This window comes from Aeromonas sp. SrichE-2G (assembly GCF_017939565.1).
Taxonomy (GTDB): Bacteria; Pseudomonadota; Gammaproteobacteria; order Enterobacterales; family Aeromonadaceae; genus Aeromonas; species Aeromonas taiwanensis.
Genome location: NZ_JAGKRG010000020.1, coordinates 55,012 through 111,263, shown reverse-complemented (window position 1 = coordinate 111,263; position 56,252 = coordinate 55,012). Strand labels below are relative to the sequence as shown.

Annotated in this window: 54 protein-coding genes and 1 pseudogene (2 of these 55 only partly in view); 29 read left to right on the top strand and 26 right to left on the bottom strand. The window is 61.8% G+C overall.

All coding sequences use genetic code 11. The annotated features are described in order from the left end of the window. The 4 genes from J9885_RS14770 to J9885_RS14755 all read left to right on the top strand — a co-directional run. A protein-coding gene (locus J9885_RS14770; RefSeq protein WP_210549899.1) for an amino acid permease crosses the window boundary here: on the top strand, positions 1-35 show its 3' portion. 1,411 nt of this gene lie to the left of the window's left edge; the window shows 35 of its 1,446 coding nt (coding positions 1,412-1,446); the start codon falls outside the window, past its left edge; it ends in the stop codon at positions 33-35. 103 nt (positions 36-138) lie between these two features. Next, entirely contained in the window at positions 139-477 is a 339-nt protein-coding gene (locus J9885_RS14765) for a tRNA-binding protein (protein ID WP_033131355.1), read from the top strand. A gap of 167 nt (positions 478-644) precedes the next feature. Beyond that, complete coding sequence (locus J9885_RS14760; protein ID WP_210549898.1) at positions 645-2,084, top strand: amino acid permease; 1,440 nt, start codon at positions 645-647, stop codon at positions 2,082-2,084. A 262-nt stretch (positions 2,085-2,346) separates the two neighbouring features. Beyond that, positions 2,347-3,318: a bile acid:sodium symporter family protein gene (locus tag J9885_RS14755; protein ID WP_210549897.1), complete on the top strand. Its 972-nt coding sequence runs from the start codon at positions 2,347-2,349 to the stop codon at positions 3,316-3,318. 57 nt (positions 3,319-3,375) lie between these two features. Here J9885_RS14755 and ovoA read toward each other — a convergent pair whose 3' ends face one another. Further along, positions 3,376-5,526 carry a 5-histidylcysteine sulfoxide synthase gene (gene ovoA, locus J9885_RS14750; RefSeq protein ID WP_210549896.1) on the bottom strand — a complete coding sequence of 717 codons (2,151 nt, stop codon included), beginning with the start codon at positions 5,524-5,526 and terminating at the stop codon, positions 3,376-3,378. A gap of 325 nt (positions 5,527-5,851) precedes the next feature. On the opposite strand from ovoA, the gene J9885_RS14745 reads away from it, so the two are divergent. Beyond that, entirely contained in the window at positions 5,852-6,574 is a 723-nt protein-coding gene (locus J9885_RS14745; RefSeq protein ID WP_210549895.1) for a head GIN domain-containing protein, read from the top strand. Positions 6,575-6,648: 74 nt separating this feature from the next. Here J9885_RS14745 and J9885_RS14740 read toward each other — a convergent pair whose 3' ends face one another. The 3 genes from J9885_RS14740 to J9885_RS14730 all read right to left on the bottom strand — a co-directional run bounded on the left by J9885_RS14740 (position 6,649) and on the right by J9885_RS14730 (position 9,252). Next, positions 6,649-7,155 carry a DinB family protein gene (locus J9885_RS14740; protein ID WP_210549894.1) on the bottom strand — a complete coding sequence of 169 codons (507 nt, stop codon included), beginning with the start codon at positions 7,153-7,155 and terminating at the stop codon, positions 6,649-6,651. A gap of 63 nt (positions 7,156-7,218) precedes the next feature. Continuing rightward, positions 7,219-8,073: an S-formylglutathione hydrolase gene (gene fghA, locus J9885_RS14735; protein WP_210549893.1), complete on the bottom strand. Its 855-nt coding sequence runs from the start codon at positions 8,071-8,073 to the stop codon at positions 7,219-7,221. Positions 8,074-8,124: 51 nt separating this feature from the next. Further along, on the bottom strand, positions 8,125-9,252 hold the full coding sequence (locus J9885_RS14730) for an S-(hydroxymethyl)glutathione dehydrogenase/class III alcohol dehydrogenase (protein WP_010672469.1): 1,128 nt from the start codon (positions 9,250-9,252) through the stop codon (positions 8,125-8,127). A 118-nt stretch (positions 9,253-9,370) separates the two neighbouring features. Between J9885_RS14730 and J9885_RS14725 the strand changes: the two genes are divergently transcribed. Next, positions 9,371-10,276, top strand: a complete 906-nt coding sequence (locus J9885_RS14725) for a LysR substrate-binding domain-containing protein (protein WP_210549892.1) — start codon at positions 9,371-9,373, stop codon at positions 10,274-10,276. A gap of 59 nt (positions 10,277-10,335) precedes the next feature. On the opposite strand, the gene J9885_RS14720 is transcribed toward J9885_RS14725, so the two are convergent. The 4 genes from J9885_RS14720 to J9885_RS14705 form a co-directional block, all read right to left on the bottom strand. Then, a complete protein-coding gene (locus tag J9885_RS14720; RefSeq protein WP_134697209.1) occupies positions 10,336-11,301 on the bottom strand; it encodes an ABC transporter permease in 966 nt (321 codons plus the stop codon). Positions 11,302-11,415: 114 nt separating this feature from the next. After that, the gene (locus tag J9885_RS14715; RefSeq protein ID WP_134697210.1) at positions 11,416-12,534 is read right to left on the bottom strand and encodes an ABC transporter permease; all 1,119 of its coding nucleotides are present in this window, start codon (positions 12,532-12,534) and stop codon (positions 11,416-11,418) included. A gap of 82 nt (positions 12,535-12,616) precedes the next feature. Beyond that, entirely contained in the window at positions 12,617-14,194 is a 1,578-nt protein-coding gene (locus tag J9885_RS14710) for an ABC transporter ATP-binding protein (RefSeq protein WP_210549891.1), read from the bottom strand. 86 nt (positions 14,195-14,280) lie between these two features. Then, positions 14,281-15,279, bottom strand: a complete 999-nt coding sequence (locus tag J9885_RS14705) for a BMP family ABC transporter substrate-binding protein (RefSeq protein ID WP_210549890.1) — start codon at positions 15,277-15,279, stop codon at positions 14,281-14,283. 416 nt (positions 15,280-15,695) lie between these two features. On the opposite strand from J9885_RS14705, the gene uvrD reads away from it, so the two are divergent. Then, positions 15,696-17,867: a DNA helicase II gene (uvrD, locus tag J9885_RS14700; protein WP_039039538.1), complete on the top strand. Its 2,172-nt coding sequence runs from the start codon at positions 15,696-15,698 to the stop codon at positions 17,865-17,867. Positions 17,868-18,582: 715 nt separating this feature from the next. Here uvrD and J9885_RS14695 read toward each other — a convergent pair. From J9885_RS14695 to ydfZ, 3 genes and pseudogenes are all read right to left on the bottom strand, one after another. After that, the gene (locus tag J9885_RS14695; RefSeq protein WP_210549889.1) at positions 18,583-20,403 is read right to left on the bottom strand and encodes a hypothetical protein; all 1,821 of its coding nucleotides are present in this window, start codon (positions 20,401-20,403) and stop codon (positions 18,583-18,585) included. A gap of 167 nt (positions 20,404-20,570) precedes the next feature. Next, positions 20,571-21,095 (bottom strand): annotated as a pseudogene (locus J9885_RS20175) (transposase). Between the two features lie 249 nt (positions 21,096-21,344). After that, positions 21,345-21,542 carry a putative selenium delivery protein YdfZ gene (ydfZ, locus tag J9885_RS14685; RefSeq protein ID WP_134695915.1) on the bottom strand — a complete coding sequence of 66 codons (198 nt, stop codon included), beginning with the start codon at positions 21,540-21,542 and terminating at the stop codon, positions 21,345-21,347. A 260-nt stretch (positions 21,543-21,802) separates the two neighbouring features. Here ydfZ and J9885_RS14680 point away from each other — a divergent pair, with 260 nt between their 5' ends. Next, complete coding sequence (locus J9885_RS14680; protein ID WP_210549888.1) at positions 21,803-22,303, top strand: DUF1993 domain-containing protein; 501 nt, start codon at positions 21,803-21,805, stop codon at positions 22,301-22,303. A gap of 221 nt (positions 22,304-22,524) precedes the next feature. On the opposite strand, the gene J9885_RS14675 is transcribed toward J9885_RS14680, so the two are convergent. Then, positions 22,525-22,974, bottom strand: a complete 450-nt coding sequence (locus J9885_RS14675) for an SRPBCC family protein (RefSeq protein WP_210549887.1) — start codon at positions 22,972-22,974, stop codon at positions 22,525-22,527. Between the two features lie 92 nt (positions 22,975-23,066). Beyond that, entirely contained in the window at positions 23,067-24,011 is a 945-nt protein-coding gene (locus J9885_RS14670; protein ID WP_210549886.1) for a LysR family transcriptional regulator, read from the bottom strand. A 104-nt stretch (positions 24,012-24,115) separates the two neighbouring features. Between J9885_RS14670 and eamB the strand changes: the two genes are divergently transcribed. Together eamB and J9885_RS14660 are read left to right on the top strand one after the other, a co-directional pair. Beyond that, positions 24,116-24,703 carry a cysteine/O-acetylserine transporter gene (gene eamB / locus J9885_RS14665; RefSeq protein WP_100861364.1) on the top strand — a complete coding sequence of 196 codons (588 nt, stop codon included), beginning with the start codon at positions 24,116-24,118 and terminating at the stop codon, positions 24,701-24,703. Between the two features lie 143 nt (positions 24,704-24,846). Beyond that, positions 24,847-25,515: a chromophore lyase CpcT/CpeT gene (locus tag J9885_RS14660; RefSeq protein ID WP_210549885.1), complete on the top strand. Its 669-nt coding sequence runs from the start codon at positions 24,847-24,849 to the stop codon at positions 25,513-25,515. A 74-nt stretch (positions 25,516-25,589) separates the two neighbouring features. On the opposite strand, the gene J9885_RS14655 is transcribed toward J9885_RS14660, so the two are convergent. The 6 genes from J9885_RS14655 to J9885_RS14630 form a co-directional block, all read right to left on the bottom strand. Further along, the gene (locus tag J9885_RS14655; RefSeq protein WP_210549884.1) at positions 25,590-26,231 is read right to left on the bottom strand and encodes a LysE family transporter; all 642 of its coding nucleotides are present in this window, start codon (positions 26,229-26,231) and stop codon (positions 25,590-25,592) included. Between the two features lie 84 nt (positions 26,232-26,315). Further along, positions 26,316-27,119 carry an AraC family transcriptional regulator gene (locus J9885_RS14650; RefSeq protein ID WP_210549883.1) on the bottom strand — a complete coding sequence of 268 codons (804 nt, stop codon included), beginning with the start codon at positions 27,117-27,119 and terminating at the stop codon, positions 26,316-26,318. A 56-nt stretch (positions 27,120-27,175) separates the two neighbouring features. Next, complete coding sequence (gene rarD / locus J9885_RS14645; RefSeq protein ID WP_043763466.1) at positions 27,176-28,072, bottom strand: EamA family transporter RarD; 897 nt, start codon at positions 28,070-28,072, stop codon at positions 27,176-27,178. 122 nt (positions 28,073-28,194) lie between these two features. Then, the gene (locus J9885_RS14640; protein WP_167332244.1) at positions 28,195-28,368 is read right to left on the bottom strand and encodes a hypothetical protein; all 174 of its coding nucleotides are present in this window, start codon (positions 28,366-28,368) and stop codon (positions 28,195-28,197) included. A 124-nt stretch (positions 28,369-28,492) separates the two neighbouring features. Then, a complete protein-coding gene (locus tag J9885_RS14635) occupies positions 28,493-29,989 on the bottom strand; it encodes an aldehyde dehydrogenase (RefSeq protein ID WP_210549882.1) in 1,497 nt (498 codons plus the stop codon). Positions 29,990-30,233: 244 nt separating this feature from the next. Beyond that, the gene (locus J9885_RS14630) at positions 30,234-30,776 is read right to left on the bottom strand and encodes a cupin domain-containing protein (RefSeq protein WP_043763458.1); all 543 of its coding nucleotides are present in this window, start codon (positions 30,774-30,776) and stop codon (positions 30,234-30,236) included. Between the two features lie 171 nt (positions 30,777-30,947). Here J9885_RS14630 and J9885_RS14625 point away from each other — a divergent pair, with 171 nt between their 5' ends. The 6 genes from J9885_RS14625 to J9885_RS14600 all read left to right on the top strand — a co-directional run bounded on the left by J9885_RS14625 (position 30,948) and on the right by J9885_RS14600 (position 37,451). Then, on the top strand, positions 30,948-32,276 hold the full coding sequence (locus J9885_RS14625) for an aspartate aminotransferase family protein (protein ID WP_134695907.1): 1,329 nt from the start codon (positions 30,948-30,950) through the stop codon (positions 32,274-32,276). A gap of 99 nt (positions 32,277-32,375) precedes the next feature. Then, a complete protein-coding gene (locus tag J9885_RS14620) occupies positions 32,376-33,872 on the top strand; it encodes a CoA-acylating methylmalonate-semialdehyde dehydrogenase (RefSeq protein ID WP_043763454.1) in 1,497 nt (498 codons plus the stop codon). A gap of 82 nt (positions 33,873-33,954) precedes the next feature. Next, positions 33,955-34,683 carry a glutamine amidotransferase gene (locus J9885_RS14615; protein WP_043763453.1) on the top strand — a complete coding sequence of 243 codons (729 nt, stop codon included), beginning with the start codon at positions 33,955-33,957 and terminating at the stop codon, positions 34,681-34,683. A 154-nt stretch (positions 34,684-34,837) separates the two neighbouring features. Beyond that, positions 34,838-35,809 carry a LysR substrate-binding domain-containing protein gene (locus J9885_RS14610; RefSeq protein ID WP_043763451.1) on the top strand — a complete coding sequence of 324 codons (972 nt, stop codon included), beginning with the start codon at positions 34,838-34,840 and terminating at the stop codon, positions 35,807-35,809. Positions 35,810-35,873: 64 nt separating this feature from the next. Then, the gene (locus J9885_RS14605; RefSeq protein WP_043763449.1) at positions 35,874-36,713 is read left to right on the top strand and encodes a PfkB family carbohydrate kinase; all 840 of its coding nucleotides are present in this window, start codon (positions 35,874-35,876) and stop codon (positions 36,711-36,713) included. Between the two features lie 285 nt (positions 36,714-36,998). After that, on the top strand, positions 36,999-37,451 hold the full coding sequence (locus J9885_RS14600; protein WP_005326180.1) for an Rrf2 family transcriptional regulator: 453 nt from the start codon (positions 36,999-37,001) through the stop codon (positions 37,449-37,451). A 71-nt stretch (positions 37,452-37,522) separates the two neighbouring features. Here J9885_RS14600 and J9885_RS14595 read toward each other — a convergent pair whose 3' ends face one another. Further along, entirely contained in the window at positions 37,523-38,035 is a 513-nt protein-coding gene (locus J9885_RS14595) for a ferredoxin-type protein NapF (RefSeq protein ID WP_182935653.1), read from the bottom strand. A gap of 136 nt (positions 38,036-38,171) precedes the next feature. Between J9885_RS14595 and J9885_RS14590 the strand changes: the two genes are divergently transcribed. Both J9885_RS14590 and rmuC read left to right on the top strand, forming a co-directional pair. Beyond that, positions 38,172-38,387 (top strand): hypothetical protein, encoded by a 216-nt coding sequence (locus J9885_RS14590; protein ID WP_043763441.1) that lies wholly within the window; start codon positions 38,172-38,174, stop codon positions 38,385-38,387. A gap of 67 nt (positions 38,388-38,454) precedes the next feature. Then, positions 38,455-39,786 (top strand): DNA recombination protein RmuC, encoded by a 1,332-nt coding sequence (gene rmuC / locus J9885_RS14585; RefSeq protein ID WP_210549881.1) that lies wholly within the window; start codon positions 38,455-38,457, stop codon positions 39,784-39,786. Positions 39,787-39,869: 83 nt separating this feature from the next. Here the strand turns inward: rmuC and J9885_RS14580 are convergent, their stop codons facing one another. The 5 genes from J9885_RS14580 to def form a co-directional block, all read right to left on the bottom strand. Then, positions 39,870-41,312: a TrkH family potassium uptake protein gene (locus J9885_RS14580; RefSeq protein WP_210549880.1), complete on the bottom strand. Its 1,443-nt coding sequence runs from the start codon at positions 41,310-41,312 to the stop codon at positions 39,870-39,872. A 93-nt stretch (positions 41,313-41,405) separates the two neighbouring features. Further along, positions 41,406-42,782: a Trk system potassium transporter TrkA gene (trkA, locus tag J9885_RS14575; protein ID WP_210549879.1), complete on the bottom strand. Its 1,377-nt coding sequence runs from the start codon at positions 42,780-42,782 to the stop codon at positions 41,406-41,408. A gap of 74 nt (positions 42,783-42,856) precedes the next feature. After that, a complete protein-coding gene (rsmB, locus tag J9885_RS14570) occupies positions 42,857-44,149 on the bottom strand; it encodes a 16S rRNA (cytosine(967)-C(5))-methyltransferase RsmB (RefSeq protein ID WP_210549878.1) in 1,293 nt (430 codons plus the stop codon). A gap of 60 nt (positions 44,150-44,209) precedes the next feature. Then, a complete protein-coding gene (gene fmt / locus J9885_RS14565) occupies positions 44,210-45,154 on the bottom strand; it encodes a methionyl-tRNA formyltransferase (protein ID WP_210549877.1) in 945 nt (314 codons plus the stop codon). Positions 45,155-45,166: 12 nt separating this feature from the next. Continuing rightward, positions 45,167-45,679 carry a peptide deformylase gene (gene def, locus J9885_RS14560; protein ID WP_042078370.1) on the bottom strand — a complete coding sequence of 171 codons (513 nt, stop codon included), beginning with the start codon at positions 45,677-45,679 and terminating at the stop codon, positions 45,167-45,169. A 108-nt stretch (positions 45,680-45,787) separates the two neighbouring features. Here def and J9885_RS14555 point away from each other — a divergent pair, with 108 nt between their 5' ends. From J9885_RS14555 to aroE, 7 genes are all read left to right on the top strand, one after another. Continuing rightward, positions 45,788-46,876 carry a LysM peptidoglycan-binding domain-containing protein gene (locus J9885_RS14555; RefSeq protein ID WP_210549876.1) on the top strand — a complete coding sequence of 363 codons (1,089 nt, stop codon included), beginning with the start codon at positions 45,788-45,790 and terminating at the stop codon, positions 46,874-46,876. Position 46,877: 1 nt separating this feature from the next. Then, positions 46,878-47,993 (top strand): DNA-processing protein DprA, encoded by a 1,116-nt coding sequence (gene dprA / locus J9885_RS14550; protein ID WP_210549875.1) that lies wholly within the window; start codon positions 46,878-46,880, stop codon positions 47,991-47,993. Next, positions 47,986-48,459, top strand: a complete 474-nt coding sequence (locus tag J9885_RS14545) for a DUF494 family protein (protein ID WP_025325340.1) — start codon at positions 47,986-47,988, stop codon at positions 48,457-48,459. Before dprA ends, J9885_RS14545 begins: the two co-directional genes overlap by 8 nt. A 55-nt stretch (positions 48,460-48,514) precedes the next feature. Next, positions 48,515-49,072, top strand: a complete 558-nt coding sequence (locus tag J9885_RS14540; RefSeq protein WP_210549874.1) for a topoisomerase DNA-binding C4 zinc finger domain-containing protein — start codon at positions 48,515-48,517, stop codon at positions 49,070-49,072. Positions 49,073-49,333: 261 nt separating this feature from the next. Beyond that, the gene (locus tag J9885_RS14535; RefSeq protein WP_210549873.1) at positions 49,334-49,894 is read left to right on the top strand and encodes a Sua5/YciO/YrdC/YwlC family protein; all 561 of its coding nucleotides are present in this window, start codon (positions 49,334-49,336) and stop codon (positions 49,892-49,894) included. Positions 49,895-49,991: 97 nt separating this feature from the next. Next, positions 49,992-50,900: an oxygen-dependent coproporphyrinogen oxidase gene (gene hemF, locus J9885_RS14530; protein WP_210549872.1), complete on the top strand. Its 909-nt coding sequence runs from the start codon at positions 49,992-49,994 to the stop codon at positions 50,898-50,900. A 103-nt stretch (positions 50,901-51,003) separates the two neighbouring features. Next, complete coding sequence (aroE, locus tag J9885_RS14525) at positions 51,004-51,825, top strand: shikimate dehydrogenase (RefSeq protein WP_210549871.1); 822 nt, start codon at positions 51,004-51,006, stop codon at positions 51,823-51,825. A 995-nt stretch (positions 51,826-52,820) separates the two neighbouring features. Here the strand turns inward: aroE and yihA are convergent. Continuing rightward, positions 52,821-53,477 carry a ribosome biogenesis GTP-binding protein YihA/YsxC gene (gene yihA / locus J9885_RS14520; protein WP_043763412.1) on the bottom strand — a complete coding sequence of 219 codons (657 nt, stop codon included), beginning with the start codon at positions 53,475-53,477 and terminating at the stop codon, positions 52,821-52,823. A 143-nt stretch (positions 53,478-53,620) separates the two neighbouring features. Here yihA and J9885_RS14515 point away from each other — a divergent pair, with 143 nt between their 5' ends. The 4 genes from J9885_RS14515 to hemN all read left to right on the top strand — a co-directional run. Further along, positions 53,621-54,238, top strand: a complete 618-nt coding sequence (locus J9885_RS14515; protein ID WP_043763410.1) for a c-type cytochrome — start codon at positions 53,621-53,623, stop codon at positions 54,236-54,238. Between the two features lie 802 nt (positions 54,239-55,040). Beyond that, positions 55,041-55,616, top strand: a complete 576-nt coding sequence (gene yihI, locus J9885_RS14510; RefSeq protein ID WP_043763407.1) for a Der GTPase-activating protein YihI — start codon at positions 55,041-55,043, stop codon at positions 55,614-55,616. An 11-nt stretch (positions 55,617-55,627) separates the two neighbouring features. Next, complete coding sequence (locus tag J9885_RS14505) at positions 55,628-56,068, top strand: DUF2489 domain-containing protein (RefSeq protein ID WP_043763405.1); 441 nt, start codon at positions 55,628-55,630, stop codon at positions 56,066-56,068. 28 nt (positions 56,069-56,096) lie between these two features. Further along, positions 56,097-56,252: the 5' portion of an oxygen-independent coproporphyrinogen III oxidase gene (hemN, locus tag J9885_RS14500; RefSeq protein WP_210549870.1), read on the top strand. 1,218 nt of this gene lie beyond the right edge of the window; the window shows 156 of its 1,374 coding nt (coding positions 1-156); its start codon is at positions 56,097-56,099; the stop codon falls past the right edge of the window.

Below are 56,252 nucleotides of genomic sequence, written 5' to 3'. Positions count from 1 at the left end.
AGCCGACCGCGCAGGTGTCGCTCCAGGCGTCATGAGCCGCGTCCCTGAACAGACAGGCCCGAGGGGCCAACACAAGCAAAGCGGGTGGCCGATGGCCACCCGTACCCCGTTAAACCCAACAAGAAAAGGAAGAACACAATGAGCGAGGTGATCGAGTTTGCCGAATTCAAGCGAGTCGAGATGAAGGTGGGCAAGGTGCTGGAGGTGGTGCGCCACCCGGGCGCCGACAAGCTCTATATCGTCCAGATCGATGTGGGTGGCGAGCGCCCCCTGCAGACCGTCACCAGCCTGGTGCCCCACTATAGCGAAGCGGAACTGCTGGGCAGCCAGGTGGTGGTGCTGACCAATCTCAAACCCACCAAGATGCGCGGTGAGCGCTCCGAATGCATGTTGCTCTGCGCCGAGACGCCGGACGAGAGCCAGAGCGTGCTGTTGCAGCCGCGGGTGCCGATGGCACCGGGCACTCCGATCGTCTGACTGGTTTTGCGAGCCGGTGCGGTGAGACTGCACCGGTTCACCAAGGAGGCCGCCCAAGCGGCCCGATCATAACAAGAGAGTAAAGCGCAGGGCCGACAGACCCTTGCCAAACACATCACAGAGTCACAGCGTTACCCGCAGGGAGCGCGAGTCCACTGGAGGACACCATGTCTGAATCCGTACGCGGCACCATAGGCAAGTTTGCCCTGTTGTCGATGACCTTTGCCGCCGTGTTCAACGTGCGCAACATCGTCAACAACAACATCGAGCTGGGGCTCAGCTCCGCCCCCATCTTCCTGCTGGCGACCCTCGTCTACTTCATCCCGTTCGTCTTCATCATCGCCGAGTTCGTCTCGGCGAACAAAAACTCCGAATCGGGCATGTACGACTGGCTGAAAAAACCGCTCGGCACCCGGATGGCCTATCTGGGCTCGTTTCTCTACTGGTTTGTGAACCTGTTCTGGTTCGTCTCCCTGCTGCCCAACGTCATCGCCTACGCCTCCTACGCGATGCTGGGCTATGAGTACAGCTTCTCGCCCATGGTCACCTCGGTCATCTCCATCGTGCTGTTTGCGGCGGCGACCCACATCTCCACCAAGGGGGCGAGCTGGCTCGGCAAGATTGCCGAAATAGTGGCCTACGGGGTGTTTGCCCTGTTCGCCATCTATGTGCTGGGGGCCCTGATGGCGCTCGGCGGTGACCATGTGCCGGCCCAGCCGATTACGCTGGAGGCCATGACCCCCACCGTCAACTGGGCGACGCTGGGTATCATGTGCTGGATCTTCCAGGCGGCGGGCGGTGCCGAGACGGCAGCGGCCTACCTCAATGACGTGAAGGGGGGGCAGAAGTCTTTCATCAAGGTGATCATCAGCGCAGGTATCGTGATCGGTGCCATGTATGCGCTCGGCTCCCTTTTGGTGAACGTGTTCGTGGCGCGCGAGAGCCTCACCTATGCCGGCGGCATGGTGGAGATCTTCACCGGCATGGCGCAATACTTCGGGCTCTCCGAGGCGCTGGTGGGCCGCTTCGTCGGCGTGGTGCTGTTTATCGCCATGTTCGGTTCCATGATGATGTGGACCTCGGCGCCGGTGAAGATCCACTTCTCCGAGATCCCCAAGGGGGTCTACGGCGAGAAGACCACCCAGCTCAACGAGCACGGGGTGCCGGTGCGCGCCGCCTGGTGGCAGTTTGCCTTCGTGTTCGCGATGCTGGTGGTCAACGGCTTCGGCTCGGAATCGGTGCAGCAGATGATGAACACCGCCATCAACCTCACCGCCGGCACCGCCATGCTGCCGCCCATCTTCATCATGGTGGCCTACTTCGTGTTCCGCTGGAAACATGACGACACTCCCCGCGAGTTCCGCATGGGGTCGCGCAAATTCGGCATGGCGGTGGTGTCGGTGCTGATCGCCATCTTCGTGGTGAGCATGAGTGCCTCCGCCTTCCCGGCGGGGGTCGATCTGGTGCGCGCCTTCTTCATCAACGTCTTCATGACGGCGGTCTTCTCGGCGCTGGCCTACTGGTGGATCTCCCGCTTCGAGAAGCGGCAGGCCCGCAGGCTGGTCAGGGGGGCGAACGACAGCGGCACGCTGGCCAAGCAGAGCTGAGCAAGCCAAAAGAGCAACGGGTGACTCGGTCGCCCGTTTTTTTGGTGAAAGGCGCGGGCAGGGGTGGTTTCCGGGTGGCCCCTTTTCCGCTTAACAAAATGAAACAAATGAGGTAGTCGCTCAACTTTGCGCCTCCCGTTTATCGGGGTAAGCTGGGGATCCGTTTCAACAGGAGCTGCGCCACAGCTCCTGTTGTGTTTCCTGTCGTCCCCGATCACCGGCCCCGCGCGGGGACGGGATCTGCTTTCACCGGAGACCGCTCGTGCGTCTGGATCCCTTTACCTCTGTACTGATCGTGGTGGTCGCGCTGGCCTCCTTCTTCCCCTGCGAGGGGCAGGTGGCCGTCTGGTTCGGTCTGCTGACCAAGCTGGCGGTGGCGCTGCTGTTCTTCATGCATGGCGCCAAGCTGTCGCGCCAGAACCTGCTGGCGGGCCTCGGCCACTGGCGGCTGCACCTGGTGGTGATGGCCAGCACCTTCGTGCTGTTCCCGCTGCTGGGGCTGCTGCTCACGCCGCTGGTGCCGAGCTGGCTGAGCCCGGCCATCTACCTCGGTTTCCTTTACCTGTGCGCCCTGCCGGCCACCGTGCAATCAGCCATCGCCTTCACCTCCATGGCCGGCGGCAATGTGTCGGCGGCGGTGTGCAGCGCCTCGGCCTCCAGCATCCTCGGCATCTTCCTCTCGCCTGTGCTGGTGGGGCTGATGATCAATGTGCAGGGGGAGGGGGTCGATACCTGGCACTCCATTCAGGCCATCATGGTGCAGCTGATGCTGCCGTTCGTGGTGGGCCACCTGTCGCGCCCGCTCATCGGTCGCTGGGTCGACAGCCATCGCCCGCTCATCGGCAAGCTGGATCAGAGCTCCATCCTGCTGGTGGTCTATGTGGCCTTCAGCGAGGCGGTGGTGCAGGGGATTTGGCACCAGGTCGGCTGGTACGATCTCGCCAGTATCGTGCTGCTGAGCTGCGTGCTGCTGGCACTGGTGCTGGGCTGGAATGTCTGGATCAGCCGCCGCCTCGGTTTTGGCAAGGCGGACGAGATCACCATCGTTTTCTGCGGCTCCAAGAAGAGCCTGGCCAACGGGGTGCCCATGGCCAACGTCATGTTCCCGGCCGCCAGCGTCGGGGTCATGGTGCTGCCGCTGATGATCTTCCACCAGATCCAGCTGATGGTGTGCGCCGTGCTGGCCCGCCGCTACCGTGAGCAGGAGGTCGTGCCCCAGGCGCAGCAGGGGTAAGCCGTCCGGATAAAAAAGAGGGAGGCCATGGGCCTCCCTCTTTCGTTTGCAGCATTGTCAGCGTTTGCGCCAGACGGTGAGCTGGGCCACCGTGTGCTGATACTTGCGGGCAGTCTCGCGGATGACGAAGGGGACGTCCCTCGGGGGCATGTGCTCCTCGAACTCCTCCGCCAGCAGCCGTTGCAGCGCCTGATAGGTGCCGAGGGCCTCGCCGTTCTCGCGCACACCGCCGAGCCAGTTGGCCCTGGGGGTGTAGTCGGTCAGCCAGGTGTAGGGGCTGGTGAGTACCAGCAGGCCGCCGCTGCGCAGGCGCGGGGCGATGTCCCGCAGGAAGCGGGCGGGTTCCCGCAGCCGGTCGATGAGGTTGGAGGCGAGCACCAGATCGTAGTCCGCATACTTGGGCTTGAGGTTGCAGGCATCCCCCTGGCTGAAGTGGACGCGATCGGCCTGCTCGCGGCCGAGCTCATGGCGGGAGAGTCGCGCCTCGCAATACTCCACCAGTTCCCCTTCCACCGGCACCGCATAGCGGAAGCTGTCCTGGCTGGCGAGCGCCAGGGCCACGTCGATGAAGCGGGCCGAGTAGTCCACCCCGTCCACGTGGGCGAAGCGGCGGGCCAGTTCGAAGCTGGCGCGGCCGGTGGCGCAGCCGATGTCGAGCGCCCGCTCATGGCGGCTGCACAGCTCGCTGGCAAGGCTGGCCAGAGCCTCGGCGTAGTTGGCGACCCCGAAGTGGCTCGGGCCGTACTGGAAGTCGAGGTACTGAGCGACGAGCGTGTCGGTTTCATAGGGGTTCACGATGACGGGCTCCTGATGGCGGGATACCAGGTAGCGGAAGCCCGCATGCTGGAAGAAGTGGCGACGGAAGGCGTAGCGGGAGGACTTGAGCGCCTCGTTGCCGGTGCTGATCCAGCTCCCGCCCTTGATCAGGGTGTGTTTGCCATCGAAGGTGGGGGTGGAGAAGTCGTCGTAGAGGGGATGCACCTTGAACCCCTCGAAGCCGTCGATGGCGGTGCCGGTCCACTGCCAGACGTTGCCCACCAGATCGAAGAAGCTGCCCTGGGGGCAGGCATCCACCGGGCAGGAGGACGCGAAGCGGGCCAGGTTGATGTTGCCGGGTGCCTCGATCCAGTCCGGCTGATCGCCGGCCAGTTGCTCCCGCAGCAGCATCCACTCCGCCTCGCTCGGCAGCTGGACGGGCAGGCCGGTCTGATCCGCCTTCCAGCGGCAGAAGGCGGCGGCCTCCAGCTGGTTCACCTCCACCGGCCAGTCCCAGGGCATGGGGACCTGCCCGGTCATCAGCCGCAATTGCAGTTGTTCGGGCTCGGCGGGATCGCCGACCCAGAAGGTGGGCATGCGCGCCCCGGCATACTGGCGCCAGCCCCAGCCTTCGTCATCCCACCAGGCGCGGGTCTCGTAGCCACCGGCCTGCACGAAGTCGAAAAATTCTGCGTTGCTCACCAGCATGCGGCTGGCCTGGAAGGGGGCCAGTTCGATATGGCGCTCGCCGTATTCGTTGTCCCAGCCGTAGGTGGCGTCCTGCTTGCCGAGGCGCACCCGGCCGCCGGCTACCGGCAGCAAGGTGTTGGCAGGCACTTCGTCACGGCGATGGCGCGCCTCGGGGCAGACCGGCCACTGGGGCTGGCTGCGCACCCAGGCGAGCGGCAGCTGGCGGATCAGCACGCTGGAGGTCTCGAGGTGGATGCGCTCGTGCTCTATCCCCATCAGGATGACCCAGGCCGGGCTCTGCCAGCCGATGGGCAGTTCGAGCGGCATCTTCTCGATAAAGTCGACCACCAGGGCCCTTACCCGGCCGCGATAGGCGCGCAGCTCGCTGACGGAGGGCCAGTCGTAGTGGGTCTCGTCGAGATCGTCCCAGCTCATCTCGTCCACCCCGATGGCGACCATGGCCTCGATGCGGGGATCGAGGCGCCCTTCGATGAGGCGGGCCGCCAGCAGCTTGTTGACGAAGAAGGCGGCAGTGTGGCCGTAGTAGAAGATGAGCGGGTGGCGCAGGGGAATCGCCTTGTCAAACCAGGCGCGTTCGTCGGCCAGGCACTCGAACAGGGAGTCATAGAGATCAAACGTCTGGCAGAAGTAGGCGAGCAGCTCGCGGCGCTTGTGCTCGGGATCCGTGCCGGTCAACAGCGGGGTTCGTGTGGGGGCGGGCAGGCCCCCTGGGGTGACGAAGGGGTGGCTGGCTTGGGTCACGCTCTGACTCCTTGTTGGTATGCATCGATGGAGTGCTCTATACGCACCAGGTATCACTATTGGCTCAACAGACCGGCGCGACAACAAAAAACTGTCGATCTCTGCCGCCATGGCGGGGGCCGCCGGGGGAAACGCCTCCCCGTCCGGGCATGGCCAGTTTTGCCAACATATGGTCTAAATGGCACCTTACAGCCTGATGACATGACCAGGTAAAATAGAAAAAAGCATATAAATCATCCAATTGAGATTATGGCACAGGGATTGCCATCATCTGGTCCGAACGAGAACAATCGGGCCGAAACCGGCCATCAACAGGGAGAGAGACATGAAGTGGATTCTGGGGGTGATGCTGGCGCTGGGGCTGGGGGGCTGCAACCAGCTGGATGATACCCTGGTGAGGGGGAGTGGCCCCGTCATCGAGCAGCACCATGGCCTGGGCCAGCAGGTGACCCGGGTGGAGGCGGCAGTGCCGGCCAGCATCCACCTGAAGGCGGGGGAGCAGAGGGGCATAGTGATCCGTGGGCAGGAGGATCTGCTGCCCTATCTGGTGCTGACGGAGCGGGACGATACCCTGGAGATGAAGGTGAGGGATGGCTACCGGTTCGAGCTCTCCGAGCCCATCGACATCGACATCACCCTGCCCCGGGTGGAGGCGCTGGCCCTGGCGGGCCTGGCTCGCGGCGACCTGAGCGGCTTCAAGGGGAATGAGCTGGTGCTGTCGGTGGCGGGCCTGGGCGACATCGTCGCCGATCGGCTGGAGGTAAACCGGCTGGAGGGCAACGTGGCCGGGGCGGGCAGCCTGGCTCTGGGGCAGGGCTCGGCCAGGGAGATCGAGCTGAACGTGGCCGGTGCCGGCGGCGTCTCGGGCGAGGGGTTCGAAGGCAGGGAGGTCGAAGTCAACATCGCGGGCAGCGGCGACGTCAAGGTGCGGGCCAGCGGGCAGCTGAAGATCGGCATCGCCGGTGCCGGCTCGGTCGGTTACTGGGGCGATCCCGCCCTGACCAGCGAGATCGCGGGCTCCGGCCGGGTGAGCCGGCTGGGGGGCTGAGTCGCCCGCCCTCCCTGATAAAGACACAGGCCCGGCAGGGCCTGTTTTGTTATCCGCGGGTGTTGGGCCTTGTCTCAGGCGAGGGGCAGGGCGAGGCGATGATCCGCATTCAGGCGCATCAGCAGCCACTGCATGCCGGCGAGGTGCTGGTGGTCGTGGCTGACGAGCAGCCGCACCAGCCCATCCAGAGTCACCTCTCCATAGTTGCCGTAGCGTGCCCGACGCTGCCAGGCGTCGGACGGCACCGTCTTCAGCCATTCGACGGTCTGCAGGCGGGCGGTGCGAAAGCGCGCCAGCTGCACGGCGGGAGCCTGCTGCCGGTACAGGTTGTCTTGCGCCAGCTGATAGCCATCGAGGGAGGCCAGTTCGGGCAGGTGCTCAGCCAGGGTGCGGCGAAAGCGCACCTGATAGCCCAGGGTTTCGATGTCCAGCAGGTGGCAGAGGTGGCCCCGGGCGCTGAAACGCTCGGAGGGGATCCCGGCCCAGTTGGCGGGCTCCCAGTCCAGGTACTCGCCGGGCACCTGGGCAAGCAGTCCCTCGAACTGATCCGGCATGGCCAGCAATGCGGTGAAGAGAGGCATCCTTGTTTCTCGTTCCTTGTGTCTCGGGGCCGCCAGCATGGTGACGGCCACCAGGTCTGGCCCTTACTTCTGGACCGGTTCGCCCAGATGACGGGCGTGGAAGCGCAGGTGCGCCTCGATGAAGCTCGCCACGAAGTAGTAGCTGTGGTCGTAGCCGGGGTGACGGTTGAGCTCGAGGGGCCAGCCCTTGGTGCCGGCCACCTCGGCCAGGGTGTCGATGCCGAGCTGTTCGGTCAGGAAGGGGTCATCCAGCCCCACGTCTACCAGGGTCGGCAGGGGCGGGCTGTCGTGATGGCGCAGCAGTTGGCAGGCATCCCACTCCTGCCACAGCAAGGGGTTGTTGCCGAGGTAGGCGCCGAGGGCCTTCTGGCCCCAGGGGCAGCGGCTCGGGTGGCTGATGGGGCTGAAGGCCGACACCGAACGGTAGCGACCGGGCTCGCGCAGGGCGGCGATCAGCGCCCCGTGGCCCCCCATGGAGTGGCCGCTGATGGCGCGCCTCGTCGAGACCGGGAAGTGGGTCTCGATGAGATCGGGCAGCTCCCGGGTGACGTAGTCGTACATCTGGTAGTGGTCGCGCCAGGGATGCTGGGTGGCATTGACGTAGAAGCCGGCACCCATGCCGAGGTCATAGCCGGGATCGTCCGCGACACCTTCGCCGCGGGGGCTGGTGTCCGGTGCCACCAGGGCGATGCCGAGCTCGGCGGCGATGCGCTGGGCTCCCGCCTTCTGCATGAAGTTCTCGTCGGTGCAGGTGAGGCCGGAGAGCCAGTAGAGCACGGGCACCTTCTGGCCGGTGAGGGCCTGGGGTGGCAGGTAGATGGCAAACTGCATGTCGCAGCCGAGCACGGTGGAGCGGTGGCGATACTGCTTGTGCCAGCCGTCGAAGCTCTTGTTGCTGCTGATGATGTCCAGGTTCATCGAAGGACTCCTCGCCCCGCACATTCATCGATGGGCGGGGCTCTCATGGGATCAGTAGTGGATGACGGTGCGGATGCTCTTGCCTTCGTGCATCAGATCGAACGCCTCGTTGATCTGCTCAAGGGGCATGGTGTGGGTGATGAAGTCGTCCAGCTTGAACTCACCCTGCATGTAGCGCTGCACGTAGCTTGGCAGCTCGCTGCGACCGCGCACGCCGCCGAAGGCGCTGCCGCGCCACACCCGGCCGGTGACCAGCTGGAACGGACGGGTGCTGATCTCCTGGCCCGCACCGGCCACGCCGATGATGACGGATTCGCCCCAGCCCTTGTGGCAGCACTCCAGCGCCGCGCGCATCACCTTGACGTTGCCGATGCACTCGAAGGAGAAGTCGACGCCGCCGTCGGTCATCTCGACGATCACCTCCTGGATGGGCTTGTCGAACGTGTTCGGGTTGATGCAGTCGGTGGCACCCAGCTTGCGGGCCAGCTCGAACTTGCTCTCGTTGATGTCGATGGCGATGATGCGGCCGGCCTTGGCCAGGCGCGCGCCTATGATGGCGGAGAGGCCGATACCCCCCAGCCCGAAGATGGCGACGCTCTCACCCTCCTTGACCTTGGCGGTGTTCATCACGGCGCCGATGCCGGTGGTGACGCCGCAGCCCAGCAGGCAGACCTCTTCCAGGGGGGCGGCCGGATCCACCTTGGCGATGGAGATCTCCGGCAGCACAGTGTATTCGCTGAAGGTGGAGGTGCCCATGTAGTGGTAGATGGGCTGGCCATCCTTGGAGAAGCGGGTGGTGCCGTCCGGCATCAGCCCCTTGCCCTGGGTGGCACGGATCTTCTGGCACAGGTTGGTCTTGCCGGACTTGCAGAACTTGCACTCGCCGCACTCGGGGGTGTAGAGCGGGATCACGTGATCGCCCACCTTGACGCTGGTGACGCCCTCGCCGACGGATTCGACGATGCCGCCACCCTCGTGGCCCAGGATGCAGGGGAAGACCCCTTCCGGATCTTCGCCGGACAGGGTGAAGGCATCGGTGTGGCAGACGCCGGTGGCGACGATCCGCACCCGCACTTCACCGGCCTGGGGCGGCATGACCTCGACCTCTTCGATGGAGAGGGGCTGGCCCGGTCCCCAGGCGATGGCGGCCTTACACTTGATGCTTTGAACCTGTGCCATGAATGACGTCCTCGTAGTGGTTGGATGAACGGAAATGAGTTCGGAGATCCAGTGTAGTTTCCCGCCGATTTGGTGATAATAAGGTGAAATCTGAAATCACTTTTACACACAGGTAATAATGTTCGGTTGGGAAGGGGTCTGTGAATTTGTCAGCGTGGCGGAGCAGGGGGGCTTTACCCCGGCCGCACGCAAGCTCGGGGTCTCGGTGGCCCAGGTGAGCCGCCAGGTGGCGCAGCTGGAGGACAGGCTGCAGGCCAAGTTGCTGCTGCGCACCACCCGCCAGGTGCGGCTCACCGAGCTCGGGGAGATCTATTTTCGCCACTGCCGCCAGCTGCTCGACAACCTCTACGAGGCGGAGCTGGCGGTGGGGCGCCATCAGGCGGTGCCGCAAGGATCCTTGCGCATCACGGCCCCCGTCTCCTACGGCGAGAGCCGCATCGCCCCCCTGGTGAACGACTTCATGGTGCGCTTCCCCCAGCTGGAGGTGACCCTCAACCTCACCAATCAGCTGCTGGACCTGGTGCACGAGGGGTTCGATCTGGCGATCCGCCTCGGTCACCTCAAGGACTCCAGCCTGGTGGCGCGCAAGCTGGCGCAGCGGGTGCCCTATGTGTGCGCCTCCCCGGCCTACACCGCCCGCCATGGCATGCCCAACAGCCTCTCCGAACTTGCCCGTCACACCTGTCTGGTGGGCAACAGCGACGAGTGGCATTTCACCCTGAACGACAAGCCCCACAGCGTGCGGGTCCACGGCCTGCTGCAGTGCAACAGCGGTCACGCCCTGCTGGATGCGGCCCTCAAGGGGATCGGCATCATCCAGCTGCCGGACTACTACGTCAGCGACCACCTGGCCCGGGGGGAGCTTATCGAGCTGCTGCCGGAGCTGCGGGCGCCGGCGGAGGGGATCTGGGCTCTCTATCCCCACAACCGCCACCTCTCCCCCAAGGTGCGGCTGCTGGTGGACTACCTGGCCGAGCGCCTCAGCGATCCCCATCAGCCCGCCCTGGTGCGGCCGGTTGGCTGAGCGTTCAAAAGGAAAAGGCCCGCACAAGCGGGCCTTTTTGCATGGCATGAAGGGCGGGGCTATTCCCGCTCCTTGACGTAGGGGGTGCCGAGGGCCTTGGGGGCCACCGCCTTGCCGATGAAACCGGCGAGCAGGAAGACCGTCAGTATGTAGGGCAGCGCCTCGATGGCCTGCACCGGGATCGGGAAGTCGCCGATGCTGACCCCTTGCAGCCGGATGGCGACCGCGTCGAGGAAGCCGAACAGCAGGCAGGCCGCCATGGCGTTCCAGGGGCGCCACTTGCCGAACACCAGGGCCGCCAGGGCCATGAATCCCTTGCCCGCGCTCATGTTGGGGATGAACTGGGCGGTCTGGGCCACCGCCAGATAGGTGCCCCCGATGCCGGCCAGCAGGCCGCCGATGATGAGCGCGGTGTAACGCATGCGCACCACGGAGATACCGGCGGTGTCCACCGCTGCCGGGGCCTCGCCCACCGCCCGCAGACGCAGGCCGAAGCGGGTGCGGAACAGCACCCACCAGGCCAGGGGCACGGCGGCGAACGCCACGTACTCCAGCAGGGAGTGACCGCTCAGCAGCTCGCTGTAGAGCTGGCCGATGACGGGCACGTCATAGAGCTCCTTGGCGTAGGGCAGGTCGATGGGAGCGAAGCGGGCATCACCGGAGAGCGCCGGCGTCTGGCCGCCCTGATCGAACCAGTAACGGCCCAGGGTGACGGTCAGGCCGGCTGCCAGGATGTTGATGGCCATGCCGCTCACCACCTGATCCCCCCGGTGGGTGATGGTGGCGAAGCCGTGCATCAGGGCGAACAGGATGGAGACGCCCACCCCGACCCCCAGCCCAATCCAGGCGGAGCCGGTGACGGCCGCCGCCGCCGCACTGGCGAAGGCAGCCGCCAGCAGCTTGCCCTCCAGGGCGATGTTGACCACCCCGGAGCGCTCGCAGAACATCCCCGCCATGGCGGCCAGGATCAGCGGCGGCGCGGTCCGGATGGTGGCATCCAGCATCAGGATCAGGGTTTCAAACATGGCTTGGACTCCCTTCTACGCGCAGAACATTCCTGTCATTCATGGCCGCCAGTATTAGCGGCGGCGCGGTACGAATGGTGGCATCCAGCATCAATATCAGCGTTTCGAACATGGTCAGGCTCCTTTGACTTGCGCGGCCGTGCGGTTGGCGAAGGCCAGGTAGGCCTGCTCGATGCGCGGGCGCAGCATGTGCTCCAGCGCGCCGCAGAACAGGATCACCAGACCCTGCAGCACCACGACGATGTTGCGGTCCACCCCGAACTCGAAGCTGAGCTCGGCGCCGCCCTGGTAGAGGAAGCCGAACAGCAGGCTGGCGATGATGACGCCGACCGGGTGGTTGCGACCCATCAGCGCCACCGCGATGCCGGTGAAGCCGAAACCTTCCACGAAGTTCAGCTTGATCTGGTGCAGCTCACCTTGCAGCACGTTGAGGGCGAAGAAGCCCGCCAGCATGCCGGAGATCACCATGGCCAGGATCACCACCCTGGGGTAGGAGATGCCCGCATAGGCGGAGGCACTCTGGCTCGCACCCACGGAGCGGATCTCGTAGCCCCAGCGGGTATGCCAGATGAAGACCCAGACCAGGAGCGCGCAGATCAGCGCCCAGAAGAAGCTGATGTTGAGCGGGCTGTTCGGGACTTCCATGCCGAAGCCGGCCAGCAGTTCGCTCATCTTCGGCAGCCAGCTCGCTTCGGCGAACACCTTGCTCTCGGTGGCCATGGAGCCCGCCGGCTTGAAGATGTCGACCAGCAGGTAGGCCATCAGGGAGGCGGCGATGAAGTTGAACATGATGGTGGTGATGACGATGTGGCTGCCCCGCTTGGCCTGCAGCCAGGCCGGGATGAAGGCCCAGGCCGCGCCAAACAGGCCGCCGGCGATGATGGCCAGCGGCAGCAGCAGGGCGAACGGCAGCACGTCGCCGAGCAGCAGGCAGACCAGCCCGACACCGAGGCCGCCGATGTAGGCCTGCCCCTCACCGCCGATGTTGAACAGGCCGGCGTGGAAGGCCACCGCCACCGCCAGACCGGTGAAGATGAAGCCGGTGGCGTAGTAGAGGGTGAAGCCTATCCCCTCGCCGGTGCCGAAGGCGCCGTACCACATGATCTCGGCCGCCTCGACCGGGTTGATGTCGAGGTAGTAGAACAGGATGGCCGACACCAGGAAGGCCAGCAGGATGTTGAGCGCGGGCAGGACGCCCACGGAGATCCAGGCGGGAACACGTGCTTGGCTCATGGGCGAGCCTCCTTGGCAGTCTCGTCGGGGACGAAGGGGTGGGCGGTCATCCGGCCCACGGTGTTGCGAATGGGTTGCTGGCTCATGGGGTCACTCCCTGGGGCTGGCTGGCTGCCACCTCGTCGGGCACTATGTTCGCCATCATCAGGCCTATGGTGCGTTCATCCGCTTTGGCACCGTCCAGCTCGCCGACGATGCGGCCATCGGCGATGACCAGGATGCGATCGGAGAGGCTCATGATCTCGTCCAGCTCCACCGACACCAGCAGCACGGCCTTGCCCTTGTCGCGCATGGCGATGATCTGCTGGTGGATGTACTCGATGGCGCCGATGTCGACGCCCCGGGTCGGCTGACCGACCAGCAGCACGTCCGGATCCTGCTCCACCTCCCGGGCGATCACCAGCTTCTGCTGGTTGCCGCCGGAGAAGTTCGCGGTCTTGTGCTCCGGGCTCGGCGGGCGCACGTCCCACTTGTCCATCTTGGCCTGGCAATCCTGGCGGATCGCCTCCTTGTCCTGCAGCCAGCCCTTGTTGTACTGGGCACGGCGGTGATAGCCGAGGATGAAGGCCTCTTTCGCCTCGAAGCGATTGATGAGCCCCATCTTGTGCCTGTCTTCCGGGATGTGACCGAGGCCGAAGTTGCGCACCTGCTCCGGGTTCGCCGGGTGGCTCAGGCTCACCTCGTGGGTCTGCTCCCCGACGACGGTGAAGCTGCCCTTGCTCGGCTTGAGGATGCCGCCGAGCAGGCTGAGCAGCTCGGATTGGCCGTTGCCGGAGACCCCGGCGATGCCGACCACTTCCCCGGCGCGCACCGCGAAGCTGACGGACTTGACCCGTTCCACCCCGGCGTCATCGACGTAAGAGAGGCCGTCGACCTTGAGCTTGGCCTCGCCCGGATGGGCGCTGCCCTTGTCGACCTTGAGGCGCACCTTGCGGCCCACCATCAGCTCGGCGAGCTGCTCCTTGTCGGTGTCTTTGGTGGCGACGTGGGCCACCATCTCGCCCCGGCGCATGATGGAGACCTGATCCGTGATGGCCAGGATCTCCCGCAGCTTGTGGGTGATGAGGATGATGGTCGCGCCCTGATCCCGCAGCTTCTTGAGCACCTCGAACAGGTGGTCCGCCTCTTGCGGGGTCAGCACCCCGGTCGGCTCGTCCAGGATCAGGATGCGGGCGCCGCGATAGAGCGCCTTGAGGATCTCGACCCGCTGCTGCAGGCCCACCGGCAGATCCTCGACCTTCTCGTGCAGCGGCACCTCGAGACCATAGTCCCGGGCCAGCTCGCCGAGCAGTTTCTCGGCCGCCGCCAGGCTCTTGCCCAGGTGCCAGCCGTTTTCCGCGCCGAGGATCACGTTTTCTAAAACAGTAAAATTGTTCACCAGCATAAAGTGCTGGTGCACCATGCCCACGCCTGCGGCAATCGCATCTTGTGAGCCATGGGGTTTGAAGGGTTTACCGTCGATCAGCATCTCGCCTTTGTCGGCGTGGTAGAAACCGTAAATGATGCTCATCAGGGTCGACTTGCCGGCGCCGTTTTCACCGACGATGCCGTGAATGCTGCCTTTACGAACCTGGAGGTCGATCTGCTTGTTGGCGTACACGTCGCCGAACCGCTTATCGATACCTCTTAATTCGATGGCATAGCGATCTGTCTGGTCCATGATGCAGTCCTTGCGGGTCATGAAGTAGAGACTAAAAACCGGCCCCTGCGGGCCGGTCATCACAGGTTGAGAGTCGTAGCAGTGACTCAGTACTTACAGGCGTTGTCGCTCATGTAGTCGTGCACCTTGATCTTGCCGGCGATGATGTCGGCCTTGATGCTCTCGACCTTGGCCTTCATCTCCGGGGTGATCAGCTTGGCGTTGTTGTCGTCCAGCGCCCAGTCAACACCGCCTTCGGCCAGACCCAGGGACTGGATGCCCGGCTTCCAGCTGCCCTTGGCGGCGTCATCCCAGCTCTTGTACGCAGCCAGACCCACGGACTTGACCATGGAGGTCAGCATGGTGCCCGGTTGCAGGTGGTTCTGGTTGGAATCCACGCCGATGGCCAGCTTGCCTTCGTCCTTGGCAGCCTGGTAGACACCGATGCCGGTACCGCCGGCGGCGGCATAGACCACGTCCGCGCCCTTGGCGAACTGGGACTTGGCCAGCTCGGCACCCTTGGCCGGGTCAGCAAAGGCCGCCGGGGTGGAGCCGGTCATGTTCTGGTAGACGTCGATCTTCGGATTGATGTACTTGGCGCCCTGCTCGTAGCCGCACTCGAACTTGCGGATCAGCGGGATGTCCATGCCACCCACGAAGCCGACCTTGCCGGTCTTGGAGGCGATGGCGGCCAGTGCACCCACCAGGAAGGAACCTTCATGCTCCTTGAAGATGAGGGACTGCACGTTCGGCTTGTCGACCACCATGTCGATGATGGTGAACTGGGTGTTCGGGAACTCGGTGGCGACCTTCTCTACCGCAGAGCCCATGTTGAAACCGACGGCGACGATGGGGCCGTTGCCACGGCTGGCCAGACGGCGCAGGCCCTGCTCGCGCTGGGCTTCGTTCTGGGGCTCGAACTCCTTGACCTTGACGCCTTTGTCCTTGTTGTAGACTTCGACGCCGTTGCGGAACACGGCTTCGTTGAAGGACTTGTCGAATTTGCCGGCGGTGTCATAGATGACGGCGGGCTCGGAGGCTGCCTGGGCGGACAGGGCAGAGAGGGTGAGGGCGGCCACGGTGGCCAGCTTGAGCACTTTAGTCACGATCGTATCCTTGATTGTTATGTTGAGGGTCCACAACCCGCCGTAGCAGCAGGCTATAAAGCACGCTGGCTAACTGTAAGTGAGCCAGTCTGTGGGTCAAGGGGATCATAGAGGAAAAACGTTTGCGTTAACGGTTTGAAATATAAGCAAATTGCCTTATAAGTGTTTGTTTTTGTGCTTTTTTGTAGATTTAAATTCTGGGATTAATAGGTTCCGATCGACATTTATCTTTGTATTCATAGTGTTATGCGCAACCGTTTTCCTCCCCCGATGAAAAAAGTGGTGCCTATCGGCGCCGATTACCGTGTCGCGGCCGCTGCCGCCGAGGCGGGCTGACGCGACCCTTGTCGCCCCGGCTTGGTCTCTGGCCCCGCAGGCCGTATAATCGCCGCCTGTATAAATAAACAGGAGTGGTGATGGACGTTTCAACCCTGCTCGACGGGCTCAACGACAAACAACGTGATGCCGTTGCGGCCCCTCGCTGCAACCTGCTGGTGCTGGCCGGTGCCGGTTCGGGCAAGACCCGGGTGCTGGTGCACCGCATCGCCTGGCTGATGCAGGTGGAACGCTGTTCACCCTTCTCCATCATCGCGGTGACCTTCACCAACAAGGCGGCCGCCGAGATGCGCGGCCGGGTCGAGAAGGTGATAGGCGACGGCGTGCGCGGCATGTGGATCGGCACCTTCCACGGCATCGCCCACCGCTTGCTGCGGGCCCACCATCTGGATGCGGGCCTGCCCCAGGACTTCCAGATCCTCGACTCCGACGACCAGTACCGCCTCATTCGCCGGGTGCTCAAGGCGCTCAACCTCGACGAGAAGCACTGGGCTCCGCGCGCCGTCATGGGCTACATCAACGGCAAGAAGGACGAGGGGCTGCGCCCCGGCGATATCGACCTCTACGGCGACCCCGTCACCCGCACCTATCAGCAGATCTACAAGACCTACCAGGAGACCTGCGATCGCTCCGGGCTGGTGGACTTTGCCGAGCTCCTGCTGCGCGCCCACGAGCTGTGGCTGAACAAGCCCCACATCCTCGAACACTACCGGGACCGCTTCCAGAACATCCTGGTGGACGAGTTCCAGGATACCAACGGCATCCAGTACGCCTGGCTGCGGATGCTGGCCGGCGACACCGGCAAGGTGATGATCGTCGGCGACGACGACCAGTCCATCTACGGCTGGCGCGGCGCCAAGATCGAGAACATCCAGCGCTTCCTGACCGACTATCAGGGGGCCGAGACCATCCGCCTCGAGCAGAACTACCGCTCCACCGCCAACATCCTCAAAGCCGCCAACAGCGTCATCGCCAACAACGCCGAGCGCCTCGGCAAGGAGCTGTGGACCGAAGGTGCCGAGGGGGAGCCGATTTCGCTCTATGCCGCCTTCAACGAGGTGGACGAGGCCCGCTTCGTGGTGGGCCGCCTCAAGGACTGGAAAGAGAAAGGTGGCTTGCTCGCCGACTGCGCCATCCTCTATCGCTCCAACGCCCAGTCCCGGGTGCTGGAAGAGGCGCTGATGCAGGATGCCATGCCGTATCGCATCTACGGCGGCCTGCGCTTCTTCGAGCGCCAGGAAATCAAAGACGCCATGGCCTACCTGCGCCTTATCAACAACCGCGGCGACGACGCCAGCTTCGAGCGGGTCGTCAACACCCCGACCCGCGGCATCGGCGATCGCACCCTCGAGATATTGCGCAATAACGCCCGGGATCAGGGGCAGAACCTGTGGCAGTCGGCCAAGGCACTGCTTAACGACAAGGTGCTGACCGGCCGCGCCGGCAACGCGGTGCGCGGCTTTGTCGAGCTGATCGACGCGCTGGAGGAGCAGGTCTCCCTGCTGCCGCTGCACCAGCAGGCGGATATCGCCATCCAGCACTCCGGCCTCAAGGCGATGTATCTGGCGGAAAAGGGCGAGAAATCCCAGGCGCGGGTAGAGAACCTGGACGAACTGGTCACCGCCTGCCGCCAGTACCAGCGCCCGGACGAGCTGGAGGACATGAGCGATCTCTCCGCCTTCCTCGCCCACGCGGCGCTGGAGTCCGGCGAGAATCAGGCGGACGAATATGCCGACGCGGTGCAGCTGATGACCCTGCACAGTGCCAAGGGGCTGGAATATCCCCTGGTGCTGCTGGTCGGCGTGGAAGAGGGCATGTTCCCCAGCCAGCAATCCACCGAGGAGTCGGGCCGCCTGGAGGAGGAGCGGCGCCTCTGTTACGTCGGCATGACCCGCGCCATGGAGAAGCTCTACATCTGTTATGCGGAGAGTCGCCGCATCTATGGCCGCGAGATGTTCCACAAGCCGAGCCGCTTTATCCGCGAGATGCCCGCCGAGTGTCTGGAAGAGATCCGGCTGCGCACCCAGGTCAGCCGCCCCACCCAGTACGGCCGCTTTAGCCAGAACGAGGTGCAGCAAAGCTTCGACGCCAGCGGCATCAAGCTCGGCCAGCGGGTGCTCCATCCGAAATTCGGCGAAGGAATCGTGCTCAACTTCGAAGGGGTCGGCCAGCAGAGTCGGGTGCAGATCCAGTTCGACGACGTCGGCGCCAAGTGGCTGGTGACGGCGTATGCCAGATTGGAGGCGCTTTAATCCCCTCACCCTGACCCTCTCCCAACGGGAGAGGGGATCATCCCCGAGATAGTCTTTGCCTCCTTTTCCCCTTGTGGGAGGGGGCCTGTTCCCGAGATCGTCTTTGCTCCTTTCTCCCCTTGCGGGAGAAGGGTTGGGGATGAGGGGTTCGTAAATGGTTTTGGATCTTGGCACGGCTGGCGCCGTGCAGGACGCGAGGGCTGGGCCCTCGACAGGGTTTCGCCCGCCCTTCGGGCTGGGGCGAGTGACTTTTCTTTGCGTGGCCAAAGAAAAGTCACCAAAAGAAAGGCCACCCCCGCCAATCCGCTGGCTTCGCCAGTCCCCTCAGTTCAGAGCCAACGTCGGACGGGCCGCCGCAGACGGCACATCCCTGTGCCGGCTGCGGCTACGCCATCATCCCTGATGGCGTCCCTGACGTTGCCTCTGGCCCTCGGCGGATTGGAGGGGGAGCAATACCGTACTTACCCGTGGCTGGGGTGCTGTATTCGATAGTCCAGTAAGGAGTGGGACTAAACTTCGAAGGGGTCGGCTAGCAAAGCCGAGTGTGGCCCCAGTTTGAGAGCGCCAAGTCGCTGGTGATGGCGTATGCCAGATTGGAGGTGCAGATCTACCGGCCTAGAACAAATTCGATGATCTAGGCCGGAGGGTAAGAAAAGTTCATATATAAGTTACCAATATTCATTGGCAAATTCTTTGAAAAATCAACCTGTTTATATTAAGGCATCATTTTGTCCATATATGAATCTGATAGGCTAAATACTACTCCATCATCATTTTTAATTATTTTTAACCATGGTTCATCGATTACTGGTTTATTCCGTAATGCACGTGAAACATTCGTAGGCTCTTTCTTTTTCTTGTCTCTAGATAGGAGGTTATTATTAATTGTTCTTGTTATTTCTGCGCCATTGGCACTCTCTATTCCATTTTCTCTTAAGTGAACAAGAGCTTTTAATATAAGGGACGAGTAGCTTTCACTTCTTGAGTGTTGTTTTTCTACTTTAGTATTTAAACTATCCACAGTATTAGGTGTTTTTGCGCTTCCACGAACAGAGTCAAGAGCGCTTCTATACAGCATTGGAATCTTGTAGGAAAACGTTGACTTGTCCTTTTTATTTTTAATTTTACCGAAGAAACCAATTCCAGCTAGTTCCTCTGCTCTATATTTAGCTGTTTCAATATCAACGTTCCATATCGCGGATAATGGTTCTACGGTATATTCAGTCTTACCACCCCTCAATTTTTCCATGTATGCAACTAAATGAGGGTATTCTGCACACAAAGTTTTCTCATATTTTGTTTTTGATACAACCCCTATAGCCTCTTTAAATACAGAGCGTTCAAAGAGAATTGAGCCTAGAGGTTCAACTTCATTTCTTTCTAATCTTTTAATTTGAATCTCTTTGGCGCATTCAAACATATGGATTATTTCTCTTGGTGCAGAAACATCAAGTCCATCTTTCAGGCGAGAAATAATCCAATCCATCGTATATGGATTTTTACCTGACTCTATTTTATCAGGTAGTATTCTATATAGAAGCTCTTTCTGGTTTTCAATTGATAACCCTAGAACATCATCTTCTACACCTAAATAACTCAAGATATTTTTGTTTTTAGTAACACGTTTAAAGATTAGATTTAATAATCCATTGTCGTCCCAAGTGATAGAACTTTCTTTTATGATGTGACTCGCCTCTGAAAATCTGCTATCTCCAGATATTCTCCGCCATATATCATCTCTAACAAATATTTTCATCCTTATTTGTTCAAAGCTTTTCATATCGTTATAAGTGAGGAAAAGCGCTCTGATTGCATTTTTTTCTAGCTCGAGAGATTCGGCAAATGCAACATCTAATCTATCAAATGCAACCCATGCCTTTTTACCACGCTGTTCAAGAGCATCATTAACAATTGTAAGGTATTCGTTAACCCATAATAAAAGATCACTTTTCCTGTCGCGTCTCTCATAGCTAGATTTACGGCTAATGGTAGTCGGTAGTCCTGAGGAAGGATCAATTGTAAGTGTATGCTCAACAGCGGAGGGTTCACCTTCTATAACTCTTAATGCGAAATCCTTTATAAGATGAAACACACTCTGTATTGAAAATCGCTTAGGTAAGATACCAGCCTTCCCTAGAGCATCTCTTAGTGCAGATGTTTCTGCTGTATGTAGATCCTTTTTGTCTAACTCGTTTACAAGTAATGCAATTATATATAGCTTCCAAAGGTAGATAATGGTTTCGACAGAAGGGACAGTTTCACTGTCCAAAGTTTTAAATACTGTAGCACCTTTCATATTGTCTGCTGCAATACATAAAATATCATGGCTGTCTTCTCTACTATGCTCGAACAAAAGACAAAACAAGGCACTCTTACCTGTCCCTTTTGCGCCAACAACAATATCAATATCATCTTTGAGCAATCGTTGCCATTGCTCCGTTTCAACAAAATATGCAGAGAGTTCTGTTCGCTCATCCTCTGCTACTCGTTTACCAAAGTTGATTTTTTTTAGAATGTCTAATTTTGTTTGCCTCATACCCCCTCCTCAAAAAAGACTAATATGCTTACAAATAAGGATTGTAAATTTATATCACAAAGATAAATGTGAGACACATAGCTTTCTAAGGCTGTAGGTTCGATTAGCGAAGCGTAATCGGACGATCGCGTAATCGGACGTTCACAAAGGCATAACCCTTGACGGCTTTACTCCAATCCTCCCAACATCCCATCCACCGACCCGCACCAATCCCGCGGATAGATGCCGCTTGCCACGTAACGATGGAAGGTGGAATACGGCCAATCGGCCACCCGGGTGACATGACAATGCTTGAGGAGGTTGATATGGACGTAATCAATATGGTGGATTCTGCTCATCCCGGATCAGGTGTTCCCAATAATGGCGTTGCCAGATGCCCCGCTCCCCGTGGCGGAAGCGGTATGGCTGCGCCGCTAGTTCACCGGCAAGGCGCGGGAAAAGTGGCTTTTGATCAGCCGCCAACGCAGCGGGAAATCGGTGTCCCCCTCCGGCAAGGAGAGGATGCAGTGGAGATGGTCGGGCAGCATCACCCAGGCGTGGATGGCGAAGGGGTGAGCCTGTTGCACCTTGGCGACGCTGAGACGCAGCAGGTCGATCTGCTCCACCAGCAGCCGGTTGTTGCGCCGTTCCAGCAGGTTGACGGTAAAGAACCAGGTTCCACCGAGACACCACGCCCGTCGCCAGTTGGCCATGCTGTTCTCTTCCCTTGTGGTGAAAACCAAGGATAACCTAGGAGGGATTTGATGACTTGAGTTGCAGGGTACGGGAACCTGGGGTGACACGATGGCCTGATGACGCGATCGTCCGATTACGCTTCGCTAATCGAACCTACGCAATAAAAAACGGTGGGGAACGAGGGAGGGAGATCAGAAACCCGGCCACTGACGGGGCGCGGCGGCCGGGTGAATTGTAAAGAGTAGGGTGACAGGTAAATCCGGGTATCAGCCTAGTCTAATCAACTCGATGGGCGCGTAACGCTCTTGGGAGTTGGTCAGCAGCACGCACTTCTCGTGCTCCGCCTCGTAGGGGCTCAGGTGGTCGGTGTGGGCCTCCTTCAGGGTGTCGACGGCGCCGGTGGCGGCGATCATGACGCGCTGGCCCAGGGTCAGCACATTGCGGTTCCGATCATAGATCTTCATGGCATTCTCCTTTCGGGTGGGTGTCCCGGCCCGTGCCGGGAACAACGGCCCCAGACTACTCCCATGAAAAATGCGATGCCTGTCACAGATCAAAAAAGGGGCAGGGAGAGGCGCACAGGGGGCGCATCCGTTTCGTGTCGCCAGCCATCTCCTGTCGCAACTCATGCCCGCTTTTTGCTGCCACGGGCTCGAACTGCAAAAGGGATGCGCTATAGTGGAGGCCGCTCGTTTATCCGCCTTCAACCAACCGAGAGTGCATTATGAATCGTGAGATTGCTGCCCAGTTTATCAAGATGCTGACCAACCTCGACCAGTGCCTGGCCAAGGCTGAAGCCCACGCCGAGGCGAAGCAGTTCAATGTGGAGAACTTCTTCAATGAGCGCCTGATCGTGGACATGCTGCCCTTCTCCAAGCAGGTGCTGATCTGCTGCGACAGCGCCCGTGCCCTGGTGGCCACCGCCAGCCTGAGCGAGCCGCCGGTGCTGGGGGACGATCCCAAGACCATGGCGGATCTGCGCGCCCACGTGGCCAAGACCATCGCCTATCTGCAGAGCAAGCTGGACGCCGACTTCAGCCAGTACGCGAGCGGCCACTACACCCCCTACTGGGCCGGTGGCAAGGGGATGGACGGCCACACCTGCGTTCATGAGTACGGTATTCCCAACTTCTACTTCCACCTCACCATGACCTACGCCCTGCTGCGCCAGGCCGGGGTGGATCTCGGCAAGCGCGACTACCTGGGCGGCCTGAACCTGAAATAAGAACCCATCCAATCAGGCTATTTGACTCGCCATGTTGAACCCGGGCAGTGCTCGACATCCTCAGGGACTCCAGTACGCGCCGGTTGCTGCGCGCTGGCTGTGTCCGCACTGCCTTCGACAATCATGCCTATGGGGATAGGTCGTAAATCGCGGTCTGCCCAATGAAGAGAGCCTGCCACTGTGGCAGGCTCTCTTCATTGGGGCTGGCGAAGGGCCGCGGGTCATTCGTTCGGGATCTCGGGCTCCACCAGGGCGGCGAGCTGGAGGAGGGACTCCTGCCAGCCGAGGTAGCACATGGCCACCGGGATCTGCTCGGGGATCCCCGCCTGTTCGATGGCAAGGTCGGTGCCGCACAGCACCTGGGTCAGGGTGATGGTGACCCGCATCTCCCCCGGCAGGTTGGGATCGTCGAAGCGGTCGGTGTAGCGGATGAGGCTGCCCGGCTCCAGCGCGAGATACTCGCCGCCGAAGGCGTGGCTGTGGCCGCTGCCAAAGTGGGTGAACGCCATCCTGAAGCGGCCGCCGACCCGGGCCTCCAGGGATTCCACCCGGCAGGTGAAGCCGTGGGGCGGCAGCCACTTGGCAAGGGCCTCCCCTTCGATAAAGGCGCGGTAGACCCGCAGCGGTGGCGCCTTGAGGACGCGATGCAGCGTCACTGTTCCTGTGCTCATATTGGGTTCCTTCTCTGTGGTGTCGGAGCAAGGATAGTCGCTCGGGGGAAGGGCAACCGGGGGTCGGGAGTTGTGGCGCCCCCATGAAGAGGTCAGCTTGCAGTCAGGCGCCGCGCATCCTGGTCGCCATCAGTGACTGCATTTACCGCAGGCGCGTCCTCCTCTGTCAGGCACGCTTGCACGCACTCCATGAATACCCGCATGGCGGGGCTGACAAACTTGCCGGCGTGGTGGGCGCACAGGGCCGTGATGACGAGGGGCGTGGGGGAGAAGGGCAGCTCCTGCAGCTCCCCCGAGTTCAGCTCCCGCTCGACGGCGAAGCGGGGCAGGAAGGAGACGCCGAGGTTGCTGGCCACGCAGCGCTTGATGCTCTCTATGCTCCACAGCTCTATGGTGCCGTCCAGGGTGATGGCGCGCTGGCGAAGGGTGCTCTCGAACAGCTGGCGGAAGATGCACTGGGGCTCGTTGATGATGAAGCTGACCGGCAGGTGCTGATCCGGGCGGGTGAAGTCGATACCGCTGAGGGCGGGAGAGGCTACCAGCACCAGGGGTTGCTCGCCAAAGCTCTCCATCTGCAGGGCGGCATCGTTGCCGACCCGGTAGAAGATGCCGAGATCGGCCTCGTCCGCCAGCAACGCATCACGAATGACGTAGCAGTTCAGGGACTGGAGCGACAGGCGCACTCCCGGAGCCAGCCGCTTGAAGCGCTCGAGCACCGCCGGCATCTTGTAGGCCAGCAGGGTTTCGCCGATGGCGACCCTGAGCTCGCCGTTCGGCTCGGCGTCCTGCTGCGCCGCCTGGCGCAGACCCGCCATCACCCGGATCATCTCGTGCACATGGGGCATGATATTCTGCCCGGCCTTGGTCAGGCACATGCGACGCCCTATTTTTTCGAACAGTTGCAGCGAAAGCTCCTGCTCCAACTGCTGGATATGGAAGGTTACCGTCGACTGGGTGCAGCAGAGCTTGCGGGATGCCTTCATGAAGGAGCCCTCCTCGATCACCGTCTTGAGGGTAATGAGACGTCGCAGATCCATGGGGACTCCAATTCATCGAAATGGTTGAATTTAGAATGCTAAAACATTCGATTTTTTGATGCCAGTGGCCGCGTTAAGGTATCACTCCCATTCGGAGAAACACCATGACCTCGACCCTTGTCAGCGCATTTTTAACCTACACCCTGATCACGGCCATGACGCCGGGACCGAACAACATCCTGGCCCTGAGCGCCGCCAATCAGCATGGTCTGCGCCGCAGTAGCCGGGTGCTGGCGGGCATGAGTGCGGGCTTCCTGCTCATCATGCTGCTGTGTGCCCTGTTCACCTTCACCCTCATCAGCCTCTCCCCCGCGCTGGTTGGTTGGCTCAGCTGGGCTGGGGCGGCCTATGTGCTCTGGCTGGCCTGGCGCATCGCGACCAGCGGCTCCAACCTGTCGAGCACAGATGGAGCCTTGCCCGGCTTCTGGACCAGCTTCTGGCTGCAGTTCGTGAACGTGAAGATCATCCTCTACGGCATCACGGCGCTCTCCACCTTCGTGCTGCCCCACACCACAGAACTCGTCTGGGTGCTGGGCGTCAGCCTGCTGCTGGCGCTGATCGGCACCTTGGGGAACCTCTGCTGGGCCCTGGCGGGTCACCTGTTGCAGCCTCTGTTCCAGCGCCATGGCCGCATCCTGAACCTGACCCTGGCGGCCCTGCTGGTTTACTGTGCGGTTCGGATGCTGATCTGATCGGACGCAGGCCGGGGCTGCGTCGCAGTTGTTCGCTAATGCAGTGATTTTTCATCGGATTTTGAAGGAGTTGATCAAGGTAGAGGTTATTGCGGTCGTTCGCTCATATAATCGCCGCCATGGACGCGACTCGGAAGGATTCGATGACACAGCTGATGGCGGCCCTGCTGGGGCTGTTTTACGCCGGCCTGATCTGGGCGGCGCCCGTTCCCTTCGTGGCCGTTCCGGCCAGTCTCTCCCCGACACAGGCCAGGATGGAGCCGTTGCTCTCCTGGTTCGCGGGGGAATTTTCCAGCCAGGAGCAGGCCGGTTATGACAAGCGCTTCACCAGCGCCGAGCTGCGGCTGGTGGAGATCTGGCCCGGGGAGGGCCCCTTTCGCTGGGTCTATGCGGAGCAGTTTCTGACCGAGCGGGCGCAGCGACCGTTTCGCCAGCGCATCTACCGTTTCTCCCCCTTGCCCGATGGCCGCATTCTGATGGCCGAGCTGACCATGCCGAGGGCCACCGACTTCGCCGGTGCCTGGCGCCAGCCCGAACTGCTCGATTCCCTCACCCCCCAGCAACTCTCCCTGCGGGAGGGGTGCGAGATCTGGCTGACCCGGGAGCCGGGCGGGGAATACAGGGGGAGTAGCCGGGTTGGCCGCTGTGCCACCGACTTTGGCGGCGCCACCACCCTGGTGCAGTACCTCTGGATCGGGCCGGACAGCGTCAGGCTGCTGGACCGGGCCTATGACAACGGCGCCCGCCAGCGCTGGGGCAGCCCGGGGGAGGGGTACGTCTACCTGCGCAAGGGGACCCGGCGCGGGGAGTAGCGGTTCAGGCGGGGAGATCCAGCTCGCGGCGATGCTCGCTGGATGATGCCAGCGGATGCGGCCGCCTCTGCTCTCTATACCACTCCCAGCCAGTGCGCCTGCAGGTCGAGCAGGATGGAGAGGCTGACCGCGCCGAACAAGAGGCCGGTGACCAGGTTGAGGGGGCGCTGGATGCGGCCGAGCAGGCGCTGGGCCCGGACGGTGGAGAGGCTCCAGGCCAGGGCGCCGAACCAGACAAGGGAGAGCAGGAACAGCTCCAGGATCAGCAGGCCCCGGGTCAGGCCGTCCACCTGGGGCGTCACCATGGCGGCCAGCAGCCCCATGAAGAACAGCAGCGCCTTGGGGTTGAGCAGATTGGTGGCCAGCCCCCGTTTCACCCCCTTGCGCCAGCCCGGTCGCTCGTTGCCTGCCTGCAGCACGGCATCCCCCGACCCCTGCCAGGCCGCCTTCAGCGCCCCCCAGCCGAGCCAGCCCAGATAGAGGGCGCCCACCACCTTCACCGCGAGAAAGAGCCAGGGCTGGCTCGCGATCAGCAGGCTGATGCCGGTCAGGCTCAGGGTGGCGTGCAGCAGGATGGCGAGGGCGATGCCTAGGGCCGCCCCGAGGGCGGTGGGCCTGTGCAGGCTGGTGCGCAGGATGAGCGCGAAATCCGGGCCCGGGCTCGCCAGGGCGACGAGGTGGACGAGACCCAGGGTCAGAAACAGGCTGGTGAACATAAAAGACCTCCGACAGCGGTATGGAGGTGACAGCATGGGGCAGGACGGGGGGCGCTGGATTGTAAAAGATTGCAGCGACGACGATCAGGCGGGCAGCATCTGCTGGCGGTACTCCGCCGGGGTGAGCCCGAAGGCCTGACGAAAACCGTGGTGGAAGTGGCTCTGATCGAAGAAACCGACGGCGAGCGCCACCTCGCTCACCGGCAGGCCGCTGCCAAGCAGGCGCTTGCCCTGCTCGAGGCGCAGCCGCTTGAGCCAGGCGTAGGGGGTCATGCCGGTCTTCTTCTTGAACTGACGCAGGAAGGCGAAGCGATCCAGTCCGAACAGGGCGGCCAGGTCTTCCAGACTGTGGCGCTCGTCCAGCCGGGCCATCAGATGGTCGCGCAGGTATCTGAGCTGGGGATCCGCCAGGGCGTGGCGCTCGGGGGCGAGCCGGAAGAGCTCGCCGAGCAGGGCCAGCAGCTGGCTCTCCGCCAGCAGGCCGTCGGGGTTTGATTGATCCAGATACATGTGCAGACGGGCGAAGCCCTGATAGAGGTCGGGGCGACTCTGCAGCCCCTTGTCGAAGAAGGGCTCCGGGTGCTCCGGCAGCCAGCGGGCCAGCTGCTCCGGGGCGATGGCGAACACCCGCACCTCGTACCCTTCCGGCAACAGGCTCAGGCCGTCGTGCATCTCGTCCGGGTTGACGGTGGAGAGCTCGCCCCGCACCAGGTTGTGGCTGCTGCCCTTGTGGATGAACTTCTGGCCGCCCTGCTGCACCAGACCGATGTGGTAGTCCAGGTGCACGTGGCGGCCATAGCTGAACTCCCTGTGGTGGGAGTGGGAGAGTTCAACCCCCGGCAACAGCCGGGATTGCCAGTAGTGGATGCGGGATTGGGGTGCGTTCATCCCCTATAGATACCCCGAAAGCCGCCCCTTGGCTTGTAGATTATTGCGCCGGCGCCTCAGCCGGCCTCCTGGCGCCGCTTGCCGCTGCGCAGACCGTCCAGGCTGAACAGTACCAGAGCGCTCCAGATGCAGCCGAAGGTGATCATCTTGTCCAGCGCCAGCGCCTCGCCATACAGGGTCACCGCCAGGATGAACATCAGGCTGGGGCCTATGTACTGGAAGAAGCCCAGGGTGGAGAGCTTGAGCCGGGTGGCCGCGGCGGTGAAGCAGAGCAGGGGCGCCGTGGTGACGGCCCCGGCGGCGATGAGCAGCAGGTTCAGGTGCCAGTCATTCTGGGTGAGGTGGCTGGTGGGGCTGTCGGCGATGCCCCACAGATAGAAGGCGGCTGGCGGCAGCATGATCAGGGTCTCGATGAGCAGGCCGGTGAGGGCATCCAGCGCCAGCTTCTTGCGAATGAGGCCATAGATGGCAAAGCTCGAGGCGAGCACCAGGGCGATCCAGGGCAGGGAGCCGAATGCGATGAGCTGGACGGCGACACCGACAAAGGCGAGCCCGACCGCCCACCACTGCAGCCGACGCAGCTTCTCGCTCAGAAACACCATGCCGAGCAGCACGTTGAACAGGGGGTTGATGTAGTAGCCGAGGCTGGCATCCAGCATGTGGCCGTTGTTGATGGCCCAGATGAACAGCAGCCAGTTGCCGCCGACGGTGACCGAGGTGAAGGCCAGGGTGAGCAGTACCCTGGGCTGGCGCAGCACCGCCTGCACCTTGTGCCACTGGCGACCGAGCAGGACCAGCACCATCAGCAGGGCGCAGGACCAGATCATGCGGTGAGTCAGGATCTCGGCGGCCGGCACGGCGGACAGGGACTTGAAGTAGATGGGAGCCAGGCCCCAAAGGGTATAGGCGCCGAGGGCATAGAGGACGCCCTGGCGCTGAACGTGTTGTTGCATGTGGATAGCCTTCACTGGAGAGCGGATGTCGGGGAACATCGCAAAAAGTCAGTGTAGCGATCCTTTTGAGGGGAAAGAAGACAATAAATGGGTCCGATGGGGCTTTGGCAGCAGAAACGGGGTCAGCGGCCGCCCCCGCGGCGTATCTTCTCCACATCCAGCAGCAGCCACAGCATGAGCGCGATGGCGGAGATCCAGGGGCCCCAGGTCACATAGGCCTCGCCCTGTCCCAGGATGAAGAACAGGAGCGGCAACCCTACGACCAGAAACAGTACACTTCCCAGAAAAAACAGCATTTTTATCTTTAAATTTAATGGCTTGCTATTTGACGATTATATCGATTGGGCGCGTGGATAAAAGCGTAAAAACGAGAAAGGGGGATTTCTCCCCCTTTCTTGTCGGCAAGCGTCATTTACGACGTTATTCGAGCTGGATCCAGGTGCTTTTCAGCTCGGTGTACTTCTCCAGCGCGTGCAGGGACTTGTCGCGGCCGTTGCCGGACTGCTTGAAGCCGCCGAACGGCATGGTCATGTCGCCCCCGTCCCAGTTGTTGACGAAGACGGTGCCGGCGCGCAGGGCGCGGGAGCCCTTGACCGCCTTGTTGAGATCCGCCGTCCAGATCGCCGCCGCCAGACCGTAGTCGGTGTCGTTGCCGAGCGCGATGGCCTCTTCCAGGGTGTCGAAGCCGGTCACCGCCAGCACGGGGCCGAAGATCTCCTCCCGGAAGATGCGCATCTCCGGGGTTACGTCATCGAAGATGGTGGGCTCGATGTAGAAGCCGCCGCTCTCGGTCTGGGTGCGCTTGCCCCCCAGCAGCAGCTTGGCACCTTCCTGCTGGCCGATAGCGATGTAGTTCAGTACCTGCTCCATCTGGATGCTGTCCACCATGGCGCCGATGCGGGTGGAGGGATCCAGGGGGTTGGCCGAGACCCACTCGCGGGCGTGGGCCAGCAGCCGCTCCATGAACTGCGGCTTGATGCTGTTTTGCACCAGCAGGCGGGAGGCGGCGGTGCACACTTCCCCCTGGTTGTAGAAGATGGCGCCCACGGCGCTTCTGGCGGCGGCATCCAGGTCCGGCGCGTCCGCCAGTACGACGTTGGGGCTCTTGCCACCACACTCCATGAAGGCGCGCTTGAGGTTCGACTTCCCGGAGCACTGCACCAGGTGTTTGCCGATCTTGGTTGAGCCGGTGAAGGTGATGCAGTCCACGTCCATGTGCATGGCCAGCGCCTCGCCAACGGTGTGGCCGAAGCCGGGCAGCACGTTGAAGACACCGTCCGGAATGCCCGCCTCTTTCGCCAGACCCGCGATGCGCAGGGCGGTGAGGGGGGACTTCTCGGAAGGTTTCAGGATCACCGAGTTGCCGGTGGCGAGCGCCGGGCCCAGCTTCCAGCAGGCCATCACCAGCGGGAAGTTCCAGGGCACGATGGCGGCCACGACGCCGAGGGGCTCCCGGGTCACCAGGGCCAGGGCGGCTTCCTCCACAGGGGCGACCTGATCGTAGATCTTGTCGATGGCCTCGGCGTTCCAGGCGATGCAGTTGGCGGCGGCGGGGGCGTCATACCCCATGGCGTCACCGATGGGCTTGCCCATGTCCAGGGACTCCAGCAACGCCAGCTCCACCAGATTGAGGCGCATCAGCTCGGCGAAACGCTGCAGGGTCAGCTTGCGCTGCTTGGGGGAGAGGCCGCACCAGCGCTTGTCGTTGAAGGCGGCGCGGGCCGCCTGGACCGCCAGCTCGGCGTCGTCGGCGTCGCAGGAGGCGACCCGGGTCAGCAGCTGGCCGTTGGCCGGGTTGATGCAGTCGAAGGTGGCGCCATTGATGGCGTCCCGATAACTGCCGTCGATAAAGGCCTGCGAGGGCAGGGTCAGATGGGCGGCCTTGTGTTGCCACTGGGCCAGGGTCAGGTCACTCATGTTCACTCCTTGAACCGGTCTTAAGTCAGTTCCCGCGTATCAATATGCTAAACATCCTGCCGCTTGTAAATCCATCTTGTAACAATTCGTTAAACACTGCCCCCTGTCATCACCGCTGGCGACCGCTTCGGTCGCAATGACGGAACGCGAGCATGGCTCCCGTCAATGGCGGTCTGGGCCCCGGTTTTAGCCGCGCTGTCAGGGAGTTGGCACTCCCCGGGTTAGCGGGCGCAGCAGGTTGTTCTTAGAAGCTGGCGGGGGTGTTGGCGGAGATGAGCACGCACTCCTGCTCCCCCACGTTGCGAAAGCGGTGCGGGGTGCGGCTGTCGAAGTAGTAACCGTCCCCCGGCGTCAGCAGATAGACCTGCTCGCCGACGGTCACCTCCACCTCGCCCCGGATGATGATGCCGCACTCTTCCCCTTCGTGGCTCAGCATGTCGTCGCCGGTGTCGGCGCCCGGGGGCAGGATCTCCTGCATCATGCCGATGGCCCGGTTGGCGCGGCTGTGGCCCACCAGGCGGTAGCTGATGGGGTGAGTGCCGAGATCCGGCATGTCGTCCGCACGGAAGATCACCTCGGAATCCATCTCCGTCTCGTCGGTGAAGAAGCTGGCCAGGGACATGGGGATGCCTTCCAGCACCTTGCGCAGGGAGGCCACGGAGGGGCTCACCTGATTCTTTTCGATCTGGGAGATAAAGCCGTTGGTCACACCGGAGCGTTTGGCCAGCTCGCGCTGGGAAAGGGCCGCCTTGGTGCGAACCGCCTTGAGGCGGTGACCGATATCCATCGATAGACACTCCTTGACTGTTTACTATTATTAAAATTGTGTTAAATATCTTATACCACCCCTGAGGGGTGACACCAAGCGGGGCGATAAAAGCCCTTTTTTATGGATTCAGGTGTTTAATTTAATAGGCAAGAGCCGGGTGTTACTAAACGCCTTAAGGATGAGGTGACCATGAAACCTGTCAGCGACATCAATACCCCCGACATGTCCGCCTTCTGGATGCCCTTTACCGCCAACCAGCAGTTCAAGGCGGCGCCGCGCATCCTGAAGTCGGCAGAAGGGATGTATTATCACTCAGAGGATGGCCGCAAGATACTGGATGGCACTGCGGGCCTCTGGTGTTGCAACGCGGGCCATGGTCGGCGCGAGATTGCCGAGGCGGTCTCCCAGCAGATCTCCCACCTCGATTTTGCCCCAACGTTCCAGATGGGTCACCCCCTGCCGTTCGAACTGGCCAACCAGCTGGTGGAGATCGCCCCCAAGGGCTTCGGCCATGTCTTCTATACCAACTCAGGTTCGGAGTCCGTGGACACGGCACTCAAGATCGCCCTGGCCTGGCAGCGAGCTCGTGGCCAGGGTACCCGCACCCGGCTGATTGGCCGCGAGCGAGGCTACCATGGTGTCGGCTTCGGTGGCATCTCTGTGGGCGGCATCCCCGGCAACCGCAAGTGGTTCGGCTCCCTGCTGACCGGGGTGGATCATCTGCCCCACACTCTCAACATCGCCAGGAATGCCTTCACCAAGGGGCTGCCGGAGGAAGATCTCAGCCTGGCTGACGAGCTGGAGAAGATCGTCTTCCTGCACGACGCCAGCAACATCGCGGCGGTGATCGTCGAGCCCATCGCCGGCAGCACGGGTGTCATCATGCCGCCCAAGGGCTACCTCAAGCGGCTGCGGGAGATCTGTACCAAACACGGCATCCTGCTCATCTTCGACGAGGTGATCACCGGTTTCGGCCGCCTGGGCTCTCCCTTCGCCGCCCAGGAGTTCGACGTCATCCCCGACATGATCACCTGTGCCAAGGGGCTCACCAACGGGGCCATCCCCATGGGGGCTGTGCTGGTGCAGAACCACATCTATGACGACATGATGGCGGCGGGCAAGGGAGCCATCGAGCTGTTCCACGGCTACACCTACTCCGGCCATCCGGTGGCGGCCGCCGCGGGCCTCGCGACCCTCGAGATCTATCGCAAAGAGAACCTGCTGAGTCGCGCCGCCGATCTGGCGGGCTACTGGGAGGAGGCGGCCCATTCGCTGAAGGGCTGCAAGCACGTGAAGGACGTGCGCAACTACGGGCTGGTGGCGGGCATCGAACTGGAGCCCATGCCCGATGCACCGGGCAAGCGCGCCTACGAGGTGTTCGTGCGCTGCTTCGAGAAGGGGGCGCTGATCCGGGTGACCGGCGACATCATCGCCCTGTCGCCCCCCCTCATCATCGAGCGCAGCCAGATCGACGATCTCTTCACCCTGCTGCAGGACGCCCTGCAGGCCCAGGACTGACCCCTTTATCGCACTGGATGGTGCCCGCCCCGGGCGCCATCTCCCTGTGCCGCCCCCGACGCGGCGAGGGGAGGACGGATGACCCATCACGGAGGATTTATGAGTTACAGGATCGACAACTTCATCGACGGCGAGACGACCGAGAGTCGCAGCGAACGTTTCGGCGCCATCTTCAACCCGGCCACCGGCCAGCAGCAGGGCTCCGTCGTCCTCTCCACTGCCGCCGAGTGTGCCGAGGCGATCGCCAGTGCCGAACGTGCCTTTGCCGACTGGTCCCAGACCCCGCCCCTGGTGCGCGCCCGGGTGCTGTTCCGCTTCAAGGAGCTGATGGAGCAGCACAGGGACGAGCTGGCCCAGCTCATCAGCCGCGAGCACGGCAAGGTCTTCTCCGACGCCCAGGGTGAACTGACCCGGGGTCTGGAGGTGGTGGAGTTTGCCTGCGGTATTCCCCATCTGCTCAAGGGGGAGCACTCCCTCAACGTGGGCCGCGGGGTGGACAGCCATTCCATGATGCAGCCGGTGGGGGTGTGCGCCGGCATCACGCCGTTCAACTTCCCTGCCATGGTGCCGCTCTGGATGTTCCCGGTGGCGCTGGCCTGCGGCAACACCTTCATCCTCAAGCCCTCGGAGAAGGATCCGTCCCTCTCTCTGCGCATGGCCGAGCTGCTCAAGCAGGCGGGCCTGCCGGACGGGGTGCTCAACGTGATCAACGGCGACAAGGAGGTGGTGGACGTGCTGCTGACCGACCCGCGGGTCGGTGCCGTGTCGTTTGTGGGCTCCACCCCCATCGCCCAGTACATCTATGCCACCGCCTCGGCTCACGGCAAGCGGGTGCAGGCCCTGGGCGGCGCCAAGAACCACATGGTGGTGATGCCGGACGCGGATCTCGATCAGGCGGTCTCCGCCCTGATGGGGGCGGCCTATGGCGCCGCCGGCGAGCGCTGCATGGCGATCTCGGTGGCCGTGGTGGTGGGTGACGAGACTGCCGACGCCCTGGTCGCGAAGCTGTCGCCCCTGGTGGCGGCCCTGCGGGTCGGGCCGGGCCTCGGTCAGAGTCCGGAGAACGAGATGGGGCCCCTCATCAGCCGCGAGCACCTGGCCAAGGTGCGCGGTTATGTGGATCAGGGGGTGGCCGAGGGGGCCGAGCTGGTGGTAGATGGCCGTGGGGTGAGTCACGGTGAGGGCTACTTTATCGGGGGCAGCCTGTTCGACCGGGTGGCGCCCGAGATGCGCATCTACCGGGAGGAGATCTTCGGCCCCGTGCTCGCCATCGTGCGGGCACCGGACTACGAGACGGCGCTGCGCCTCATCAACGAACACGAGTACGGCAACGGTACCGCCATCTTCACCTGCGACGGGGATACCGCAAGGGACTTCACCACACGGGTTCAGGTCGGTATGGTAGGGGTGAACGTTCCCATTCCGGTGCCCATGGCGTTTCACAGCTTCGGTGGCTGGAAGCGGTCCATCTTCGGGCCGCTCAACATGCACGGGCCGGATGGGGTGCGCTTCTACACCCGGATGAAGACGGTGACTGCCCGCTGGCCCCAGAGCCTGCGCGCTGGCGCCGAGTTCTCCATGCCGACCATGAAATGATCAACATGCAGCAGCTAGCCCGGACATGGCCCGGCGGAAGGGATCCGCCGGCGTGCCCGCTATCCCTGTGAAGGAGTGACAGATGCGACTGGGTATTCTCGATTGTGACCGGCTGGACCCCGATTTGGTGGGGGATTTCGGCCCCGTTTACTCCGAGATGTTTATCAAGGGTTTCCGGGCGCTGGCGCCGGAACTGGAATTCCGGGTCTGGTCGGCGCTCGACGGCGAGCTGCCTGATGACCTGACCGAGTGCGATGCCTGGCTGATCACCGGCTCTCGCCACGACGCCTACAGCGACGTGCCCTGGATCCTGGCGCTGCGGGAGTGGATCCGCCGGGCCCACGACGCCAACGTCAAGCTGGCGGGGGTCTGCTTCGGCCATCAGGTGATCGCCCAGGCCCTGGGGGGCGAGGTGATGAAGTCCACCAAGGGGTGGGGGCTGGGTGTCTCGGTGCACGCCATGCAGGCGGTGAAACCCTGGATGGCGCCGGGGCTCGAGACCATCCGCATCCTGGCCAGCCACCAGGACCAGGTGGAGCAGCTGCCGCCGGGGGCGACCCTGCTGGCGGGCAATGACTTCTGCCCCAACTTCATGTTTTTGCAGGGGGACAACATAGTGGCCATTCAGGGCCACCCGGAGTTCTCGGTGGAATACAACCGTGCGCTGATCGAGCGGCGGCGGGACCGGCTGCCAGACGCACACTACCAGAGCAGCCTCTCCTCCCTGGAGGGGGAAGTGGACTCCGCCACCATGATGCAGTGGCTGCTGCAGTTCCTCGGCATCCTGCCGGTCGGGGTTGCCGCACACTGAGCCGCCGTTTGTCATATCCGCCGCGCTGATGCTAGATTTTGTAGCAAAATGAAGGATCAAGCGGCGATATGCCCAGTTCGGATGATACACTGGCCGCCATTTTTGGCGGCCTTGTCCATCAAGGACAGCCGCGCCAGCCTGTGAGGGTGCAACCTTGAAACTACAGCAGTTGAAGTATCTGATCGCGGTGCGGGACCACAATCTCAACGTCTCCGTCGCTTCCGATGCGCTCTATACCAGCCAGCCTGGGGTGAGCAAGCAGATCGGCTTGCTGGAGAGCGAGCTGGGGGTGCGTATCTTCGAGCGTCGCGGCAAGCACCTGCACCGGATCACCCCGGTGGGGGAGGAGATCATCAAGTGTGCCGAGGCCATGCTCAACATCGAGAGCAAGATCAAGGCCATCTCCCGGGAGTACCTGGATCCGACCGTGGGCACCCTCAACATCCACACCACCCACACCATCGCCCGTTACCTGTTGCCGAAAAGCGTCACCTACTTCACCAAGAAGTACCCCAAGATCTCGTTCCACCTGCATCCCGTGATGTCCGCCACCAAGGAGCAGATCAGCAAGGGATATTCGGATTTTTCCATCGTGGCCCACGAGATAGGCTTCGACAAGGAGCTGATCGCGCTGCCCGCCTACCTCTGGACCCTCTCCCTGGTGGTGCCGCAGGATCACCCCCTGGCCAAGGTGAAGAAGCCGACCCTGGAGCAGCTCTGCCAGTACCCCATCCTCAGCTACGAGAGCGGTGCAACCGGGCGCCAGGTGCAGGACAAGGTGTTTCAGGCCGCCGGCCTCACCCCCACTTACTACATGACAGTGATGGATGCCGGCGTCATCAAGCGCTACGTGGAGCTGGGCTTTGGCATCGGCATCATCTCCTCCCTGGTGGCCAACGACCACGACGCCCCCGGCCTCGTGGCCATCAACCTGGAGCACCTGTTCGAGCCCTGCCCGGCCCAGATCTGCTTCAGCAAGAGCATTCTCTTGCAGAACTACATGTATGACTTCATCAGCTCCTTCTCCCCTCATCTCACCAAGGAGATGATCCAGAACGTGATGCAACAGCCGACCCAGGCGCGCATCGACGAACTGCTGGCCGGGGTGGAACTGCCCGTCTACTGAACGCTCTCCCGTTGTCTGTCCGGCACCCCGGGTGCCGGCGCCTGCCCGCCCTGTCGAGGTTCCCATGTCCCGCATTCTGCTGCTCGCCAATCTCAACTGTGATCACGTCCTCTCCCTGGCCGAGCCTCTGGTGGCGGGGGCGCGGTTGCAATACGTGGATCAGGGTCGCCGGCTCGGGGGTGGTGCCGCCAACACCGGCATCGGGCTGGTCTGGGCCGGGCACGAGGTGATCATCGCCTCCCGGATCGGGCTGGACGAGACCGGCGACTGGCTGCTGGAGCAGGCGGCCTCCTATGGCCTGGACTGCAGCCACGTGGAGCGCTTCGGCGGCGAGACGGGGGAGCTGCTGGTGCTGGTGGATTCCACCGGGGAGCGCACCATACTGCGCCGTCCACGCCGCCCGGATCTGCCGGGGGATCTGCCGAGCGAGGGGGTGGACTGCCTCTATGTGAACTATCCCGGCACCGCCATCATCGGCTACATGCGCCAGATGCTGGGCAAGAGTTTCGTGGTGGCCCAGTACCCCAAGGGAGGGCAGGCGCGCCGCCCCTGCCACGTGCTGGTGGCCTCCCGCTCCGATCTCGGCGAGGTGAGCGACCCCTGGCAGCATGCCCGCCAACTCGCCGGCGAGCAGCTCGAATGGCTGGTGCTCACCGAGGGCAAGGCGGGGGCCGTGGCCATCCACGGTGAGGAGCAGGTGCGGGTGGCGGCGCGGCCGGTCTCCGTGGTCGACACCACGGGAGCGGGGGATGCCTTCGCCGGCGGCCTCATTCACGGCCTGGCACGCGGCATGGCGATGGGGGATGCCCTGCAGTGCGCGGTGGACTGGGGCGCCTTCGCGGTCGCCTCCGAGAGTTCCATCCCCTCCCAGGCCCTGAAGAACTGGCTGAAACATCCTCACTGAGCCCCTCTGACGGCAGGCCGCCCGGGCGACGGGAACCCTCCTCTCCCCGGCATGTTGACGCCGGAAACGGCCAAAACCCCGGGCCAAGGCGGCAAGTTTGCGATCAATCAAAGAAAGTGCCGATTTATGTACATCTTCATCGACACCCGTCCGGGCTGCTCTTAACCTTGTCACTCCACGACTCGGTCGAAGCGGCAACCCCGTGCGAAAGCATGTGCAGTCTTCCCTCTTTGGCCATCGGCTGTCGTCCTGATTTCTGGCTTGTAGTAAGAGGCAAGTGCGACCATGCAACTGACACGATTTACCGACTACGCCCTGCGTACCCTGACTTTCCTGGCGATCCAGCCCGGTGATCGCTTGTCGACCATCACGGAAGTGGCCGACACCTTCGCCATCTCCCGCAACCACGTGGTCAAGATAGTGCACCAGCTCGGCATCAAGGGTTACATCGAGACGGTGCGCGGCAAGCATGGGGGTATCCGGCTCGGTCGTTCCGCCGTCTCCATCAACCTGCGGGATGTGGTGATGGACATGGAACACGTTCTCTGCCCGGTGGACTGCAAGCGCGAGAACTGCCGCCTCTCCGGCGGCTGCCGTATCCAGGGCATTCTGCGCCGTGCCATGAACGCCTTCCTCGAGGTGCTGGGGGAGTACACCCTGGCCGATGCGGTGCGGGACCCGACCCGGCTCTGCCACCTGCTTGGCATCGAGCAGGACAATATCCTGACCATGGCCTGAGGGCGATGGCAGAACAAAGGGGCCTGATGGCCCCTTTTTGCTGTCTGCATAAATCTGGCTTGGAAATCGGTTCAGGGCTGGGGGACAAGCGTGATGGCGCCGTGCAGGCAGGCAAGGCCGCAGGCACCGCAGCCATCGCAGGCCGCCATGTTGACGCTGACCCCGCCGTTGCTGACCTTGATCGCCTGCAGGGGGCAGGCATCCTCGCACAACAGGCAATAGAAGCCCTGACGGGCCTGACAGCTCGCCTCTATCCTGACCCGGGTCTGCACCTGGCGGCCGAGGCGCAGGTCCAGCGCCCCGGTGGGACAGGCTCTGGCACAGCTGCCGCAATAGCTGCACTGGCCGCAGGCGAGATCCAGCACCGGGGTGCCGGCGACGGGGCTGCCAGCGTACTCGGGCCGGTCGGCGGGCTTGAGCAGGCCGTTGGGGCAGGCCTGGAAGCACGCCCCGCAGCGCTTGCACAGGGTGAGGAACTGGGACTCTTCGATGGCCCAGGGCGGGCGCGCCTCATGGCAAACCACCTTGGGTCTGCGGGGGCCTCTCAATGCGTGTGCCAGCCAGCGACAGAAAAAATGAGTCATGCTCACCCCTATACCTATTAGGGGTTAATTTTATCCAGTTTTCACCGGGCAAGCCAGAGAATAGCTCGGGGCAGGATCGCAAGCCGGGTTGCCCTTGTGTAAGCTAGGCGGATCTTTTTGCGGGATGAATGAACTCATGTGGCTATTTCTGTGGCGTGCTTCTCTGCTCTATGTCTTCCCCCTGCTGATGTGGGCTTACTGCCATCTCAAGGGTATCGAGTTCAGCGAACTCGATACCGGGGTCAACAGCCACAAGTGGGTGGTGCTGGCGGCCTATCTGATCTACGTGCTGCTCTGGTTGCTGCTCAACCGCTACCTCGAACTCTTCCTGCGCCAGCGGGGGCGTCGATGATGTGCCGGGTCGCAGCGCCGAGCGTGCCAGTGGTGTTCTCCCATACCTTGTCCAGACGGGGTGACCGATGAGCCCGCTGCTGACCTGGTGGCCCGCCGTGCTGGCGGCCCTGCTCGCCCTGCTGCTTGGCTGGCTGGCGGGGCGCCGCAGTGCCCGGGAAGAGGCCCTGCTCCTCGAAGAGCGTCATCAGGTGCTGCAGGATCGCTGTGACGAGCTGCAGGACGAGAAGATGCTGGCCCAGCAGAAGCTGGAGCAGCAGCAGACCCTCTTGCTCAAGCTCACCGCCCGTCTCAAGGATGCCGAAGCCACCTTGCGCAGCGAGCGCCTCGCCAGTGCTGAGAAGTTGCAGCTGCAGCAGCAGGCGGAGGCGCGCCTCAGCCAGCAGTTCGAAAACCTGGCCAACCGCATCTTCGAGCAAAACTCAGGTAACTTCCGCGAACTGAATCAAAACAGCCTGGATCTGCTGCTAACCCCGCTCAAGGAGCAGATCGAGGGCTTCCGCCGTCAGGTGGGAGAGACCCACGCCCAGGAGACGGCCCAGCGCCACAACCTCAAGTTCGAGCTGGAGCGCCTCGCCGAGCTCAACGCCCGCATGACGGAAGAGGCGGCGGCCCTGACCCGCGCCCTCAAGGGGGACAGCAAGCAGCAGGGCAACTGGGGCGAGGTGGTGCTGGCCCGGATCCTCTCCGAGTGCGGCCTGCGGGAGGGTCACGAGTACCACACCCAGGTCAACATCGAGGTGGACAAGGGCAAGCGCTATCAGCCCGATGTCATCGTTCACCTGCCCCAGGACAAGGACATCATCATCGACGCCAAGGTGTCGCTGACCGCCTATGAGCGCTGGTACAACGCGGACGACGAGCTGGAGAAGGCGGTGGCGATCAAGGAGCACGTCGCCTCGGTGCGCAACCACATTCGCGAGCTGGGCCGCAAGGATTACCAGCAGCTGCCCGGGGTGCGTACTCTGGACTATGTGCTGATGTTCGTGGCGGTGGAGCCCGCCTTCCTCACCGCCCTGGAGGCGGATCCCTCCCTGGTGCGCTACGGGCTGGATCACAACATTCTGCTGGTGAGCCCCACCAACCTGATGGTGGCGCTGCGCACCATAGAGAATCTGTGGCGCTACGAGCGGCAGAACCAGAACTCGCGCCAGATCGCGGAGCGGGCGGGCCGCCTCTACGAGAAGCTGCGGCTGTTCGTGGAGGAGATGCAGCAGATGGGGGGCAGCCTGCACAAGGCGCAGGAGAGCTACGACAAGGCGATGGGGCGGCTGGTCAATGGCCGCGGCAACCTGATCGCCCAGGCCGAGCGATTTCGCGAGCTGGGGGTGGAGGTCACCAAACCCCTGCCGGAGTCTCTGGTCGACAGGGCGCTTGAGCGGGAGGAGTCGGCCGAATGAGGCGCTCGCTCACTTGGATGACGACAGCAGAAAGGGCAGCCAGTGGCTGCCCTTTCTGCGTCTGCGCCCCTGTGGACGGCGGCTCATTGCTTCCAGAAGGAGGGGAAGAAGAGCACCGCCACGGTCAGGATCTCGAGCCGTCCCAGCAGCATGCCGAACGACAGGATCCACTTGGCGGAATCCGGCAGGCTCGCAAAGTTGGTGCTGGGGCCGATGACCGGCCCCATGCCCGGGCCCACGTTGGCCACGGCGGTGATGGAGCCCGAGATGGCGGTCAGGGGATCCAGGCCGATGGCGGCCAGCAGGGCGGCGATCAGCAGGATGATGGCGAAGTAGACCAGCACGAAGGAGATCAGGGAGCGGATGATGGCGTCGTTCACCGGGCGGCCGTTGTACTTCTGCGGGAAGACGCCGGAGGGATGCATCAACTGGCGCATCTGCTTCTTGAACAGGGCGAAGGCCACCTGTACCCGGAAGATCTTGAGGCCGCCGGAGGTGGAGCCAGAGCAGGCACCGAGCGCCAGCAGGATCATGAAGATGATGCTGGTGAGCGGCCCCCAGGTGCCAAAATCGCCGAGGCCGAAGCCGGTGGTGGTGAGCACGGAGACGATGTTGAAAGTGCTGATGCGCAGGGCGTCCATGAAGCCGTAAATATCTCTGACCCACAGATAGAAGGTCACCACCACGGTCACCCAGACTATCAGCCAGAAGAAGCCCTGTACCTGGGCATCCCGCAACAGGCTGTTGTCACGTCGGGAGAGGGCCTGTACATAGAGCAGGAACGGCAGGCCGCCAAGAAACATGAAGAGGGTGCCTATCCAGTGTGCCGCGTTGGAGAAATGGGACATGGACTGATCCGAGGTGGAGTAGCCGCCGGTGCTGAGGGTGGTCATCGAGTGGTTGACCGCCTCGAACAGGGTCATGCCGCTTACCCAGTAGGCCAGGAAACAGAGCATGGAGAGCACCAGATAGACCAGCACTATGTTGTTGGCCACCGTCTTGGCGCGTGGGGCGCTCTTGTCGGACCAATCCGAGCTCTCGGTCTGGAACAGCTTCATGCCCCCCACGTTGAGGTAGGGCAACACCGCCACCGCCATCACGATAAAGCCGACGCCCCCCAACCATTGCAAGATGGAGCGCCACAGCAGGATGCTATGGGCCATGTTGTCCAGCCCGGAAAGCACGGTGGAGCCCGTGGTGGTCACCCCCGACATGGTTTCGAAGTAGGCGTCGGCAAACCCGATGTGGGTGATGAAGACGAACGGCAGGGCGCCGAAGACGCAGGCCACCACCCAGACCGAGGTGGTGAGCAGGAACATCTCCCGCACCCCGAGGTGGAACTCCTCCTTGCGCCCGTAGTGCAGGCAGAGCAGGGCGGCGCCGTGGGTGATGAGCACCGACTTGAGAAATTCGACGAAGCCTTCCGAGCCGGTCAGCAGGGCCAGCAGGGTGGGCAGCCACATGAAGAGGGCCAGCTTGGAGAGCACCAGCCCGAGGGTGAAGACGATGGGACGCAGCTTGATCATGCAAGATAACCTGGTCGTTGATTAAAAAAAGACCCGGACCTTGCCTGCAGGAAGGAGCCGGGTCTGGATGCCGTTGCCTGGTACATGGCCGGCTTACAGGAAGAAGGGACTGGGTTGGAACAGGCGCTCCACTTCCGGGATGTACTTCTTGTCCACCAGGAACATGACCACATGGTCATCCTGCTGAATTTTGGTGCGATCGTGCGCGATCAGCACCTCGTCACCCCGGACCACGGCGCCTATGGTGGTGCCGGGCGGCAGCTTGAGCTCGCCCACCGTCTTGCCCACCACCTTGGAGGTGTTCTCGTCCCCGTGGGCGATGGCCTCGATGGCTTCGGCCGCACCGCGGCGCAGGCTGTAGACGTTGGCGATGTCGGCCCGGCGCACATGGGTCAGCAGGGCCGAGATGGTGGCCTGCTGGGGGGAGATGGCGATGTCGATGGAGCCACCCTGCACCAGATCCACATAGGCGCCACGCTGGATCAGCACCATTGTCTTCTTGGCACCCATCTTCTTGGCGAGCAGGGCCGACATGATGTTGGCCTCGTCCTCGTTGGTGACCGCGATGAAGACGTCGATCTGTTCGATGTGCTCCTCCGCCAGCAGCTCCTGATCCGCCGCATCACCACAGAAGACGATGGTGTGCTCCAGATTCTCGGAGAGCTGCTCCGCCCGCTTCTGGTTGCGTTCGATGAGCTTGACGCTGTAACGCTTCTCCAGCTGGCGGGCGAGGCCGGCGCCAATGTTGCCGCCCCCGACGATCATGATGCGCCGATAGGGACTCTCGAGGCGTTGCAGCTCCGACATCACGGCGCGGATGTGGCCCGCCGCCGCCACGAAGAAGACCTCGTCGTCCGCCTCTATGATGGTGGTGCCCTGGGGACGGATGGAACGACCCTGGCGGAAGATGGCGGCGACCCGGGTCTCGATGTTGGGCATGTGATCCCGCAAGGTGGAGAGGGCGTTGCCCACCAGGGGGCCGCCGTAGTAGGCCTTGACCGCCACCAGACCCACCTTGCCGCCGGCGAAGTCCACCACCTGCAGGGCGCCGGGATACTCGATGAGACGGCGCACATAGTCCGTCACCAGCTGCTCGGGGGCAATCAGGTGATCCACGGGCACGGATTCTGGCAGGAACAGGCGATCCCTCTCCACCAGGTAGGCCGGGGAGCGAATACGCGCCACCTTGTTCGGGGTGTTGAACAGGGAGTAGGCCACCTGGCAGGCGACCATGTTGGTCTCGTCACTGTTGGTGACCGCGACCAGCATGTCTGCATCCTGGGCACCCGCCTCGCGCAGCACCCTGGGGTGGGCGCCGTGGCCATTCACCACCCGCAGATCGAACTTGTCCTGCAACTCCCGCAAGCGATCACTGTCGGTGTCGACGATGGTGATGTCGTTGTTCTCGCCGGCGAGGTTCTCGGCCAGGGTGCCACCTACCTGACCTGCGCCCAGAATGATGATCTTCATATGGACATCGTACTCAAGGTTGTTGCTTCGAAATGAGGCGGCCCGTCACCGGGCCTACCATCCGCCTGTTCGGCCTACAGCTTGATGAGCTTGGCATAGTAGAAGCCATCCATCTCCGCCTCACCGGGCAGGAACTGGCGGCCAGGACTGGCCGGGGTGTCCGCTGCATGCAGTGGCACCAGGCGGGCATCCGTGGTATCGGCCAGGAAGGCGCGGATCTGCTCCCGGTTCTCTTCCGGCAGCACGGAACAGGTGGCGTAGAGCAGGGTGCCACCGCTTTTCAGCTTGCCCCAGAGTGCGTTCAGGATACGGCGCTGCAGTTCGGCCAGTTCACGGATGTCCTGGTCCCGGCGCAGCCACTTGATGTCAGGGTGGCGACGGATGACGCCGGTGGCGGAGCAGGGGGCATCCAGCAGGATGCGGTCGAACTGCCCCTGTGGCCACCACAGATCCGGCGTGCTGGCATCCCCGTGGATCACCTGGGCATGGAGGCCGATGCGATCCAGGTTTTCCTGCACCCGCTTGAGGCGCTGCTCGTCGGCATCCACCGCGACGACGCCAGCCAGCTTGGGTTGGCGCTCCAGCAGGTGGGCCGTCTTGCCACCGGGGGCAGCGCAGGCATCCAGCACCCATTCCCCCGGCTGGGGGTCGAGCAGGCGGGCGGCCTGCTGGGCAGCGCCGTCCTGCACGGAGCAGTCGCCCTGTTCGAAGCCGGGCAGTTTGGTCACGTCGCAGGGGCGTTCCAGCAGGATGCAGTCTTCCCCCTCTTCACCGGCAGAGGCCGGGATACCCGCCTCGCTCATGCGGGCCAGCATGGCCTCGCGGCTCTGGCGCTGGCCGTTGTTGCGGATCCACATGGGGGGACGCTGATTGTTGGCCTCCATGATGAATTCCCAGTTGTCGGGATAGGCCTGACGCAACCGCTTGGTGAGCCACTCCGGGTGGCCGAGGCGGATGCTGGGCACGCGGTCGATGCGCAGCAGTATGACTTCGGCGCTGCGCTGGAAGTTGCGCAGCACCCCGTTGATGAGGCCGCGCAGGGAGGAACCCTTGAGCAGCTTGACGGCGTTGACGGTCTCGGCCACCGCGGCGTGAGCCGGGATGCGGGTGTAGATGAGCTGATAGAGACCGACCAGGATCAGGTAGTGGAAGATGCGGCTCTTGTTCTTGAGCGGCTTGTCCATCATCTCGCCGACAGCGGCATCGAGACGGGGCAGCCAGCGCAGGGTACCGTAGCAGAGTTCTTGCAGGAGGGCGCGATCGCGGGGCGCGACTTTCTCCTGGGCAGCAGGCAGAACGGCGGAGAGGGATTGGCCCTGATCCAGCACCTGTTGAATGACGAGAGCAGCCTGTGCGCGTGTTTTCATAGCGTTACCTTAGATGCACAAGTCGGGGCATGAGCCCCGCCTGTGTCAATTCAATCCAGATCAAAGCAGTTGCGTGCCGGCTTCAAACCAGTCGCGGCGAGAGTTGAGCAGATCCGTGACGGACATGGCCTTCTTGCCGGGGGGCTGCAGGGTCAGCAGGCGCAGCACACCCTTGCCGGTGGCCACGTCAATCCCCTGCCTGTCGGCCTTGAGCAGGGTGCCGGCCGCCTGGCTGTGCTCCTGTGCGACGACCTCGGCCTGCCACACCTTGACGGTCTGGCCGGCGACCTCGAACCAGCTGATGGGCCAGGGGTTGAAGGCGCGGATGCAGCGCTCGATGGCGGCAGCGTCCATGGACCAGTCGATGCGCGCCTCTTCCTTGGAGAGCTTCTCGGCGTAGTTGGCCAGGGTGTCGTCCTGCGGCTCGGCGGCGGTGTTGCCGGCGGCCATGGCATTGAGGGTGTCGACCAGTGCCTGGGGGCCCAGACCGGCCAGCTTGTCATAGAGGCTGGCTGAGGTTTCATTGGCCGCAATGGGGCAGGTCACCTTGCGGATCATGGCGCCGGTGTCCAGTCCCACGTCCATCTGCATGATGGTGACGCCGGTCTCGGCATCGCCCGCCCAGATGGAGCGCTGGATGGGGGCCGCGCCGCGCCAGCGCGGCAACAGGGAGCCGTGCACGTTGATGCAGCCCAGACGCGGGGTGTCGAGCACCACCTTGGGCAGGATCAGGCCGTAGGCCACCACGACCATCAGATCTGCGCCCAGTGACGCCAGTTCAGCCTGTGCCTCTTCGTTACGCAGGGAGGCTGGCTGATAGACCGGCAGTTCGTGGGCCAGCGCAAGCTCCTTGACCGGGCTGGCGGTGAGCTTCTGGCCACGGCCGGCGGGCTTGTCGGGCTGGGTGTAAACGGCGACGACCTCGTGGTCGGAAGACAACAACGCCGCCAGGTGACGGGCGGCGAAGTCGGGGGTACCGGCAAAAATCAGTTTCAGCTTGTTCAATGGGACAGATCCTCAGAGGACTTTGCGATCTTCACGGGCCATCTTTTCCAGCTTCTGACGAATGCGCTGGCGCTTGAGGGGGGACAAGTAATCCACAAACAGCTTGCCGACCAGATGATCCATCTCATGTTGTATGCAGATGGCGAGCAGATCGTCCGCTTCCAGCTCGAAGGTGTTGCCGTGGCGATCTTGCGCCCTGACCTTGACCCACTCGGCGCGCGGCACCAGAGCCCGGTTGCCGGGCACGGAGAGGCAACCCTCTTCGATGCCGGTACTGCCGGACTGCTCCAGGATCTCCGGGTTGATCAACACCAGCTGATCTTCACGGTTTTCAGAGACATCGATGACGATGATACGCTGATGAATGTCGACCTGAGTCGCGGCCAGGCCTATGCCTTCCTCCGCGTACATGGTTTCGAACATATCATCTACAATGTGTTGTAACTCGGGTGTAAAGGCCTCGACAGGGGCCGCGACTGTGCGCAGGCGTTCATCGGGGAAACGCAATACATCTAGAATGGCCATAATTTTTTCTTTAGTTTCATATAAACGCAGTCAATATTGACGTAATTCTAGTCATTTACGCCGACAAAAAACAGCAACACTTTGCGTGCAGAAGTAACAGGGAGTGTTATGTATCTGAAGCAAATCGTCGTCGCCTGCCTGGCGACAGCCCTGGCCGGTGGCGCCATGGCACAGCAGTTGACCCTGAAATCCGGTTATCCCGAGGCCTATGTGGTCCAGAAGGGAGATACCCTCTGGGATATCTCGGGTCAGTATCTCGCCGAACCCTGGCTCTGGCCACGCCTCTGGAACATCAATCCCCAGATTGCCAATCCACACTGGATTTACCCCGGTGACGTGCTGCATCTGAGCTGGGTCAACGGTGAGCCACGCCTCGGCAAGGCCAGCCAGGGGGGCAAGCAGGTCATCCACCTCTCGCCCAAGAACCGGTACGAGAACAAGGCCAATCCGATCCCGACCCTGCCTATAAGCGAGATAGGCCCCTTCTTGCAGACCGATCATATTCTGGCCAACAGCCAGCAGAGCAAGGATCTCCCCTATGTGCTTGGCAACAACGACAAACACATAGGCATGCTGGAGGGTGACACCCTCTACGTGAAGGGTTCCCTGACCCCCGGTCAGAGCTACGGCGTCTATCGCCCCGGCGTGGCATACAAGGACAAGCACACTGGCGAGCTGCTCGGTCAGGAGGCTGTCTTCGTCGGCACAGTGCGGGCGGAGGAGCGCCTGGACAACGACAGCACGCGCGTCACATTGACCCACAACAGGCGCGAGGTGTACCAGGGGGACAAGGTGATGCCGCTGCCGTCACAAGAGAGTCTCTCTGCCGTGTTCATGCCCAAGGCGGCGCCATCCATCTCGCCCGGGTATGTGATCGAGTTGCCGAGCAAGGTACACGGGGGAGGCAAGTTTGACGTCGTGCTGATAAATAAGGGGCAGCGCGATCAGGTTGCACCTGGCGATGTGCTCGAGATCCAGCGTCCAGGCGCAGGGTTGGTGGACAAGAATGGCAAGACGTCATATCGGGAATATGCATCCGTCTATGACAAGGCATTCTACTCTTCGGGCAAGTCGACCCTGCCTGCCGAGGCTGTTGCCAGGGTCATGCTGTTCAAGGTGTATGACAAGTTGAGCTATGGCCTCATCCTGCAGAGTCAGGATCTGGTCGGTTCTGGTTATCAGGTCAGTAACTTCTGACGTGCCCGTCCCTCTCGAACGGCTGTCACGGTGGCTGACGCTGGATGCGATCACCGGCGTTGGTCCGGTGACCGCGGCCCGTCTGCTCGCACATGCCGATGGCAATATCGACACCCTCTTTGAGTGTGATGACGGTCAGTTGCAGGCCCTGGGCCTGCTCCCGACCCAGATCAGTCAGCTGAGGCACCCTTCCCTCGTGGTGGAGCAAGGGCTGCACTGGGCAGGTGAGCCTAACAACGTCCTGCTGTGTCCGGATGATCCTGCCTATCCTGCGCTGCTCAAAGAGATCCCCGCCGCTCCGTTGCTGCTCTACTGCCGCGGGAATATCCCATCCCTCGCCTTGCCACAACTGGCGATGGTGGGTACCCGTCACCCCACTTATGCAGGCAAGGACAACGCGGCACGTCTGTGTGCCGAGCTGGTTGAATGCGGTCTGGCGATCACTTCGGGGTTGGCGCTGGGTATCGATGGCGTCTGCCATCAGCAGGCGATGGCATCGGGGGGCGTGACCCTGGCGGTGCTGGGCTCCGGGCTCGACTGCCTCTACCCAAGGCGCCATCAGGGGCTGGCGATGCAGATCCTCGAGCAGGGCGGTCTGCTCCTGTCCGAGCTGGCACCGGAAAAGGGGCCGCTGGCCGAACACTTTCCCCGCCGCAACCGCATCATCAGCGGTTTGTCGTTGGGGACGCTGGTGGTGGAGGCGGCCGAGCAAAGCGGTTCGCTCATCACGGCTCGTTACGCACTGGAACAGGGGCGCGAGGTCTTTGCCGTGCCCGGTGCTCCGCAGAATACCCAGGCTGCCGGATGTAACCGCCTGCTTCAGCAGGGTGCCAAGCTGGTCTTGAATGCGGCCGATGTGCTGGAGGAGTTGCCTGCTCTGGTGTCGGCCATGGGAGGAAGGGGAATTGCTTCCGTGGCATTGCATAATGGCGAATTGCCTTATGCCGATTTGTTGGATAACGTAGATTATGAAGCCACGAGCGTGGATACCGTTGCCGAGCGGGCTCAGCTTCCTGTCGAAGTCGTGTCGGGCAGGTTGGTTGAGCTGGAGCTGATCGGCGCAGTGATGGCGGTAGCCGGTGGATACGTCAAAGCGAGGAGGGCGAATCATGTTTGATGTATTGATGTACCTTTTCGAGACCTACATCCACAGCGATGCAGATGTGATGGTCGAGCAGGATGAACTCACCGACGAACTGAGCCGGGCCGGTTTCAATCAGGACGAAATCGAGAAGGCGCTCAACTGGCTGGAGCGGCTGGCCAATCTGCATGACAGCGAGCGGGAAGTGTACGTCACCGCCAGCGCGCAAGGGTCGATGCGGATCTACGCCCCGCAGGAACTGGCTCGCCTCAGTACCGAGTGCCGCGGTTTCCTGCTTTTCCTGGAACAGGCCCAGGTACTCAATGCCGAAACCCGCGAGATCTGCATCGAGCGTCTGCTCGAGCTGGACAAGCCGGACATCGAACTGGATGACCTGAAGTGGGTCGTCATGATGGTCCTGTTCAACGTGCCGGGCAGCGAGAATGCTTACCAGCAGATGGAAGAGCTGGTGTTTGACGAGTCAGACGGCGTCATTCACTGACAGTCCCGTGCCGCGCTGGTAGAATTCAGGCCATCTGGATTTCAAGGCGCGGCCCATGTCAAAGATCGATCATCACCTCTTTTCTGCCCACGAACACGCATTCGAGCGCGAACCGTGCCCGCAGTGTGGTGCCGATCTGGTGATCCGCCAGGGCAAGCACGGTCCTTTTCTGGGCTGCTCGGCCTATCCCGCCTGCGACTATATCCGCTCCCTCACCACCTCCGGTCGCGACATCGAGAAAGTACTCGACGGTTCGGCCTGCCCGGATTGTGGTCATCCTCTGGCGATCAAGAAGGGGCGCTACGGCCTCTTTGTGGGGTGTACCCAGTACCCGGCCTGTCAGCACATCGAATCGCTGCAGGAGAGTGACGACACCCAGATCCTCTGCCCCGAGTGCGGCAAGGGGCACCTTGTCAGCCGCACTTCGCGCTACGGCAAGCAATTCTACTCCTGTGATGCCTACCCCCATTGCAAGTATGTGGTGAACGACAAGCCGGTTCCCATGCCTTGCCCCGAGTGTGGCTGGGGCATCATGGTGGAGAAGAAAGTGAGGGGGAGCCTGCGCTGGGTCTGCCCGCAAAAGAAATGCTGCCATCAGATTGAGCGGGTATAATCCTGCCGCCATGATGCCGGTGGCTAACCGAGAGATTTCCTCTCGCCATGCTCCATATGGAGCACGTCGTATCAGTGGGTCGGCGTTCGATTGTTTCATGATGCGGCTACACAGCTGATATGTAGCATGGCCTGATGCCATGGGCCGCACATCAGGTTTCCATGAGGCCTGCATGTGTAAGATGATGGCCCTGAGGGCTGCCATGGCGGTTCAACCAACAACCCAGTGATGAGAGGCGACAGCTCGGCTGTCGCATTTTTTATGTCAAACGAATTTGAACAAGCCGTCATCGCCCTTGAAGGTGAAGGGGTGATTGCCTATGCCACTGAGGCCGTGTTTGGTCTGGGGTGTGATCCGGATTCCGAAACTGCGGTGCAGCGCCTGTTGGCCATCAAGCAGCGACCTGTTGAGAAGGGACTGATCCTGATCGCGGCCGAGCTGGCGCAGTTGCAGGATTACATCGATCTGAGCCAGCTCAGCGATGAGCAACTGGCGCGAGTCGAAGCCAGCTGGCCAGGCCCTTTCACCTGGATCATGCCGGCCCGCCCGACGACACCGTCCTGGCTGACCGGTCAGTTCGATACCCTGGCGGTGCGTGTCACGGCTCATCCTCAGGTGCAGGCCCTGTGCCGTGCCTTTGGGAAGCCGCTGGTCTCCACCAGTGCCAACCTGACCGGCGAAGAGCCTGCGCGTCGGGTTGCCGATATCGGTGAACTGCTGGCGAGCCAGCTGGCCTATATCCTGCCCGGCGAGGTGGGGAGCCAGGCCAATCCGTCGGAGATCAAGGACGCCCGTACCGGCGCCATCATTCGCCCCTCCTGAGCGGAGGCGGGATCCCGCGTAGCACTCGGGCGACAAGCCCATGACATCACAATAAAAATGGACAGGGCGTTCGAGATCCTGTCTGACTGGAGACAAGATGAGCAAACCGGATGTGGCCCAGGTCAAGGCCTTCCTGCTGCAGCTGCAGGACGAGATCTGCCATGGCCTGGAGCAGGCTGACGGCACCGGGCGCTTTGTGGAGGACCTCTGGCACCGCGAGGGCGGTGGTGGTGGCCGGACACGGGTGCTGCGCCATGGTGCCGTGATAGAGCAGGGGGGCGTCAACTTCTCCCATGTCTATGGTGACGCCATGCCTGCGTCGGCGACCGCGCATCGTCCCGAGCTGGCCGGTCGCAGGTTCGAGGCCATGGGGGTCTCTCTGGTGATCCACCCGAACAACCCCTATGTTCCGACCAGCCATGCCAACGTCCGTTTCTTCATCGCCGAGAAAGAGGGCGAGGCGCCCATCTGGTGGTTTGGCGGTGGCTTCGACCTGACACCGTTTTATCCGTTTGAAGAGGATGTGCGGCACTGGCATCAGGTTTCCCATGATCTCTGCCGACCCTTTGGCGAGGAGATCTACCCCGAGTTCAAATCCTGGTGTGATCGCTACTTCTTCCTCAAGCATCGCAACGAGACGCGCGGAGTCGGTGGGCTCTTCTTCGACGACCTGAACCGCTGGCCGTTCGAGGAGTGCTTCGCCTTCATGCAGGCGGTGGGCAAGGGGTATCTCGATGCCTATCTGCCCATAGTGGCACGGCGCAAGGCGCTGCCCTATGGTGAGCGGGAGCGGGAGTTCCAGCTCTACCGCCGGGGCCGGTACGTGGAGTTCAACTTGGTGTATGACCGGGGGACCCTGTTTGGTCTGCAAACCGGGGGACGCACCGAGTCGATCCTGATGTCGATGCCACCGCTGGCTCGCTGGGAGTATGACTGGCAGCCGGAGCCGGGGAGCCCAGAGGCGTTGTTGTATGCCGATTACCTTGCACCGCGGGAGTGGCTGTGAACCGAGGGGCCATGACGGCCCCTTTTTACTGGCCGATATTCGGCTTGTCCCCGCATCAGAAAACCCGTTAAATCGGGATATTGCCCCCTGATGGAACTCTTTGATGGATCGTTATCTGGTTTTTGGCCACCCGGTGCGCCACAGCAAGTCCCCTTTCATCCATACCCTGTTTGCCAGACAAACCCAGCAGGATCTGGAATATGGTCTGGCCGAGCCGGCTGTCGACGAGTTTGGCGAAGCCCTGCGTACCTTCTTTGCCCAGGGCGGGAGGGGATGCAATGTCACTGTGCCCTTCAAGGAGCAGGCATTTGCCCTGGTCGACCGGCTGAGCCCCAGGGCCAGGCGGGCGGGCGCGGTCAACACCATCAAGCTGACCGATGACGGCGTGCTGCTCGGGGATAACACGGATGGTGCCGGGCTGGTTGCCGATCTCAAGTCCCATGGCGTGGCGCTGGCCGGGAGCCGGATCCTGTTGCTGGGTGCAGGCGGTGCTGCTCGCGGTGCCCTGGCACCGCTGCTGGCCGAAAACCCGAAGGAAGTGGTCATCGTCAACCGTACTCATGCCAAGGCCGAGCAGCTGGCTGCCGAGTTTCACGATCTGGGGGCGGTCAGTGCCCAGACCTATGCCGGGTTGGCTGGCCGGTTCGACCTCATCATCAACTCGACCTCTGCCAGCCTGCAAGGGGAGTTGCCCCCCCTGGATCCTGCCCTTATCCATGCCGACATCACCATCTACGACATGATGTATGGTGCAACGGACACCGCCTTTATCGGTTGGGCCAAAGAACAAGGTGCGCGTCAGACGATGGACGGGCTCGGCATGCTGGTGGAGCAGGCCGCGGAAGCCTTCACCGTATGGCGTGGCATCCGGCCTGGTACCAAGCAGGTATTGAGGGAGCTGAAACGCAACCTGGGGATGCTATAACCTGGCCTGTGGGCCGGGTGGCGTGGTTAATTAGCCGAGCTCACCCCGGCTAGCGGCATTGATGGGCTGCCCTGCCTCTGCATATGCGCAGGGGCTGGGCCTCTTTTATTTGGCTGCGTGCATTTGCTGATGCTCTACGAGCGCGGGTACAGGTCAATCATATATAAATCAATTTAAAAACAGAGACTTATTTGTCTTTTGGCTTGCGCCCTTCCTCTTTTTTTCAGTTTTTTCTCTAAGCAGCGGAACTAGTGCGGCGAGCTGCTGACTAACAAGATAGTTGAGGAAGTGCTAGCTAGTCACCTTTATAACGCCCCGGTATTCGTACTGGGGATTTTTTTATGCGGCTGATAAATAAAGAAATTTATCTCTGTTACCTTGGGTGAAACTAAATTACATAAATTACTTTCACTTTCTGCTGCTTTGCTGTACAGTTGTCTGCGTAGGGTACAGAGGTAAGATGTTCTATCTTTCAGACCTTTTATTTCACGTAATTGAATGTGGCTGAATAGCAGCCCCGATGAGTCATCGTCGGGGCGTTTTTTTATGTGTTCGCGTTAGAGTAAATGCTTTAATTTGCGCAGTCTTTTGCTAGAATGAGACTGTTTCTTGAGGAAAACCAATCGTCTTTGTTCTCGAGAACTCGCTTTTTCCCAATTTTTTGAATTCATTTCTCAGGCCGGTCCGCAGCAGCGAGACTGGCCTCATTTTTATCCTTCCTCACGTTCCTTTGGTAATAAACTTTCAGTTTCGTTTGTGACAATCCTTTTGTCACATTTTTATAACTTGAGTGATGAAAACGGTGCCAAGGGTGTGAAAAGTTAATTCTCACAGCAGCCAAACAGGCTATCTATATGATTATAAAGGGTGGTGTGGTCGCGGAACGCGTATCAAGATGACGGGCGGAGGGCGCTTGTCTGAGGCTTGGGAGGGATGAAAGTCTTTCAATCAGCGGAGGGTCAACTCCGCTCATTGCCGCATGGAAGAGGAGCGGGTTACTCCTCTGTCTGATGCTCTTCGTCGGTGTCTGCCGGGTCGCTATCGGCATTGGACTGGTACCAGCCACTCAGTGTCTGGGCCAGCTTCTCAACCCCGATATTGGTCAGGGAGGAGAATGCCTCAACCTGGATCTGCGGACCCAGCTCAGCCACCGCCTGGCGCACCTTGATCACCTGGTTATTGCGGGGACCGGGGCTCAGCTTGTCAGCCTTGGTCAGCAGCAGCATCACCGGCAGTTCGCGATGGGAGCTCCACTCCAGCATGTTCATGTCGGTCTCTTTGAGCGGATGGCGGATGTCCATCAGGATGACCAGCCCTTTCAAGGACTCTCGGCGTTGCAGATATTCTGCCAGGGACTTTTGCCACTTAAGCTTCATTTCCAGCGGGACTTGTGCATAACCGTAGCCAGGCAGGTCGACCAGGCGCTTGCCCGGCTCCAGTTCAAACAGGTTGATTAGCTGGGTACGGCCCGGCGTCTTACTGGTGCGCGCCAGGTTCTTGTGTTTGGTCAAGGTATTCAATGCAGAGGATTTGCCAGCGTTGGAACGCCCCGCAAACGCAATTTCGACACCCCCATCATGTGGCAGGTGGCGGATGTCGGGTGCGCTGGTCACAAAATGCACCTTATTGAAATTCAGAGTTTGTGTATCCAACGTAAATTCCCCATAGAGAGAGAGGGTTATAGAGTTACTTTTTTGTGAAATCGTGTAAAATGGCGTCGCTTAAACGCGTTTATTTTAACATGCCTTCGGCGGCATGGGATCTGGAAGCCTAATAACGAGAAAGTTGGAACGCCATGAAGAACCTAGTCATTACACTTGCTCTGATGGTTGGCGTAACTGGGATGGCACAAGCCAAGGGCGATGCCGCTGCGGGACAAACCAAGGCTGCCGTCTGTGCGGCCTGTCATGGACCGGACGGCAACAGCCCAGTCGACATGTATCCCAAGATTGCTGGTCAGCACGCATCATATATCAAAAAACAATTAGTTGAACTGAAGGCTGCCGCTTCCGGCCAAACTGGTCGGGTGGCCCCCGTCATGGGACCCATGGCACTGCCCTTGTCCGATCAGGACATGGATGACCTGGCTGCCTACTTCTCCAGCCAGAAGGTCACTCCGATCGCCGTGCCTGACGAGGTGGTCGCTGCAGGCAAGGCGCTTTACATGGGTGGAGACATGGCACGTGGCCTGGCGGCCTGCACCGCCTGTCATGGGCCCCGTGGATCCGGCGTCGAGCAGGCCAAGTACCCCAGTCTGTCGGGGCAGCACCCGGCTTACATCAAGGCCCAGCTGGTCGCCTTCCGTTCGGCGACACGGGACAATGATCCCAACGGTATGATGCGGGATGTGGCCAAGAAGCTGACGGATCAGGATATCGAGGCGCTCTCCAAATATGTGGCAGGCCTGCACTGATCACTTCCTGAATCTATCTTGTTGAAAAGCACAGGGAACCATGGCGTTCCCTGTGCTTTTTTGACATTGTTCTCAACTTGTCAAAGTAGCCTGCCATTTTGTGAGAGATTTTCCATTCTCACGGCTTTCCGTGGCTGAAAAAAGTATGAAATCCATATTGTATAGTCTATGTATTTCAATCTGTTAATGGCAGATTCTGCCTTATATCAGTACTTGGGTGCGTCCTTGGTTGATTGAGCAGGGCGTGAAAATTGTTACAGTGTGCACATGGATTGATCGTGCAGGGCGGGACACCGCGTTCGCCGGTATGACAGGAGGTCGGCTCAAGGCATGGTGGTGATGAGCCGCACATGCAAAGACCAGGATGGTGACCGCCAGGGATGCGCGGAGTTGCGGGATGCAACCACCCCAGTGGGAGGCAGGATGCCACCAGTTCGGGTTAAACAAGCACACGCATATTCAGGACAGGCCAACAAGGGTCAGGAAGACCCAACGACATGATGCGCAGCAGTACGCCCAGGGACAAGGCGATGAGACACCAGGGAACGGGACTCGCATGACAGGATCAAGGCAGCTTCGGCTGCCTTTTTTCTATTGGGTCATTAACCCGCCAAGGCATTCTGTGTCAAAATACCAGCAACATGCCCAGAGGATGCCGATCCTGCGGTGTTCAGCGACCCAAAATGGTCGAATTGGTGCGGGATCCCACTCTTGTTCCAGATTTACTGTTCCCCGCTTCAGCATGCTCCCCGGACGAAACGATACCGGGCGGGTTCAATCCAGTTATTTGTCGGAGTCATTCATGTCGGCCAAACAACCCACCCGCAAGCCTACCGGCAAGCGCAAAGAATCAGATGCCAGTGCCCAGGAAGGTCGTGAGCGCAAGCGCGCCGCCAAGCGCAAGGGCTTGAAGGCGGGCTCCCGCCAGCAGGTCGATCAGGCCACCAAAAAAGGCGGCAACAAGCAGGCCAAGGATCCGCGCATCGGTTCCCGCAAACCCATCGCCCTCGTCGTGGACGAGAAGAGCAGCAAGCCGCAGGCACCCAAGGCCATTAAAGAGAAAAAGCTGGTGATGACGCCCGAGCAGGAGCTGGCCTCCATCGAGAATGATGATCGCCTCAACGATCTGCTGGATCGCCTCGATGCCGGTGAAACACTGGAAGCGGCAGAACAGGCCTGGGTCGACCAGCGTGTCGATCGCTATCAGGAGCTGATGGACGAGCTCGGCATCATCGACACAGACGAAGATGACGACGGTGACTTCGACGACATCGAGTATGAAGAATCCAAGGCACCGGCTTCCGAAGACGAGCTGTGGGAGCGTTTCAACCAGGCTGACTACCAGCCTGAAGCCAAGCCCGAGCCGAAGAAAAAGTGATGAGTGGATGGATGCTGGCCGCCCTGTTGGGGGGCCTTCTCTTGCTGGGGCTGGCGGTCTACGCCGGCACCCTGCTGGCCCGCCTGAAGCGGCAGCAGGATATGCAGCAGCGGGCAATTTCCGCCCGCAACGAGCGGATTCTCGAGAGCGTCAGGGTCATAGCCCATGCGGTGCGGGATGGTCAGTGCGACTACTCCGAAGGCGCCATCCGGCTGACCAACCTGCTGGATGCCTTGCAGATCAAGGGGGGGCGAGCCTTCGCCGACGAATTCCCCGGTCTGTACGGCCTCTACGACAAGGTGAAAGAGATGCCGACCCACGAGGCGCGGCGCGCCCTCAAGCGCAACGAAGTGATGAAGATGGATCTCGAACGCAGCGGCTACGAGGCCGAGCTGGAGGCGAAGATCCTCGACGATGTCGCCAGACTGAAGGATTTTCAGTTAAGCCGGTGAACGGATAACAAAGAAAGAGGAAGCAAGCGTGCAAGCAGAACAGATTGTGTGGGATCAGGCCCTGATCGAGAAATATAACTACAGCGGCCCGCGTTATACCTCCTATCCCACCGCGCTGGAATTCAACGAGGACTTCGGCTATCCGGACTTCGTCCAGGCTGCGGGCCAGTATCCGGCGCGTAAT

What these genes read in the sequence shown, in the direction of transcription:
- J9885_RS14765 (WP_033131355.1), top strand. Translation starts at nt 139, where the DNA reads ATGAGCGAGGTGATCGAGTTTGCCGAATTCAAGCGAGTCGAGATGAAG.
- J9885_RS14760 (WP_210549898.1), top strand. Translation starts at nt 645, where the DNA reads ATGTCTGAATCCGTACGCGGCACCATAGGCAAGTTTGCCCTGTTGTCG.
- J9885_RS14745 (WP_210549895.1), top strand. Translation starts at nt 5,852, where the DNA reads ATGAAGTGGATTCTGGGGGTGATGCTGGCGCTGGGGCTGGGGGGCTGC.
- J9885_RS14740 (WP_210549894.1), bottom strand. Translation starts at nt 7,155, where the DNA reads ATGCCTCTCTTCACCGCATTGCTGGCCATGCCGGATCAGTTCGAGGGA.
- fghA (WP_210549893.1), bottom strand. Translation starts at nt 8,073, where the DNA reads ATGAACCTGGACATCATCAGCAGCAACAAGAGCTTCGACGGCTGGCAC.
- J9885_RS14730 (WP_010672469.1), bottom strand. Translation starts at nt 9,252, where the DNA reads ATGGCACAGGTTCAAAGCATCAAGTGTAAGGCCGCCATCGCCTGGGGA.
- J9885_RS14725 (WP_210549892.1), top strand. Translation starts at nt 9,371, where the DNA reads ATGTTCGGTTGGGAAGGGGTCTGTGAATTTGTCAGCGTGGCGGAGCAG.
- J9885_RS14720 (WP_134697209.1), bottom strand. Translation starts at nt 11,301, where the DNA reads ATGTTTGAAACCCTGATCCTGATGCTGGATGCCACCATCCGGACCGCG.
- J9885_RS14715 (WP_134697210.1), bottom strand. Translation starts at nt 12,534, where the DNA reads ATGAGCCAAGCACGTGTTCCCGCCTGGATCTCCGTGGGCGTCCTGCCC.
- J9885_RS14710 (WP_210549891.1), bottom strand. Translation starts at nt 14,194, where the DNA reads ATGGACCAGACAGATCGCTATGCCATCGAATTAAGAGGTATCGATAAG.
- uvrD (WP_039039538.1), top strand. Translation starts at nt 15,696, where the DNA reads ATGGACGTTTCAACCCTGCTCGACGGGCTCAACGACAAACAACGTGAT.
- J9885_RS14695 (WP_210549889.1), bottom strand. Translation starts at nt 20,403, where the DNA reads ATGAGGCAAACAAAATTAGACATTCTAAAAAAAATCAACTTTGGTAAA.
- ydfZ (WP_134695915.1), bottom strand. Translation starts at nt 21,542, where the DNA reads ATGAAGATCTATGATCGGAACCGCAATGTGCTGACCCTGGGCCAGCGC.
- J9885_RS14680 (WP_210549888.1), top strand. Translation starts at nt 21,803, where the DNA reads ATGAATCGTGAGATTGCTGCCCAGTTTATCAAGATGCTGACCAACCTC.
- J9885_RS14675 (WP_210549887.1), bottom strand. Translation starts at nt 22,974, where the DNA reads ATGAGCACAGGAACAGTGACGCTGCATCGCGTCCTCAAGGCGCCACCG.
- J9885_RS14670 (WP_210549886.1), bottom strand. Translation starts at nt 24,011, where the DNA reads ATGGATCTGCGACGTCTCATTACCCTCAAGACGGTGATCGAGGAGGGC.
- eamB (WP_100861364.1), top strand. Translation starts at nt 24,116, where the DNA reads ATGACCTCGACCCTTGTCAGCGCATTTTTAACCTACACCCTGATCACG.
- J9885_RS14660 (WP_210549885.1), top strand. Translation starts at nt 24,847, where the DNA reads ATGACACAGCTGATGGCGGCCCTGCTGGGGCTGTTTTACGCCGGCCTG.
- J9885_RS14655 (WP_210549884.1), bottom strand. Translation starts at nt 26,231, where the DNA reads ATGTTCACCAGCCTGTTTCTGACCCTGGGTCTCGTCCACCTCGTCGCC.
- J9885_RS14650 (WP_210549883.1), bottom strand. Translation starts at nt 27,119, where the DNA reads ATGAACGCACCCCAATCCCGCATCCACTACTGGCAATCCCGGCTGTTG.
- rarD (WP_043763466.1), bottom strand. Translation starts at nt 28,072, where the DNA reads ATGCAACAACACGTTCAGCGCCAGGGCGTCCTCTATGCCCTCGGCGCC.
- J9885_RS14640 (WP_167332244.1), bottom strand. Translation starts at nt 28,368, where the DNA reads ATGCTGTTTTTTCTGGGAAGTGTACTGTTTCTGGTCGTAGGGTTGCCG.
- J9885_RS14635 (WP_210549882.1), bottom strand. Translation starts at nt 29,989, where the DNA reads ATGAGTGACCTGACCCTGGCCCAGTGGCAACACAAGGCCGCCCATCTG.
- J9885_RS14630 (WP_043763458.1), bottom strand. Translation starts at nt 30,776, where the DNA reads ATGGATATCGGTCACCGCCTCAAGGCGGTTCGCACCAAGGCGGCCCTT.
- J9885_RS14625 (WP_134695907.1), top strand. Translation starts at nt 30,948, where the DNA reads ATGAAACCTGTCAGCGACATCAATACCCCCGACATGTCCGCCTTCTGG.
- J9885_RS14620 (WP_043763454.1), top strand. Translation starts at nt 32,376, where the DNA reads ATGAGTTACAGGATCGACAACTTCATCGACGGCGAGACGACCGAGAGT.
- J9885_RS14615 (WP_043763453.1), top strand. Translation starts at nt 33,955, where the DNA reads ATGCGACTGGGTATTCTCGATTGTGACCGGCTGGACCCCGATTTGGTG.
- J9885_RS14605 (WP_043763449.1), top strand. Translation starts at nt 35,874, where the DNA reads ATGTCCCGCATTCTGCTGCTCGCCAATCTCAACTGTGATCACGTCCTC.
- J9885_RS14600 (WP_005326180.1), top strand. Translation starts at nt 36,999, where the DNA reads ATGCAACTGACACGATTTACCGACTACGCCCTGCGTACCCTGACTTTC.
- J9885_RS14595 (WP_182935653.1), bottom strand. Translation starts at nt 38,035, where the DNA reads ATGACTCATTTTTTCTGTCGCTGGCTGGCACACGCATTGAGAGGCCCC.
- J9885_RS14590 (WP_043763441.1), top strand. Translation starts at nt 38,172, where the DNA reads ATGTGGCTATTTCTGTGGCGTGCTTCTCTGCTCTATGTCTTCCCCCTG.
- rmuC (WP_210549881.1), top strand. Translation starts at nt 38,455, where the DNA reads ATGAGCCCGCTGCTGACCTGGTGGCCCGCCGTGCTGGCGGCCCTGCTC.
- J9885_RS14580 (WP_210549880.1), bottom strand. Translation starts at nt 41,312, where the DNA reads ATGATCAAGCTGCGTCCCATCGTCTTCACCCTCGGGCTGGTGCTCTCC.
- trkA (WP_210549879.1), bottom strand. Translation starts at nt 42,782, where the DNA reads ATGAAGATCATCATTCTGGGCGCAGGTCAGGTAGGTGGCACCCTGGCC.
- rsmB (WP_210549878.1), bottom strand. Translation starts at nt 44,149, where the DNA reads ATGAAAACACGCGCACAGGCTGCTCTCGTCATTCAACAGGTGCTGGAT.
- def (WP_042078370.1), bottom strand. Translation starts at nt 45,679, where the DNA reads ATGGCCATTCTAGATGTATTGCGTTTCCCCGATGAACGCCTGCGCACA.
- J9885_RS14555 (WP_210549876.1), top strand. Translation starts at nt 45,788, where the DNA reads ATGTATCTGAAGCAAATCGTCGTCGCCTGCCTGGCGACAGCCCTGGCC.
- J9885_RS14545 (WP_025325340.1), top strand. Translation starts at nt 47,986, where the DNA reads ATGTTTGATGTATTGATGTACCTTTTCGAGACCTACATCCACAGCGAT.
- J9885_RS14540 (WP_210549874.1), top strand. Translation starts at nt 48,515, where the DNA reads ATGTCAAAGATCGATCATCACCTCTTTTCTGCCCACGAACACGCATTC.
- J9885_RS14535 (WP_210549873.1), top strand. Translation starts at nt 49,334, where the DNA reads ATGTCAAACGAATTTGAACAAGCCGTCATCGCCCTTGAAGGTGAAGGG.
- hemF (WP_210549872.1), top strand. Translation starts at nt 49,992, where the DNA reads ATGAGCAAACCGGATGTGGCCCAGGTCAAGGCCTTCCTGCTGCAGCTG.
- aroE (WP_210549871.1), top strand. Translation starts at nt 51,004, where the DNA reads ATGGATCGTTATCTGGTTTTTGGCCACCCGGTGCGCCACAGCAAGTCC.
- J9885_RS14515 (WP_043763410.1), top strand. Translation starts at nt 53,621, where the DNA reads ATGAAGAACCTAGTCATTACACTTGCTCTGATGGTTGGCGTAACTGGG.
- yihI (WP_043763407.1), top strand. Translation starts at nt 55,041, where the DNA reads ATGTCGGCCAAACAACCCACCCGCAAGCCTACCGGCAAGCGCAAAGAA.
- J9885_RS14505 (WP_043763405.1), top strand. Translation starts at nt 55,628, where the DNA reads ATGCTGGCCGCCCTGTTGGGGGGCCTTCTCTTGCTGGGGCTGGCGGTC.